51 protein-coding genes (2 of these 51 running past the window's edge) are annotated in these 56,812 nt (G+C 71.0%); 39 read left to right on the plus strand and 12 right to left on the minus strand.

From position 1 onward, the window contains the following. The 5 genes from sdhB to ACZ6SA_RS11550 form a co-directional block, all read left to right on the plus strand. A protein-coding gene (gene sdhB, locus ACZ6SA_RS11530) for a succinate dehydrogenase iron-sulfur subunit (RefSeq protein WP_347644120.1) crosses the window boundary here: on the plus strand, positions 1-398 show its 3' portion. 343 nt of this gene lie to the left of the window's left edge; only the last 398 of its 741 coding nucleotides appear in the window; the start codon falls outside the window, past its left edge; it ends in the stop codon at positions 396-398. Continuing rightward, entirely contained in the window at positions 395-823 is a 429-nt protein-coding gene (locus ACZ6SA_RS11535; protein ID WP_347644119.1) for a hypothetical protein, read from the plus strand. Before sdhB ends, ACZ6SA_RS11535 begins: the two co-directional genes overlap by 4 nt. After that, positions 820-1,161, plus strand: a complete 342-nt coding sequence (gene frdD, locus ACZ6SA_RS11540) for a fumarate reductase subunit FrdD (RefSeq protein ID WP_465827688.1) — start codon at positions 820-822, stop codon at positions 1,159-1,161. The genes ACZ6SA_RS11535 and frdD overlap by 4 nt, the downstream gene beginning before the upstream one ends. Before the next feature lie 211 nt (positions 1,162-1,372). Then, positions 1,373-4,027, plus strand: coding sequence for an immune inhibitor A domain-containing protein (locus tag ACZ6SA_RS11545; protein ID WP_465827690.1), 2,655 nt, complete (start codon positions 1,373-1,375; stop codon positions 4,025-4,027). Between the two features lie 153 nt (positions 4,028-4,180). Further along, the gene (locus ACZ6SA_RS11550; protein WP_347644116.1) at positions 4,181-5,119 is read left to right on the plus strand and encodes a diacylglycerol/lipid kinase family protein; all 939 of its coding nucleotides are present in this window, start codon (positions 4,181-4,183) and stop codon (positions 5,117-5,119) included. A gap of 67 nt (positions 5,120-5,186) precedes the next feature. Here ACZ6SA_RS11550 and ACZ6SA_RS11555 read toward each other — a convergent pair whose 3' ends face one another. Further along, positions 5,187-5,987 carry an SWIM zinc finger family protein gene (locus tag ACZ6SA_RS11555; protein ID WP_465827693.1) on the minus strand — a complete coding sequence of 267 codons (801 nt, stop codon included), beginning with the start codon at positions 5,985-5,987 and terminating at the stop codon, positions 5,187-5,189. Positions 5,988-5,989: 2 nt separating this feature from the next. After that, on the minus strand, positions 5,990-9,040 hold the full coding sequence (locus ACZ6SA_RS11560) for a DEAD/DEAH box helicase (RefSeq protein ID WP_347644114.1): 3,051 nt from the start codon (positions 9,038-9,040) through the stop codon (positions 5,990-5,992). A 182-nt stretch (positions 9,041-9,222) separates the two neighbouring features. On the opposite strand from ACZ6SA_RS11560, the gene ACZ6SA_RS11565 reads away from it, so the two are divergent. The 3 genes from ACZ6SA_RS11565 to ACZ6SA_RS11575 all read left to right on the plus strand — a co-directional run bounded on the left by ACZ6SA_RS11565 (position 9,223) and on the right by ACZ6SA_RS11575 (position 10,671). Next, on the plus strand, positions 9,223-9,390 hold the full coding sequence (locus ACZ6SA_RS11565; protein WP_347644113.1) for a hypothetical protein: 168 nt from the start codon (positions 9,223-9,225) through the stop codon (positions 9,388-9,390). Positions 9,391-9,466: 76 nt separating this feature from the next. Next, positions 9,467-9,847, plus strand: coding sequence for a phage holin family protein (locus ACZ6SA_RS11570; protein ID WP_347644112.1), 381 nt, complete (start codon positions 9,467-9,469; stop codon positions 9,845-9,847). Next, positions 9,844-10,671 (plus strand): DUF3618 domain-containing protein, encoded by an 828-nt coding sequence (locus ACZ6SA_RS11575; protein ID WP_347644111.1) that lies wholly within the window; start codon positions 9,844-9,846, stop codon positions 10,669-10,671. The genes ACZ6SA_RS11570 and ACZ6SA_RS11575 overlap by 4 nt, the downstream gene beginning before the upstream one ends. Positions 10,672-10,689: 18 nt before the next feature. On the opposite strand, the gene ACZ6SA_RS11580 is transcribed toward ACZ6SA_RS11575, so the two are convergent. Next, positions 10,690-11,286 (minus strand): TetR/AcrR family transcriptional regulator, encoded by a 597-nt coding sequence (locus ACZ6SA_RS11580; protein WP_347644110.1) that lies wholly within the window; start codon positions 11,284-11,286, stop codon positions 10,690-10,692. Positions 11,287-11,291: 5 nt separating this feature from the next. Then, a complete protein-coding gene (locus tag ACZ6SA_RS11585; RefSeq protein WP_465827696.1) occupies positions 11,292-12,839 on the minus strand; it encodes an MFS transporter in 1,548 nt (515 codons plus the stop codon). Between the two features lie 54 nt (positions 12,840-12,893). On the opposite strand from ACZ6SA_RS11585, the gene ACZ6SA_RS11590 reads away from it, so the two are divergent. The 6 genes from ACZ6SA_RS11590 to ACZ6SA_RS11615 are packed head-to-tail and all read left to right on the plus strand — an operon-like array spanning position 12,894 to position 17,947. Beyond that, positions 12,894-13,613: a DUF1838 family protein gene (locus ACZ6SA_RS11590; protein ID WP_465827698.1), complete on the plus strand. Its 720-nt coding sequence runs from the start codon at positions 12,894-12,896 to the stop codon at positions 13,611-13,613. Continuing rightward, a complete protein-coding gene (locus ACZ6SA_RS11595; RefSeq protein ID WP_347644107.1) occupies positions 13,610-14,023 on the plus strand; it encodes an HIT family protein in 414 nt (137 codons plus the stop codon). Before ACZ6SA_RS11590 ends, ACZ6SA_RS11595 begins: the two co-directional genes overlap by 4 nt. A gap of 15 nt (positions 14,024-14,038) precedes the next feature. Beyond that, positions 14,039-15,220: a sensor histidine kinase gene (locus tag ACZ6SA_RS11600; protein ID WP_347644106.1), complete on the plus strand. Its 1,182-nt coding sequence runs from the start codon at positions 14,039-14,041 to the stop codon at positions 15,218-15,220. 33 nt (positions 15,221-15,253) lie between these two features. Continuing rightward, positions 15,254-16,003 (plus strand): LytR/AlgR family response regulator transcription factor, encoded by a 750-nt coding sequence (locus tag ACZ6SA_RS11605; RefSeq protein WP_132514953.1) that lies wholly within the window; start codon positions 15,254-15,256, stop codon positions 16,001-16,003. Beyond that, positions 16,000-16,428, plus strand: coding sequence for a DUF485 domain-containing protein (locus tag ACZ6SA_RS11610; RefSeq protein ID WP_347644105.1), 429 nt, complete (start codon positions 16,000-16,002; stop codon positions 16,426-16,428). Before ACZ6SA_RS11605 ends, ACZ6SA_RS11610 begins: the two co-directional genes overlap by 4 nt. Before the next feature lie 31 nt (positions 16,429-16,459). Next, complete coding sequence (locus tag ACZ6SA_RS11615) at positions 16,460-17,947, plus strand: sodium/solute symporter (protein WP_347644104.1); 1,488 nt, start codon at positions 16,460-16,462, stop codon at positions 17,945-17,947. A 9-nt stretch (positions 17,948-17,956) separates the two neighbouring features. Here ACZ6SA_RS11615 and ACZ6SA_RS11620 read toward each other — a convergent pair whose 3' ends face one another. Further along, positions 17,957-18,988 carry a LacI family DNA-binding transcriptional regulator gene (locus ACZ6SA_RS11620; RefSeq protein ID WP_347644103.1) on the minus strand — a complete coding sequence of 344 codons (1,032 nt, stop codon included), beginning with the start codon at positions 18,986-18,988 and terminating at the stop codon, positions 17,957-17,959. Between the two features lie 11 nt (positions 18,989-18,999). Between ACZ6SA_RS11620 and ACZ6SA_RS11625 the strand changes: the two genes are divergently transcribed. The 12 genes from ACZ6SA_RS11625 to ACZ6SA_RS11680 all read left to right on the plus strand — a co-directional run bounded on the left by ACZ6SA_RS11625 (position 19,000) and on the right by ACZ6SA_RS11680 (position 33,376). Further along, the gene (locus tag ACZ6SA_RS11625) at positions 19,000-20,157 is read left to right on the plus strand and encodes a trans-sulfuration enzyme family protein (RefSeq protein ID WP_347644102.1); all 1,158 of its coding nucleotides are present in this window, start codon (positions 19,000-19,002) and stop codon (positions 20,155-20,157) included. 100 nt (positions 20,158-20,257) lie between these two features. Beyond that, a complete protein-coding gene (locus ACZ6SA_RS11630; protein ID WP_347644101.1) occupies positions 20,258-21,511 on the plus strand; it encodes an ABC transporter substrate-binding protein in 1,254 nt (417 codons plus the stop codon). Then, positions 21,508-22,416: a carbohydrate ABC transporter permease gene (locus ACZ6SA_RS11635; protein WP_443151391.1), complete on the plus strand. Its 909-nt coding sequence runs from the start codon at positions 21,508-21,510 to the stop codon at positions 22,414-22,416. Before ACZ6SA_RS11630 ends, ACZ6SA_RS11635 begins: the two co-directional genes overlap by 4 nt. Then, entirely contained in the window at positions 22,413-23,261 is an 849-nt protein-coding gene (locus ACZ6SA_RS11640; RefSeq protein ID WP_465827704.1) for a carbohydrate ABC transporter permease, read from the plus strand. Before ACZ6SA_RS11635 ends, ACZ6SA_RS11640 begins: the two co-directional genes overlap by 4 nt. 204 nt (positions 23,262-23,465) lie before the next feature. Next, positions 23,466-23,756 (plus strand): DUF485 domain-containing protein, encoded by a 291-nt coding sequence (locus tag ACZ6SA_RS11645; protein WP_443151393.1) that lies wholly within the window; start codon positions 23,466-23,468, stop codon positions 23,754-23,756. A gap of 17 nt (positions 23,757-23,773) precedes the next feature. Then, a complete protein-coding gene (locus ACZ6SA_RS11650; RefSeq protein WP_347644352.1) occupies positions 23,774-25,372 on the plus strand; it encodes a solute symporter family protein in 1,599 nt (532 codons plus the stop codon). Positions 25,373-25,644: 272 nt separating this feature from the next. Beyond that, positions 25,645-27,036 (plus strand): ABC transporter substrate-binding protein, encoded by a 1,392-nt coding sequence (locus tag ACZ6SA_RS11655; RefSeq protein ID WP_465827706.1) that lies wholly within the window; start codon positions 25,645-25,647, stop codon positions 27,034-27,036. Between the two features lie 46 nt (positions 27,037-27,082). Then, a complete protein-coding gene (locus ACZ6SA_RS11660) occupies positions 27,083-27,976 on the plus strand; it encodes a carbohydrate ABC transporter permease (RefSeq protein ID WP_347644096.1) in 894 nt (297 codons plus the stop codon). Beyond that, positions 27,973-28,800: a carbohydrate ABC transporter permease gene (locus ACZ6SA_RS11665; protein ID WP_465827708.1), complete on the plus strand. Its 828-nt coding sequence runs from the start codon at positions 27,973-27,975 to the stop codon at positions 28,798-28,800. Before ACZ6SA_RS11660 ends, ACZ6SA_RS11665 begins: the two co-directional genes overlap by 4 nt. Continuing rightward, the gene (locus tag ACZ6SA_RS11670) at positions 28,797-30,149 is read left to right on the plus strand and encodes a GH1 family beta-glucosidase (RefSeq protein WP_465827710.1); all 1,353 of its coding nucleotides are present in this window, start codon (positions 28,797-28,799) and stop codon (positions 30,147-30,149) included. The genes ACZ6SA_RS11665 and ACZ6SA_RS11670 overlap by 4 nt, the downstream gene beginning before the upstream one ends. Before the next feature lie 3 nt (positions 30,150-30,152). After that, a complete protein-coding gene (locus tag ACZ6SA_RS11675) occupies positions 30,153-31,865 on the plus strand; it encodes a hypothetical protein (RefSeq protein WP_443151397.1) in 1,713 nt (570 codons plus the stop codon). Beyond that, complete coding sequence (locus ACZ6SA_RS11680; RefSeq protein ID WP_465827712.1) at positions 31,862-33,376, plus strand: FAD-dependent oxidoreductase; 1,515 nt, start codon at positions 31,862-31,864, stop codon at positions 33,374-33,376. Before ACZ6SA_RS11675 ends, ACZ6SA_RS11680 begins: the two co-directional genes overlap by 4 nt. 27 nt (positions 33,377-33,403) lie before the next feature. On the opposite strand, the gene ACZ6SA_RS11685 is transcribed toward ACZ6SA_RS11680, so the two are convergent. Then, complete coding sequence (locus ACZ6SA_RS11685) at positions 33,404-35,083, minus strand: protein O-GlcNAcase (RefSeq protein WP_347644091.1); 1,680 nt, start codon at positions 35,081-35,083, stop codon at positions 33,404-33,406. A 32-nt stretch (positions 35,084-35,115) separates the two neighbouring features. Here ACZ6SA_RS11685 and ACZ6SA_RS11690 point away from each other — a divergent pair, with 32 nt between their 5' ends. The 6 genes from ACZ6SA_RS11690 to ACZ6SA_RS11715 all read left to right on the plus strand — a co-directional run bounded on the left by ACZ6SA_RS11690 (position 35,116) and on the right by ACZ6SA_RS11715 (position 44,277). Continuing rightward, complete coding sequence (locus tag ACZ6SA_RS11690; protein WP_465827713.1) at positions 35,116-36,984, plus strand: MBL fold metallo-hydrolase; 1,869 nt, start codon at positions 35,116-35,118, stop codon at positions 36,982-36,984. Further along, a complete protein-coding gene (locus ACZ6SA_RS11695) occupies positions 36,984-38,024 on the plus strand; it encodes a LacI family DNA-binding transcriptional regulator (RefSeq protein WP_465827715.1) in 1,041 nt (346 codons plus the stop codon). Before ACZ6SA_RS11690 ends, ACZ6SA_RS11695 begins: the two co-directional genes overlap by 1 nt. A 107-nt stretch (positions 38,025-38,131) precedes the next feature. After that, complete coding sequence (locus ACZ6SA_RS11700; protein ID WP_465827717.1) at positions 38,132-39,100, plus strand: ROK family protein; 969 nt, start codon at positions 38,132-38,134, stop codon at positions 39,098-39,100. Then, entirely contained in the window at positions 39,093-39,788 is a 696-nt protein-coding gene (locus ACZ6SA_RS11705; RefSeq protein WP_465827719.1) for a D-sedoheptulose-7-phosphate isomerase, read from the plus strand. The genes ACZ6SA_RS11700 and ACZ6SA_RS11705 overlap by 8 nt, the downstream gene beginning before the upstream one ends. After that, positions 39,773-42,397, plus strand: a complete 2,625-nt coding sequence (locus ACZ6SA_RS11710; RefSeq protein ID WP_347644086.1) for an alpha-mannosidase — start codon at positions 39,773-39,775, stop codon at positions 42,395-42,397. The genes ACZ6SA_RS11705 and ACZ6SA_RS11710 overlap by 16 nt, the downstream gene beginning before the upstream one ends. Further along, positions 42,391-44,277, plus strand: coding sequence for a hypothetical protein (locus tag ACZ6SA_RS11715; RefSeq protein ID WP_347644085.1), 1,887 nt, complete (start codon positions 42,391-42,393; stop codon positions 44,275-44,277). Before ACZ6SA_RS11710 ends, ACZ6SA_RS11715 begins: the two co-directional genes overlap by 7 nt. Positions 44,278-44,370: 93 nt before the next feature. On the opposite strand, the gene ACZ6SA_RS11720 is transcribed toward ACZ6SA_RS11715, so the two are convergent. Then, complete coding sequence (locus ACZ6SA_RS11720) at positions 44,371-44,802, minus strand: winged helix-turn-helix transcriptional regulator (RefSeq protein ID WP_465827720.1); 432 nt, start codon at positions 44,800-44,802, stop codon at positions 44,371-44,373. 145 nt (positions 44,803-44,947) lie between these two features. Here ACZ6SA_RS11720 and ACZ6SA_RS11725 point away from each other — a divergent pair, with 145 nt between their 5' ends. From ACZ6SA_RS11725 to ACZ6SA_RS11750, 6 genes are all read left to right on the plus strand, one after another. Then, positions 44,948-45,859 carry a nitrilase family protein gene (locus tag ACZ6SA_RS11725; RefSeq protein ID WP_347644083.1) on the plus strand — a complete coding sequence of 304 codons (912 nt, stop codon included), beginning with the start codon at positions 44,948-44,950 and terminating at the stop codon, positions 45,857-45,859. Positions 45,860-45,863: 4 nt separating this feature from the next. Continuing rightward, positions 45,864-47,069, plus strand: a complete 1,206-nt coding sequence (locus ACZ6SA_RS11730) for a hypothetical protein (RefSeq protein WP_347644082.1) — start codon at positions 45,864-45,866, stop codon at positions 47,067-47,069. Further along, a complete protein-coding gene (locus ACZ6SA_RS11735) occupies positions 47,066-48,415 on the plus strand; it encodes an amidase (protein WP_347644081.1) in 1,350 nt (449 codons plus the stop codon). Before ACZ6SA_RS11730 ends, ACZ6SA_RS11735 begins: the two co-directional genes overlap by 4 nt. Positions 48,416-48,464: 49 nt before the next feature. Further along, positions 48,465-48,863, plus strand: a complete 399-nt coding sequence (locus tag ACZ6SA_RS11740) for a tautomerase family protein (RefSeq protein WP_347644080.1) — start codon at positions 48,465-48,467, stop codon at positions 48,861-48,863. A gap of 204 nt (positions 48,864-49,067) precedes the next feature. Beyond that, positions 49,068-49,268, plus strand: coding sequence for an ATP-binding protein (locus tag ACZ6SA_RS11745; RefSeq protein WP_347644079.1), 201 nt, complete (start codon positions 49,068-49,070; stop codon positions 49,266-49,268). 10 nt (positions 49,269-49,278) lie between these two features. Continuing rightward, the gene (locus ACZ6SA_RS11750; RefSeq protein WP_347644078.1) at positions 49,279-49,992 is read left to right on the plus strand and encodes a DUF6882 domain-containing protein; all 714 of its coding nucleotides are present in this window, start codon (positions 49,279-49,281) and stop codon (positions 49,990-49,992) included. Positions 49,993-50,034: 42 nt separating this feature from the next. Here the strand turns inward: ACZ6SA_RS11750 and ACZ6SA_RS11755 are convergent, their stop codons facing one another. From ACZ6SA_RS11755 to ACZ6SA_RS11770, 4 genes are read right to left on the minus strand one after another with little or no spacing between them, the layout of a single operon-like run. Next, on the minus strand, positions 50,035-50,622 hold the full coding sequence (locus ACZ6SA_RS11755; protein WP_347644077.1) for a GTP-binding protein: 588 nt from the start codon (positions 50,620-50,622) through the stop codon (positions 50,035-50,037). Then, complete coding sequence (locus tag ACZ6SA_RS11760) at positions 50,603-50,998, minus strand: DUF742 domain-containing protein (protein WP_347644076.1); 396 nt, start codon at positions 50,996-50,998, stop codon at positions 50,603-50,605. Before ACZ6SA_RS11760 ends, ACZ6SA_RS11755 begins: the two co-directional genes overlap by 20 nt. Next, positions 50,995-51,414, minus strand: a complete 420-nt coding sequence (locus ACZ6SA_RS11765; protein ID WP_347644075.1) for a roadblock/LC7 domain-containing protein — start codon at positions 51,412-51,414, stop codon at positions 50,995-50,997. The genes ACZ6SA_RS11760 and ACZ6SA_RS11765 overlap by 4 nt, the downstream gene beginning before the upstream one ends. Continuing rightward, a complete protein-coding gene (locus ACZ6SA_RS11770) occupies positions 51,411-53,795 on the minus strand; it encodes a sensor histidine kinase (RefSeq protein WP_347644074.1) in 2,385 nt (794 codons plus the stop codon). Before ACZ6SA_RS11770 ends, ACZ6SA_RS11765 begins: the two co-directional genes overlap by 4 nt. 542 nt (positions 53,796-54,337) lie before the next feature. Here ACZ6SA_RS11770 and ACZ6SA_RS11775 point away from each other — a divergent pair. Continuing rightward, positions 54,338-55,219: a terpene synthase family protein gene (locus ACZ6SA_RS11775; RefSeq protein ID WP_465827723.1), complete on the plus strand. Its 882-nt coding sequence runs from the start codon at positions 54,338-54,340 to the stop codon at positions 55,217-55,219. Between the two features lie 157 nt (positions 55,220-55,376). Here ACZ6SA_RS11775 and ACZ6SA_RS11780 read toward each other — a convergent pair whose 3' ends face one another. Next, positions 55,377-56,812: the 3' portion of a prenyltransferase/squalene oxidase repeat-containing protein gene (locus ACZ6SA_RS11780; RefSeq protein ID WP_465827724.1), read on the minus strand. The gene runs 103 nt beyond the window's last position; only the last 1,436 of its 1,539 coding nucleotides appear in the window; its start codon lies beyond the right edge, outside the window; it ends in the stop codon at positions 55,377-55,379.

Consider the following 56,812-nt stretch of genomic DNA (forward strand, 5'->3'; position numbering starts at 1 on the left):
TGGCCAAGCTGTCGTCGGTGCGGCCCTGGCTGGTCAGGGAGGGCGAGGACCTGCCGCTGACCACCGAGTACGCCCAGACGCCCGAGCAGCTGGAGGCGTACAAGCAGTACAGCATGTGCATCAACTGCCTGCTGTGCTACTCGGCCTGCCCGGTCTACGTGCTCGAACCCGACTTCCTCGGCCCGGCCGCCATCGCCCTCGCCCAGCGCTACAACCTCGACTCGCGCGACATGGGGGACCGGTTCGACGTGCTCAACCTGGAGGACGCCGTGTGGGGCTGCACGTTCGTCGGCGAGTGCACCCAGGTCTGCCCCAAGCACGTGGATCCGGCCGAGGCCATCCAGCGGTACAAGCTGACCGCCGCCCTGCGCTCGGTGCTGCCGTGGAGCAGGCGATGACCTCCAAGGAGAAGGTGACCCCGAGCGCCGCCGTACGCACCACCTCGGCCGCCTACCGGCCGCGGACCGACCGGCTGTGGTTCGCCCGCAGCCGCCGCTACACCTTCTTCGTGCTGCGGGAGCTGACCAGCGTCTTCGTGGCGTGGGCGATCGTCTTCACGCTGATGCTCGTGGACGCGGTGCTCGGCGGGTCGCTGCGGGACTTCGCCGCGCTGGCCTCCCGGCCCTGGATGATCGCGCTCAACGTCGTCGCCCTGGCCGCGACCGCCTTCCACGCGATCACGTTCCTCAACCTGGCGCCCAAGGCCACCGTCGTCCGGCTGGACGGCTGGCGGGTGCCCGCCTGGATGATCCAGGGCGGCAACCATTCGGCCTGGGTGCTGGTCTCCGCGCTGATCGCCTATTTCATCCTGAGGTCGCCATGAAGCGCACGCCCGAACCGTATCTGTGGTTGTTGTTCAGCGGCGGGGGCGTGGTGGCGGCGCTCGTGCTGCCGGTGCTGGTGCTGCTGTTCGGGGTGCTCATGCCGCTCGGCGTCGTCGACTGGCCCGCCGTCGATCATCTGCGCGCGCTGCTGGGCGGCGTGGTCGTACGGGCCGCGCTGCTCGTGGTCGTGACGCTGTGTCTTTTTCACGCCGCCCACCGCATTCGTTTCACCAGTGAAGAGCTGTTCGGCATCGCGAGGTTCGATCGGGCGCTGGCGGTGATCTGCTACGGGGCGGCGCTGGCGGGCGTGGCCGTGGCCGTTTGGGTGATGGCCTGATTGTCGTAGTTTGATCACGTTTCAACAATTCCCTTTACGACCCGTTTAGCCACCCTCTAACGTCCGGCATTGCACACCCTATGGCCATGCGCCCGGCGACCCCGGGCAGAAAGGGTTCCTGGTGCCACGTACAAAGCGCCTGTTAGCAACGCTTCCCGCGGTCGCCCTTCTCGGCGCCGCCCTGACCGTTCCCTCCGCACAAGCGTCGTCGGTGGCGGTTTACGAGCCCGCAGCCTCGGACTTCTACATCAACTACGCTCCGCCCAGGGTCGCGGAAGACCCGAAGGAGCCCAAGCTCGAAGATCCGAAGGCGCGCTCGCTCACCCCGGCGCAGAAGATCGACAGGAAGTTCAGCAGCGGTAACCCCGCGGCCGGCCGCATTCTCGCCGCGCGCGAGAAGGAGGCCATGAGAACCGGCCGAAACCCCGCTGAATGGATCTTCAAGAAGTCCAAGCAGACCCGTACGGCCAAGCTCCTGACGCTCCTCGTCGAGTTCAACGAGCAGGCCAACGACGACTTCTCCGGATTCAACCGGCTGCGCTCGGTCGGCAGCGCCCCCGACGACTGCGTCGTCGAGCCGCCGGGAACGCTCCTGAACGGTCCCCTGCACAACAACATCCCCGACCCGGCGACGCTGCCGCACAAGGACAACAACTCCTTCTGGGTCAAGGACTTCAGCACCGAGCACTTCAACAAGATGCTCTACACGGACAAGGGCATCACCGAGCGGGTGCGCCCCGACCTGAAGGACCCCCGCGACGGCAGGCCCGGCATCGACATCTCCGGCTTCACCATGAAGAAGATGTACGAGGAGATGTCGAAGGGCGCCTACTCCGTCACCGGCGAGGCGGTCGGCTGGGTCAAGGTTCCGCACTCCGAGGCCTGGTACGGCGCCGCGGCCTGCGGCGGCGCTCCCCAGGACATGTCCGGCCACCCCGACAACCAGCTCGGCGCCCAGCAGCTCCCGATCGACTCGGTGAACGCGCTCGTCCAGGCCCAGCCGGACTTCCCCTGGGCCGACTACGACGTGGAGGACGTCTCCGACGCCGACGGCGACGGCAACTTCCAGGAGCCCGACGGCGTCATCGACCACCTGGTGCTGGTGCACGCCGGCAAGGACAAGTCGTCCGACGGCGGCGCCGAGGGCACCTACGCCATCTGGGCCCACTCCAGCGCGGTCGCCGGCGGCTACACCGTCCCCGGCACCGACAAGAAGATCTCCAACTACATCGTGCAGCCCGAGGACTCCGGCGTCGGCGTCTTCGCCCACGAGTACGGCCACGACCTCGGCCTGCCCGACCTGTACGACACCTCGGGAGCGGGCAGCTCGGCCGTGGACTTCTGGGACCTGATGTCCAGCGGTTCCCACTCCGGCCCGATCTTCCAGTCGATGCCCACCCACATGGGCCTGTGGGACAAGTGGGTGCTCGGCTGGGCGAACCCGAAGGTGTTCGACCCCGGTGACCGCTCCAAGCTCGTCACCGTCGGCCAGACCTCCCGCACGCCCAAGCTGACCGAGGACGGCATCCGGGTCAACCTCGCCTCCGCGCCGCTGAAGATGATCGAGCCGCACAGCGGGTCGAACGCCTGGTGGACCGGCCTGGACCAGGAGTGGGCCAACATCGGCATCACCCGCGACGTGCCCGTCCCCGAGGGCTCCGACGTGCGGTTCTGGATGTGGAACAACTACGAGATCGAGTCCGACTGGGACTTCGGCTTCGTCGAGGTCTCCACCGACGGCGGCGCGACGTGGACCCAGCAGAAGGTCTTCGACGAGGCCGGCAACGAGATCACCACGCCCGACGACTACCCGGACCCGAACAAGAACCTCGCCACGTTCGGCAACAAGAAGTACGGCATCACCGGCAACACCGACGGCTGGCGGCACGACTACGTCAACCTGACGCCGTTCGCCGGGCAGACGATCAAGCTGCGGCTGACGTACAACACCGACGCGGCCTTCATGCCGCGCGGCTGGCACGCCGACGACTTCGAGCTCACCAACGACGGCACGTCCGTGTGGAGCGACGACGTCGAGGGCGGGGACAACGGCTGGCACGCCACCGGTGGCACGTTCACCAACACCAGCGGCCAGGGCTGGACCCGCAACAACGGCGAGCGCGAGGTCTCCCGCTTCTACCTGGCGGAGTGGCGCAACTTCGACGGGTTCGACAAGGGCCTGCAGTACACCTACGACACCGACTACTCCCGTGACGGGGCGTGGAAGGTGCAGAAGATCAAGTACAACGCGCCCGGCCTGCTGGTCTGGTACCGCGACTCGACGTACGTCAACAACCACGTGACCGCCGACATCACGGGCCCGCCGAGCCTCGGCCCGAAGGGCAGCCTGCTGGTCGTGGACTCCCACTACGAGCCGCTGCGCCGCACGGGCACCGCGGCCGAGAAGGACCCGACGCTCAACAAGAACCTCCCGGGCCGCGCCCAGACCTCGAACGCCGCGTTCGGGTTCCGCAAGACGTACCCGTTCAAGGAGTGCCTGGAGGCGGCGGACGAGCCGTTCAGCGAGTACTGCACCGACTTCAAGGCGCAGAAGGGCGTCAAGACCTTCACCGACGCGAAGACCTGGTACCCGGGCATCGAGCTGATCGACAACGGGCTGTACTACCGCGACTTCGACGCCTCAGCGGTCGTGCCGTCGAAGGGCGACCAGGCGTACACCACGCGCGTGGTGCACCAGGACGGCACCCCCGCCACCGAGCTGTACGGCCAGGTGGCCGCGGGCTCGGTGCTCGGCACCGGCGACCCCGGTGACGAGGGCAAGGCGCTGGGCGTGCAGTTCCAGCTGCTCACCCCGCTGCCGGGCAACCTGGGCGCCATCGTCCGGGTGGTCCCGCCGAAGAAGTGACCTGCGGGGCCGGCCGTTCCCAGCGGCCGGCCCCACGCCCTGCGCAACCGGCCGGCCGCGGCCAGCGGCCGGCTTCCGCGATCCGCCCCTCCGGCCGGCCCGTGTTCAGCGGGCGGCCGAAGGTAGCGGGTTGTGCACTTACGATTGATGACCATGACCGAACTGCGCACCAAGGACGAGCACACCGAGGCGATCCGGAGAGATCGCCGGGTGGCGGTCGTGGTGAACACTCGCTCGCGCCGCGGCCGGCGGCACTATTTCGAGGTGATCGAGCAGATCCACAACCTCGGGTTCGAGCCGCTGGCGGAGCTGTCGGTCTACAACCCCAAGCGGCTGCGCGAGCTGCTCGACACCGCCCTGGCCACCGAGCCTGACCTGCTCATCGTGGGCGGCGGCGACGGCACGCTCTCCTCGGCGGTGCGGCACGTGGCCCACCGCGACGTGGCGCTCGGCGTGCTGCCGCTGGGCACCACCAACAACTTCGCCCGCAGCCTCGGCCTCCCCCTCGACCTGGCCGGGGCGATCAAGGTGTTCGACACGGGCAAGGTGGCCGACATCGATCTCGGCCTGGCCGACGACCGGCCGTTCGCCAACCTGGCCAGCTTCGGGGTGTCGGTCGAGGTGGCGGGCAAGGTCAAGCCGTGGCTCAAGCGCATCGTGGGGCGTCCCGCCTATCCGCTGACGGCGCTGACGATCCTGCCGGGCCACACGCCGTTCCGCGCCTTCATCACCGTCGAGGGGCAGCGGCACGAGCTCCTCACCCACCAGCTCAACATCGCCAACGGCCGCTTCCACGGGGGCTGGCAGGTCGCCAGGGACATCAGCATCGACAACGGCATGCTGGTGGCCTACCAGCTCGGGTCGGGCAAGAAGCTGCGGCTGCTGGGCGAGACCCTGCTCAGGGCGACCACCGGGCGCTGGCGCAGCCTCGCAGGGGGGCCGTTCGTGACGGGCCGCGAGATGCTCCTGGAGACCGATCCGCCGATGGCCGCCGACGTCGACGGCGAGGTGCGGCTGCGCACGCCCATCAGGCTGCGGGTGGTCCCCAACGGGGTGCGCGTCATGGTGCCGTCCTCGTTCGAGGACAACTGAGCCGGCGCCCGGCCCCGCTACCTGACCGCGCTACCTGACCCTGCCAGCTGACCCCGCCGGCCCGGCTTCAGGCGTCGCCCAGGCGCCGGTAGGCGGGCTCCAGTGGGTCCGCCAGGCCGGCGGGCGGCGGGAAGAGGCGCAGGAGGAGGTCGGGGGCGGCGGCGGACGGGCGCCGCTCGGGGCGGTGGGCCGTCGCGCCGGGCGCGTAGAAGTCGGCCAGGCGGTCGGCGAACGGCACGTCGTCCACGTGCAGCGCGTCCACCCCGGCGACCACCGTGGCGTCCGCGGCGTCGTCCGCCAGCGAGCCGAGCAGCTGCTCGCGGGTGCGCCCGCGCCAGGCCAGCACCAGGAACGGGTCGTCGTCGAACGACTCGGCCAGCAGATAGAGCACCGCCGACAGGTGCTTGCACGGGAAACCCCAGTCGGGGCACGAGCAGTCCATGTCGAGGTCACGCGGGAACAGGTCGATCCCGAGCGCGGCGAACACCTCCTCGATCTCGGCCGGCATCTCCCCGGCCAGCAGCTTGGCCCGGTGCACGGCCTGCGCCGCGATCGACTCCTCGACGGAGTCCCAGAGCGACTCGCCGTACGCCTCGATCCTGATCACGACGTCGTACGGGTCGCGCCGCGAGCCCTGCACGCCGGCCCGCACCTCCCCGGCCGCCAGGTCGATCGACAGGACCTGGCCCTGCCGGGCGTAGGCGCGGCCGCGCGAGAGCCGTCCCTTGTCGCAGACGCGCTCCAGGATGTCGATGAACCGCCGCGACCACCACGTGGAGCCGATGCTGCCCCGCCGCGTGCGGGCCTTGATGCCGCCCTCGACCCTGATCGGCTGGGCGCCGTCGTACCAGTCCTCGAACGTGACCATGCTCAGCCCACCCCCTCCGCCGTCAGCCGGAACACCTCGCGCAACTCGTCGGTGGACAGGTCGGTGAGCCAGTCCTCGCCGGCCCCGACCACCCGCTCGGCCAGGGCCTTCTTGCGCTCGATCATCTGGTCGACGCGTTCTTCGAGGGTGCCCGCGCAGATGAGCTTGCGCACCTGCACGTTCTTGCGCTGCCCGATGCGGAACGCGCGGTCGGTGGCCTGGTCCTCGACGGCCGGGTTCCACCAGCGGTCGACGTGGACGACGTGGTTGGCGGCGGTGAGGTTGAGGCCGACGCCGGCCGCCTTGAGCGAGAGCACGAACAACATCGGCTCGTCGTCGTTCTGGAACCGGTCGACCAGGCGGTCTCGGGTCTTCTTCGGCAGCCCGCCGTGCAGCCAGAGGACGGTCGTGCCGAGCCGCTGGGCCAGGTACGGCTGAAGCATGGTGCCGAACTCCGCGTACTGCGTGAAAAGCAGTGCTTTTTCGCCTTCCGCCAGGATTTCTTCGGACAGCTGCTCCAACCGGGCCAGCTTGCCCGACCTGCCCGACAGGCGGGAGCCGTCCTTGAGCAGGTGGGCCGGATGGTTGCAGACCTGCTTGAGCCTGGCCATGGCCGACAACACCAGGCCGCGCCGCTCGATGCCCTCACTGTCGTCGATCCTGGCCAGCATGTCGTCGACGACCGCCTGGTAGAGCGTGGCCTGTTCCGTGGTGAGCGGGCACCACTCCTTGATCTCCAGCTTTTCCGGCAAATCGGAAATGATGGACTTATCGGTTTTGAGGCGGCGGAGGATGAACGGGCCCGTCGCCCGCTTGAGCGCCCTGGCCGCCTGCTCGTCCTGCCGCGCCTCGATGGGCTCCTGGAACCTCGTCCTGAACCGTGTGCGCGGCCCCAGCAGGCCAGGGTTGGCGAACTCCATGATCGACCAGAGCTCGGCCAGATGGTTCTCGACCGGAGTGCCCGTCAGCGCCAGCCGGGTGCCCGTGGGGATCGACCGTACGGCCTGGGCCTGCAACGTCCCGCTGTTCTTGATCGCTTGCGCCTCGTCGCACACGACCCTGCGCCATTCGTGGCGCCGGAGCGTCTCCAGGTCGCGCTGGGCGGTGCCGTACGTGGTGATCACCAGATCGGCGTGCTCGATCTCCGCGGGGTCTCGGCCGCTGCCGTGGTGCACGTGGACGCGCAGCCCGGGTGCGAACCTGGCCGCCTCCCGCTGCCAGTTGCCGACCAGCGACATCGGGCACACCAGCAGCGTCGGGGCAGCGGCCCGCTCGTGCACGAGCAGCGCCAGCGTGGTGATCGTCTTGCCCAGCCCCATGTCGTCGGCCAGCACGCCGCCCAGGCCCAGCTCCGACAGGAAGCTCAGCCAGGCCAGGCCCCGCTCCTGGTAGGGCCTGAGTGCGGCGTCCAGTCCCGCCGGCGTGGCCAGCGGCGTCAGCCGCCGCTCGGCCTGCCCGGACAGCAGGTCGCCGAGCACGCCGTCGGCGTCGACCTCCAGCAGCGGCAGCTCGTCGTCATCGGCCCGCACGACGTGACGCAGCAGGTCGGCGGCGCTCGCCTCGCCCGTACGGGCGCCCTCGACGGCCTTGAGCGCCGCCTTGAGCTGCCGCTCGTCCAGCTCCACCCACTGGCCGCGCACCCGCACCAGCGGCACCTTGAGCCGGGCCAGCTCGGCCAGCTCCGCCTCGCTGATCGACTCGTCGCCCACCGCCAGGTCGATGCGGAAGTCGACCAGCTCCCGCATCCCGAACCCCTGGGCCGAGGCCGCCTTCTGCGCCTTCGTCCTCGTGGTGAGCTTCAGCCCCAGCTTCGTACGGCCCGCCCAGCGCGGCAGCTGCACACCGAACCCGGCCGCCTGCAACAGCGGCGCCGCCTGCCTGAGGAACGCGAACGCGCCCGCGGTGTCCAGGGCCAGCTCCCTCGGCTGGGGGACGCGCAGGGCTCGGTCCAGTTCGGGATAGAGCCTGACCGCCCGCCCCAGCCCGGCCAGCAGCTCCCGTTGCGGTTTCCCCGGGAACCCGGCGGGCCCGCCCTCGCGCCACACCTGGGCGGCGGGAACGTACAGGCTGGGGTCGTCGGCGGCCTGCAACGCCAGCTCGACCCGCCACCCGCCGGCCCTGTCATCGGCCTCGCCGTCAGTTCCGGAGGTCCTGTCATCAGTGCCGGCGTGGGTGCCGGCGGGCTCCAGGAGGCGGAAGCACACCCGCGCCGCGCCCTCGGCGGTCGTCACCGCGTCGTGCCACTTCTCAAGCTCTTGCCGCAGGTCGGGCACGTCGGGACAGGCCGGATCGCCGCCGGTCAGCGCGGCCAGCCAGCGCTCGCGCGGCCCTGTGGTGAGGGGCCCTGTGGTGACAGGCCCTGTGGTGACAGGCCCTGTGGTGACAGGCCCTGTGGTGAGAGGTTCGGCCAGCGTCTGTCTGACCAGCGCGTCGGTGAACGTTTCGAGCGCCTCGCGCAGGACGTCCGCGGAGGGCCGTTCGGTACGGGAGGTGCGGCAGGCGGGCGGCATCGCCAGCGCCAGCTCCCGGAAATATCCGGCATCCACCCCTGTCACCACCGGCCACCACGCCGCCCGAGCCATGCCATGAGCGGGGATGAGCCTGGGGATGACCCGGCCCCGGCGTACCAGGTCGCGGGCGAAGGCGGCGACGGCGCTCCAGTGGCGCAGGGTCGCGGTGCCCGCGTGCCCGTCCAGCATCGGCAGGGCCACGGCGGCGGGTGGCACCACGGCGGGAACCTGCCAGAGCCGCAGCCGTGGCCGGGTCACCTCCGCCAGCCGCCCGGTCTCCGGCGAGGGCAGGGGCTCTCTGGCCGAGCCGGGCAGGAGCAGCGCCAGCGTCCGCGACGGCGGGTCGTCGAGCCCGAGGGCGGCGGCGACCACGGCCCAGGAAGCGGCGTGCGGATGCGCACGCGGCGCCGTCTCCCGCCCCGCACCCCATCCCCCGCCCCGCCCCGCACCCCGCTCCGCACCCTGGCTCGTGCGCTCGTCCTGGGTCGTGGTCTCGGCCCAGAAGGCGAGCCCGTCGCCGGCCCAAACTCCGTGTACCCGCACCCTGGCAGGTTACCGCCGCCGCCGTGGGCAGCCCGCCCGCATCGCGCCCCGTGGGCCGCCCGCCCGCATCGCGGCACCCGCCACGGAGCCGCGCCCGTGGATCGCGTACGCGGCCCCGCCCGTGCGGCATGACGCGTCGGTTCGGCCGCGTGGACGCGGACATGCGCGCGTAGCATGGAGGTATGAACCCTCCCGGATCGTGGTGCGAGCGTCCCAAGCCGCAGGCTCCCTCGTGCGAGCTCCCGTCCCCGTGGAGCAAGCCGAAGCAGCCGGGCAACTGGTGCGAGGCCGACAAGAACGACCCCGTGGTGTCCGTCCTGCGCTTCGTCCTCAAGGCCGCCAGGCGCTAGTCCCGCGCGCCATCGGCGCGTGATAGAAGGCCGGTTGTCTGGGTAGTCGCCTTCCGCAGCGGAGGAGGCGATCGTCGTGAACGACACCCACAAGCTGGTCAACGACCTCTCCGAGCAGGTCTCCCGGCTGGTCAAGGACGAACTGCGCCTGGCCAGGATCGAGCTCCGGGAGAAGGGCAGGCACGCGGGGTTCGGCGCGGGGCTGTTCGGCGCGGCGGGCGTGACCGCGCTGTTCGGCGCCGGCGCCCTCGTGGCCGCCGTCATCATGCTGCTCGCCCTTGTCCTGCCCGGCTGGGTGGCCGCCGCGATCGTCGCGGTGGTCCTGTTCGTCGTCGCCGCCGTACTCGGCCTGACTGGCAGGAAACAGGTGAAACGAGCCGGCCCGCCGGTCCCGGGGGAAACCTTCGCGAGTGTCAGGGCCGACATCGACATGGTCAAGGAGAAGGCTCGGCGATGAGCGAGACCGATCCCGGATACACCGGGGAGCAACACGCAGGAGACGTCGGCGCGCGCAGAGCGACCGTGGGCACGCCGACGGAGCGCGAGTCCATCAACGTCCCCCCGACGAGGGCGGGCGCGGCGGAGAACGCGAGGCACGCCGAGGCCGCCCGTGAGGAACACGAGACCTTCATCCCCGAAGCCCCCATCGCCGACGAGCGGTCCGAGGCCACGGAGAGCCGGCGGACGGAGGAGGAGTCGCTGAAGGGGGAGAGCGGGGCGGACGGCGAGGAAGGGGACGGGGCAGGGGACGAGGAAGGGGACGACGTGCGTAAGGACATCCAGAAGACCCGGAGAGATCTGGGCGAAACCGTCAGCGCGCTGGCGGGCAAGGCCGACGTGAGGTCCAGGGCGAGCCATGCCGCGCAGGCGGCCAAGGGCAAGGCGGGCCATGCGGCCGAAACGGCCAGGGGCAGGGCCGGTCACGCGGCTGAGACGGCCAAGGGCAAGGTGGGTCACGCGGCGGAGACGGCCAAGGGGCGGGCGGCCGGTGCGGCCGCGACGGTCAGGGGCAAGGCTTCGGACGTGGCGGGCAAGGTGCGCGAGAGCGCTCCTGAGGCCAGGGACGTCGCCACGCAGGCGAGGAAGCGGCCCGCGCTGCTCGTCGCCGCCATCGGCGCCGTGATCGGTTTCCTGTGGCGCCGGATGATGATGAAGCGGCGCGCGCGGAGACAGGCGGCCCGGCCCTGGGCGATGATGAGGCGGCGCGCGCGGAACGGAGCGGCCCGGCTCCGGTCGCTGAAGGGGCGGCGTGCGCGGAACCGCGTGGCCCTGCCCCGGTGAGGCAGGAAGGCGTGACGTTCAGGGTGCGGGAGGGAGCAGGGCCCGGCACAGGACGGTGAGCGTGGTCGCGGTGATCGTGCCGGCGTCGGCGTGGGGGTCGGCGCCCGCGGCGATCCGGCGCTGGGCTTCGCCGAGGATGCTCCACCCGAGGTGGGCGACCAGGTCGGGCTGCTCGTGGCCGGCCTCGGCCAGGACGCCCCGCAGTGGCGCGATCATCGTCTCGTGGAGCCGGTCGAGGCGTTCCTGGCACGCGGGCGGCAGGTCGACGGAGGCCAGCGCGCGCAGCAGCGCGTAGTCGGGGCTCGTCACGAACGACATCGTCACCTCCCCGAACGCCCGCACCTGCTCCTCCAGGCCGCTCGCCCGGGAGACCGCGTCCTCCAGCCCGGCGGTCCAGCGCGGGATGGCGTCCTCGACGAGCTGGGCGAGGATGTCGGAGGTCGAGGAGAAATAGCGGTAGACGCTGGAGCGGGCCAGCCCAACGCGCGCGCCGACGGCCGCCGGGGTGAGCCGCGCGGGGCCCTCGGCCACCAGGATCTCCATGGCGGCCGCCAGCAGGGCCGCGCGCTGGCCCGCCCGATGGTCGGCCACCGTCGCCGCGCTGATCCTCGGCACCGGACTCACTCCTCCTTGCGACGCCTGCCTCCAGTATCGGGCAGCAGCAGGGTGGCGCCGACGCCCGCGAACAGCACGATCCCGGTGACGACGGTGACCCGGCGGGTGGCGTCGGCGGCGGCCGCGACGGCGGCGGCGTGCTGCGCGGGGTTCCTGATCCCCGCGATGGCCGCGCCGCCGCTCTCCCGTACGGCCTGCCCGAGCGCGGGCTCGTGGGGGAGGCGGTCGGCCATGGCCGCGCCGAGCCCGGTGACCAGCACCGAGCCGAGCACCGCGATGCCGATGGCGGCGCCGAGCTGGCGGATGGTGCTCTGCAGCCCCGAGGCCGCGCCCGACTGGTGGGCGGGCACGTCGGCCAGCATCACGTTCGGCAGCTGCGCGGAGGCGAACCCCACGCCGACGCCGTACGTGACAAGCCAGGGCACCAGGGTCCACGGGCCGAGGGAGGGGGAGACGGCCAGGCCGATCGCGATCGCGGCGGCCGCTTCGAGGGTGAGCCCCAGCCGGACGATGAGCCGGGGCGTCAGCGGCAGTTTCGGCACGATGCCGCCGGCCAGGAACGTCCCGGCCGCCAGCGAGGCGATGATCAGGCCGGCTGTGAACGCGGTGAACCCGATGGCCGCCTGCAGGAACAGCGGCAGCACGAGGATGAGGCCGAACTCGCCGAGCGTGATGATCATCGCGGCCGCGCCGCCGTACCTGAAGGAGGGGACGGCGAACAGCGACAGGTCCAGGACGACCGGGCGGCCGGCCCGGGCCCTGGCCCGCTCGACCAGGACGAACGCGGCGAGGGAGAGCGCGGCCAGCCCGAACGCGAACGGGATCGGCGACAGGCCGTCGAACGGCCAGGCGGGGCCCGGATCGCCGGCGGGCGTGAACCAGCCGTACCGCTGGCCCTCGATCAGCCCGAACACGAGCGCCGACGTGCCGAGCACCGACAGCAGCACGCCTGGCACGTCGGCGCCGCCCGCTCCCGGGTCCTTCGACTCGGGCACTTTGACCGTGCCGAGCAGGACCAGCAGGCCGATCGGCAGGTTCACCCAGAACGCCCAGCGCCACCCGAAGTCGGTCACGACCCAGCCGCCGAGCAGCGGCCCGAGCGCGGCCATGCCGCCGATGATGGAGCCCCACACGGCGAACGCGACGGTTCTGCGCGGGCCGGTGTAGAGCGCGTTGATGATCGCGAGGGTCATCGGCACCACCATGGAGGCGCCCACGCCCTGGAGCACCCGCGCTCCGATGAGGAGCGCACCGCTGCCCGCCGCGGCGGCCAGCATGCTGGCGGCCAGGGACACGATCAGCCCGATGGCGAACGTCCTGCGCCTGCCGCGGGCGTCGCCCATGCGGCTGAGCGGGATGAGCAGGGCGGCGAACGACAGCGAGTAGATCGAGTTCACCCACTCGACGTCGGTGGCCGCGAGCCCGAGGTCGGCCATGATCGCGGGAACGGCCACGTTCACGATCGTCGCGTCGATGATGATCATCGACATGCCGACGCCGAGCACGAAGAGGGGGAGCCAGCTCTGCCGGGTCCGCTCAGTTAGCGACACCATGTCCCCAACATAGCAACACCATGTCGCGAAAAAGGACGGGCTAGGCTCCAGATCATGGACTTCATCCGGGTGCGCGCGTCCGCCGACGGGGCGGAGACGATCTCCTACTGGACCGGCGACGTCTACGGGTGGCAGGACGACGACGGCCCCCACCACCTGTTCGGGTTCGAAGGGCTCAACGTGGCCAGGGCGGTGCGGGCCGACGGCGGCTGGCAGCTGCTGACCAGGGAGGCCGCCCTCTACCTCGACCCGAAGACCCGCCAGGTGCTCGACACCTGGGACAACCCGCTGACCGGGCGGTCGGTCGAGGTGCAGCACGTCTTCAACGACCCGGTCAACCAGCGGCTCGGCGGCTACCCGGTGCCGGAGACGCGCCTCGGCGACCAGGTGGTCTACAACGTCGACATCCGGCTGGCCTACCCCTCGCCGCTCAAGGTCGCCGACTATCCGGACAACTCCGCGAGCGACACGTACCGCGCGATGGAGTTGTTCCAGTTCTTCGCCGCCGCGGAAGACCTCGACTCCGGCGCGCCCGGCGTGCCGTGCGTGTTCTCGTGGTGCCGGGTCTCGCCGTGGCTGCCCTGGATGGCGATGGGGCGGCGCGGAGGCGGGCTGGTCTACCACTGCAGGGGCGCCAAGGTGGCCGAGGCGCCGCGGCGGCTGAGCGAGCAGGTGAGCGAGCGGGCGGGCGAGCGGTTCCTGCACGCGCCCGCGGAGTGGTCGGGCCCCAACATGACGAGCTGGACGGCGTTCGCGGACCGGGCCGGCCGGTGAGCGCCGACCTGTTCTGCGAGATCGTCGCGGGTGAGCGGCCGGCCCACGTCGTGCACTCCGACGACGTGACCGTCTCCTTCCTCGACGCGCGCCCCGTCTTCAAGGGCCACGTGCTGGTCGTGCCCAGGGTCCACGTCGAGACGCTCACCGACCTCGCCGACGTGGGCCCGTTCTTCGAACGGGTGCGCGCCGTGGCGGGGGCGGTGGAGGAAGGGCTCCAGGCCGGCGGGACGTTCGTCGCCATGAACAACCGCATCAGCCAGAGCGTGGCCCACCTGCACGTGCACGTGGTGCCGCGCAACCGGAAGGACGGCCTGCGGGGCTTCTTCTGGCCGCGGACGAAATACGCCTCCGCGGAGGAGGCCGCCTCCTACGCCGACGCGATCGCCGCCGCCCTGCGGCGCGCCTGAGTAAGCTCAGGCCGCGTGGAATACCTCGTCGGGGTCGCCGTCGTGGCCGTGATCGTCAGCGTGCCCGCGATCGTGTTGTGGCGGGTCATGCGGGGCCGCAGAGAGCTGGGCACCAGCCCTGCGGAGCGGGCCACGTTCGAGACCCTGCACACCGCCTCCCTGGCCGGGCCGCCGCTGCGGGCCGGTCTGACCGCCGACGGCGCCGAGCGCGCCTCGCGGCACCTGCGTGCCCTGCTCGGCTCCGCCGCCGTCGCGATCACCGACGGCGAGCGGCTGCTCGTCTACGACGGCGCGGGCGACGACCACCACGCCGACGCGGCCTTCGAGCACGCGGCGGCGACCCTCCAGGACGGCCGCACCCAGGTGCTGACCATCGAGTGCGACCTGCTCGAATGCCCGATCAGGCAGGCCGTGGTCGTGCCGCTCACGACCGACGACCGCGTGGTCGGCACGCTGGCCGCCTACGGGCAGAGCGCCTCGGCCGGGCTGGTCAGGGCCGCGCAGGAGGTGGCCGGCTGGGTCGACTCGCAGCTGGAGCTGGCCGAGCTGGACCGCTCGCGCACGCTGCTCATGGAGGCCGAGGTGCGGGCGCTGCGGGCGCAGATCTCCCCGCACTTCATCTACAACTCCCTGACCACGATCGCCTCCTTCGTCCGCACCGACCCCGAACGGGCCAGGGAACTGCTGCTGGAGTTCGCCGACTTCACCCGCTACTCCTTCCGCCGGCACGGCGAGTTCACCACGCTCGCGGAGGAGCTGCGCTCGATCGACCGCTACCTGATCCTGGAGCGGGCCAGGTTCGGTGACCAGCTCCAGGTCACGCTCCGCATCGCCCCCGAGGTGCTGCCGGTCGCGGTGCCGTTCCTGTGCCTGCAGCCGCTGGTCGAGAACGCCGTCAGGCACGGCCTGGAGAGCCGCAACGGCGTCGGCCGCATCACGATCATCGCCGAGGACGCCGGCGCCGAGTGCCGCATCAGCGTCGAGGACGACGGGCTCGGCATGGACCCCGACAGGCTGCGCCGCATCCTCGCAGGTGACATCGCTCCCAAGGGCGGCGTCGGGCTGGCGAACGTGGACGAGCGGCTGCGCCACGTGTACGGCGACGAGTACGGCCTGGCCGTCGAGACCGGCAGCGGCGCGGGCACCAAGGTCAACATCAGGTTGCCGAAATATCACCCAGGCGTCTCTGCCCGTTGACCTCGCTCTTCCTTGTCGGTTTTATCACTGTCTATGGCACAACTACGGGTCCTCGCGGTCGATGATGAGCTGCCGGCCCTCGAAGACCTGTCCTACCTCCTCCGCGCCGATCCCCGCATCGGCGAGGTGGCCACCGCGCGGGACGGCGCGGCGGCGCTGCGCCTGCTGGACCGGGCCATCGCCGACGGCAGGCCGATCGACGCGGTGTTCCTCGACATCCGGATGCGCGGGCTCGACGGCGTGGTGCTCGGGCGGCTGCTGTCGCAGTTCGCGAACCCGCCGCGGGTGGTGTTCGTGACGGCGTACGAGGAGCACGCGGTGGACGCGTTCGAGATCAAGGCGGAGGACTACCTGCTCAAGCCCGTCCGGCCGGAACGGCTGGCCGAGGCGATCAGGCGCGTGGCGGTGTCGGCCGACGTGCCCGTGGAGGGCGGCGAGTCGGACACGATCCCGGTCGAGCTGGGCGGGGTCACGCGGTTCGTGTCCAGCGCCGACGTCATCTACGTGGAGGCGCAGGGCGACTACGCGCGGCTGCACACGGCCGGGGGCAGTCACCTCGTGCGCATCCCGCTGGCCACCCTGGAGGAACGGTGGGCCTCGGCCGGGTTCATGCGGGTGCACCGCAGCCACCTGGTGGCCGTCAAGCACATCGAGGAACTGCACATCGACTCGGGCAAGTGCACGGTCCGGGTCGGCGACACCGAGATCCCGGTCAGCCGCCGCCACACGCGCGAGCTGCGCGACCTGCTGGTGCGCCGCGCCAGGAAGGGCAGGCCCGAGTGAGCCAGGAGCCCCGCCGTCAGGAATCCCGCCCGGTCCGCAGGACCTCCCTGTCGCGGGAGAACATCTCGCGGCGGGTCACCGTGACGAGCCCGCGCACCGCCGCCGCCCGCCGGCCCCGCTACCCGGCAACCCTGGAGATCGACGAGCAGACCCGGCTCGGCGAGGTCTACATGCGCTCGCTGCTGCGCACCCAGTTCAGGCTGGCGCTGTTCGTGTGCACGGTGCTGGCCTGCGTGATCGGCGGGCTGCCGCTGCTGTTCCTGCTGATCCCCGACCTGAGCGAGGTGCGCCTGCTGGGCGTGCCGCTCGCGTGGGCGGTGCTGGCGGGCCTGATCTACCCGGCCTTCGTCATCGGCGCCTGGTTGTACGTGCGGCAGGCGGAGCGCAACGAACGCCACTTCGCCGAACTGGTCGAACGCCGATGAGCCGGGGCGCCCCCGGGGCGGAGCCGGGCCCATGAGCCTGACGGCGGTGCTGGTGGTCGTGGTCGCGGCCATCCTCATCGGAGCGTTCGGGATCAGGGTCTCGCGCACCACCTCCGACTTCTACGTCGCCTCCCGTACGGTCAGCCCGCTCTGGAACGCCTCCGCCATCGGCGGCGAATACCTGTCGGCGGCCTCCTTCCTCGGGATCGCCGGGCTCATCCTGTCCTTCGGCGTGGACATGCTCTGGCTGCCCGTCGGCTGGACCGGGGGTTACCTGGTGCTGCTGGTGCTGGTGTCGGCGCCGCTGCGGCGCTCGGGAGCGTACACGCTGCCGGACTTCGCCGAGGCCAGGCTCGAGTCGATGACCGTGCGCCGCACCGCGAGCGTGCTCGTCGTGCTGATCGGCGGGCTCTACCTGATGCCGCAGTTCCAGAGCGCGGGCCTGGTGTTGCGGACCATCACCGGCGCGCCCGTGTGGGCCGGCGGGCTGCTGGTCGCGGGCGTCGTCGCGGTGAACGTGCTGTCGGGAGGCATGCGGTCGATCACGTTCGTGCAGGCGTTCCAGTACTGGCTCAAGCTGACCGCGCTGGCCGTGCCGCTGGTGTTCCTGCTGATGGCGTGGAAGGCCGACGGCGCCCCCGGGGTCACCGCGCTGGACGCGGCCACCTGGCAGGTGCCGCTGGGCGGCGGCAAGGAGTACGGGGTGTACACGACGTACTCGCTGATCCTGGCCACCTTCCTCGGCACCATGGGGCTGCCGCACGTGCTCGTGCGGTTCTACACCAATCCCGACGGGCGGGCCGCGCGCCGCACGACGCTGGTGGTGCTGACGCTGCTCGGCGCGTTCTACCTGCTGCCCGCCGTGTACGGGTGGCTGGGCCGCATCTACGCGCCCGACCTGGTGCGTACGGACGCGGTCGTGCTCACCCTGCCCTCCCGCATGATCGGCGGCTCGCTGGGCGACCTGCTGACGGCGCTCGTCACGGCGGGGGCGTTCGCGGCGTTCCTGTCCACCTCGTCGGGGCTGACCGTGTCCGTGGCGGGCGTGATCGCGCAGGACCTGCTCAAGGGCGGGGTGCGCTCGTTCAGGATCGCCACGCTGATGGCGGTGGCGGTGCCGCTGGCGCTGGCGTTGTGGGCGCGGGCGCTGCCCGTGGCGGACGTGGTGGGGCTGGCGTTCGCGGTGGCGGCCTCGTCGTTCTGCCCGCTGCTCGTGCTGGGCATCTGGTGGCGGCGGCTGAGCACCACGGGGGCGCTTGCCGGGCTGTTCGTGGGCGGCGGGCTGGCCTGCGCGGCGGTGCTCGTCACGATCACGGCCGGGCCGTTCGAAGGGCCGGCGGGGGCGCTGCTGGCCCAGCCGGCGGCGTGGACGGTGCCGATCGCGTTCGCGGTGATGGTGTCGGTGTCGTTCCTGACCCCCGACCGGGTGCCGCTCGGCGTGGCCAGGACGATGGTCCGGCTGCACACGCCCGAGGACCTCGACCTCGACCGCGGCGACTGGCGGCCCCGCTCGTCGTGAAGGCGGCCGTCACGGGGGCGGCAGCTCGCCGGAGCCCCTGGCGACCAGTTCCACCGGCACCTTCACCCTGCGGGGCTCCCGGGACGGGTGCAGCAGGAGCTCGACGGCGCTGCGGGCCAGGCGGGTGACGTCGTAGCGGACCACCGTCACCCCGGGGTTGAAGACGCCGGCCAGCGCGAAGTCGTCGAACCCCACGTACGCGGGCCGCTCGGGCCGCTCGCGCAGCGCGTGCAGGATGCCGATCGCGGCCCGGTTGTTGGTGGCGAACAGGGCCGTCGGGGGGTCGGCCAGGTCGAGGAGCCTGCCGACCTCGTACGACACCCGCCGCGGGTCGAACACCCCCCGCACCACGAGCGCGTCGTCGGCCCGCACCCCGGCGGCGCGCAGCGCCTGGCGGTAGCCGGTCGCGCGGTCGTGCACGGAGCTGAGGCCGTCGTCGTCGGAGATCAGGCCGATCCGGCGGTGACCGCCGGCGAGCAGGTGCTCGGTCGCCGCCCGGCCGCCGCGCACGTCGTCGAGCATGACGACGTCGGCCGCCTCCAGGCCTGAGGGCACGCGGTCGACGAAGACCGTGGTGAGGCTCGCGTGCCCGGCCAGCCAGGCGTGGTCGGCCGCCGACGGGACGACGATGAGGGAGTCGACGCCGCGCGTGTACATGGACTCGATCAGCATGCGTTCCTTGTCGGGGCTCTCCTCGTACGAGCCGAACACCACCAGCGCCTCGTGCTCCGCCGCGGCGGCCTCGACCGCGGCGGCCAGGCGGGAGTAGAACTCGTTGGAGATGTTCTCCATCACCAGCCCGAGCGTCAGCATGGTCGCGCCCCTGGCCAGGCGGGCGGCGGCCTCGTTGCGGCGGTAGCCGAGCGTGCTGATGGAGGTCTGCACCCGCTGCCGCAGCGACGCCCTGACGTGCGGCTCCTGGTTGACGACCCGGGAAACGGTCTTGAGGCTGACGCCCGCGTGCCTGGCCACGTCGGCCATGGTCGGCTTGCGCGGGTTCGCTCGCGGGCTCGGCTCCTCAGTCCGCTCCCTCGCTGTCATAGTGTGCCCCCATGGATGACGAATGGATCTGTGGCCGGTTGGGTGAGGACGAGCCGTGGATGCTGGGCGCGGTCAACCCGCCGGTGTTCGAGAACTCGTTGTTCGCGTTCGCGACGGCGGAGGAGCTCGGCGAGGCGGTCAGGAACGAGGACGAGCGCTACGTCTACTGGCGGGGGACCAACCCGACGGTCGATCTCGCTCAGCGTAAGCTGGCCGCGCTCGAGCGGGGGGAGCGGGCCAAGTGTTTCGGCTCGGGCATGGGGGCCATCGCGGCGACGATCTCGTCGCTCGTGTCGGCGGGCGACCACGTGCTGGTGCTGGGCGCGGTCTACGGGCCGACGACTCAGTTCCTGCGCTATCTGGAGAAATTCGGGGTCACGCATACGCACGTGGACGACCTCGCGGGGTGTGACAGCGCTATCAGGGCGAGCACGCGCCTACTCTACTTCGAGTCGCCGTCGTACATGGCCTACGCCGTGGTCGACATCGCCGAGGTGGCCGGGTGGGCGCGGGAGCGGGGGCTGGTGAGCGTGATGGACAACACCTGGTCCACGCCGATCTTCCAGAAGCCGCTGACCATGGGCGTCGACCTGGTGGTGCACTCGCTGTCGAAGTACGCGGGCGGGCACAGCGACCTGGTGGGCGGCGTCGTCGTGGGGCCGTCGCGCCTGATCCGGCCGCTGGCGCTGACCGAGTACCAGCTTTACGGCGCCGCCATGTCGCCGCACGACGCGGCCAAGGTGATCAAGGGGCTGCGGACGCTGCCCGTGCGGATGGCGGCGCACCAGGAGCGGGGGCTGGCGGTGGCGGCCTTCCTGGAGGAGCATCCGGCCGTGCGGGAGGTGAACCACCCGGGGTTGCCGTCGCATCCCGGCCACGCGATCGCGCTTCGGCAGATGTCGGGGTTCTCCAGCCTCTTCAGCCTGGTGCTGAACACGGACTCGCCTCAGGAGGTCGCTGGTTTCCTCGATAGATTGCGATATTTCAGGATTGGCGTGTCGTGGGGAGGCTTCGAGAGCCTGGTGAACGCACCCGCGCTCTCCACGGAGGAGAGCGTACGCGCCACCATGGGCATCCCCGTCGGGCTCGTCCGGCTCTCGGTCGGCCTGGAGCCCGCCGACGAGCTGATCAAGGATCTCGGCCAGGCCCTGGGGGATTCCCTCGCCTGAAGGCGGACCCGCCCGGCACATGGGCACCGGCGATTGACCGCTGAACGCGGCTGACCATAGCGTGACTGACAGCGCTGTCTAAACACGCGGGAGACCTGCCATGAAAACCCCCCTCCTGGCGGCCTCGGTCGCCGTCACGCTGGTGCTCGCGGGCTGCGGCTCCGGCTCGTCCTCGGGAGAGGTACGGCTGCGCATGATCGAGAGCCTGACCAGCCCCGACCGCACGAAACTGATCAAGAAGCTGATCGCCGACTTCGAGGAGGCCAACCCCGGCATCGAGGTGGAGCTGATCTCGCCCCCGCTCGACAGCGCCGACCAGAAGATCCTGCAGATCCTCCAGACCAAGAAGGACCTGGACGTGCTGGAGGTCCGCGACCACACGGCCAAGTCGTTCTCCAACAACGGCTGGCTGGCCGAGCTGCCCACCACCGGCTGGTCCGGCTGGTCCGACCTGACCGAGCTGGCCCAGAAGAAGGCGGTCGAGGTCGGCGGCAAGCCCTACCTCATCCCGTACGGGTTCTACCAGCGCACGCTGTTCTACCGTACGGACTGGGGCATGAGCCGGCCGCCGGCCACGTGGCAGGAGCTCTACGAGGCCGGCAGGAAGATGACCACGGGCGACCGGTTCGGCTACTCGTTCAGGGGTGGCAAGGGCGGCGCCGACTACGCGGTCATGATGATCAGCGCGTACAACGGCGAGAAGCTCGACCCCGAGAAGTCCTTCTTCCTGAAGGACAAGAGCACCATCTTCTCCACGCCCGAGGCGGCCGAGGCCCTGGAGCTCTTCGTCAAGATCTTCAAGGAGACCTCACCGCCCGACTCGGTGTCGTGGGGCTTCCCCGAGATGGTGCAGGGCTTCACCTCGGGCGTCACCGGCATGCTCATCCAGGACCCGGAGGTGATCAAGTCGGTGGAGGAGAGCGGCGTCACGGCCTGGTCCACCGCCCCCATCCCCAAGGGCCCCACCGGCTACGCCTTCCAGCCCGTCGGCTACGCGGGATGGGGCGCGACCTCCTTCAGCGAGCACCCGAAGGAGGCGGTCAAGCTGGTGCAGTTCCTGTCGGAGTCCGAGCAGAGCATCGCCTTCGCCAAGGGCAACTCGCTCATCCCGATCTCGAAGCAGGCCCAGAACGACCCGCAGTTCTCGCAGGGCGCGTGGAAGGCGTACCTGGAGGCGCAGCAGGACCCCAAGCAGGTCATCACGATCCGGCCGGTGGACTATCCGGGCTGGAGCCAGTTCACCGTCGACTCCGACCGTGACATCCAGGCGCTGATCACCGGCAAGAAAACGGTCGCCGAGGTGCTCAAGTCGTGGGACGCCTTCTGGACGGACCAGGCGAAGAAGGTCTCTTGAGCACGGCACGCACCGCCGCGGGACGCACCTTCACGATCCGCAGGGCACGGTTCATCCTGCTGTGCCTGCTGCCCGGCGTGGTGTTCGTGGCGCTGTTCACGTACTACCCGATGATCCGCGGCGCGGTGATCGCCTTCCAGCGCTACAACCTGTTCGACCTGACCTCGACCCCGTTCGCCGGCCTGGAGAACTTCCGGGCCGTGCTGGCCGAGGACCGGTTCTGGACGGCGCTGCGCAACACCGGCACGTGGGTGGTCGTGTCGCTGTTCTTCCAGTTCTTCCTCGGCTTCGGGCTGGCGCTGCTGCTGCGCAGGCACTTCCGCGGCCGCGGCCTCTACCAGGCGTGGGTGTTCTTCCCGTGGGCCATGTCGGGGTTCCTCATCGGGCTGCTGTGGCGGTGGATGTTCAACGGCCAGTTCGGCGTGATCAACGACCTGCTGCTCAAGGCGGGCCTCATCGACGAGCGCATCGGCTTCCTCGCCACCCCGGGCTGGGCGATGACCTCGGTGATCGTGGCCAACATCTGGTACGGCGTCACGTTCTTCGCCATCATGATCATGGCCGCGCTGCAGTCGGTGCCCCGCGAGCTCTACGAGGCGGCGTCGGTGGACGGCGCCTCCCGCCTGCGGCAGTTCTGGCACGTGACGCTGCCGCACATCCGGCCCACGCTGGCCCTGATCGTGCTGCTGCGGATCATCTGGATCCTGAACTTCCCCGACCTCATCTACTCGATGACCGGCGGCGGCCCCGCGGGCAGCACCGACATCATCACGACGTTCCTCATCCAGCAGGTCATCGGCGGCGACTACGGCCGTGCGGGCGCGGTCGGCCTGCTCGTGCTCGGCCTGCTGCTCGCCTTCAGCGTCTTCTACCTCAACGCCACCCGATTCGAGAAGGCCCGGTGAACGGCACGGTGAACGGCACGATGAGACACGTCGCGACCGCGGTGAAGGCCGTCGTGCTGGGCGCCTGGTTGCTGATCACCCTGTTCCCGCTCTACTGGATCCTCGTCACCTCGCTCAAGCCCAAGGCCGAGATCTTCTCGATGCCGCTGAAGTACTGGCCGGGCGAGGTGACGTTCGAGCACTACGAGGAGCTGTTCTCCTTCGCCGACTTCGGCGTCTACCTGATGAACAGCCTGATCGTCTCGCTCGTCTCGGCCGGGGTGGTGACCGCCGTCGGCGTGCTGGGCGGCTACACGCTGGCCCGCTTCGCCTTTCCCGGCAGGGGAGCGGTGATGCTGGCGTTCCTCGTCACGCAGATGATCCCGCTGTTCATCGCGCTCGGGCCGCTCTACCTGCTCATGTCGGATCTCGACCTGCTCAACCGGCTGTCCGGGCTGATGCTGGTGTACGTGGCGATGCTGGTGCCGTTCGCCACGATCATCATGCGCGGCTTCTACGAGCGGGTGCCGGTCGCGCTGGAGGAGGCCGCCCAGGTGGACGGCGCCTCGCGGCTGGTGGCGATGGTCCGGGTGGTGATCCCGGTCATGCTGCCGGGCATCGCGGCCACGTTCATCTTCGCGTTCGTGCAGTGCTGGAACGAGTTGTTCCTGGCGATCACCTTCATCGACAGCGAGGACGCCAAGACCATCCCGGTCGCCATGAACTCCTTCATCACCCAGTACGACATCGACTGGGGCTCGATGGCGGCGGCCACGGTGATCTCCGTGCTGCCGACGCTGGTGCTCTTCGCCGCGATCCGGCGGTACATCGTCGAGGGGCTCACCGCTGGGGCCGTAAAGGGGTGAAAGGGAAAGCCAACCGCTCACCGCGCCATACGGACCTTTCACCGCAGGCCATTCCCACCTAAGCGCCGGACGGCGGCGGCTCGCCGAACAACTCGGCCATGTATCTCCACGACCGGTAGGTTGCGCTCTTACGTTGGGCGTGATCCGCATCACAGTGGAGGGCTCGTGACGACCAAAGAACATGACGCATCGGTTTATGAACAAGTGCAGGGGAGCGATGAGTTCCAGGACCTGAAGAGGCGCTTCCGCCGCTGGACCTTTCCCATGACCGTCGCGTTCCTCGCGTGGTACCTGCTGTACGTGGTGCTGTCGGGATGGGCGCGCGACTTCATGGGGATCAAGTTGTGGGGCGACATCAACGTGGGGCTCGTCCTGGGCCTGCTGCAGTTCGTCTCCACCTTCCTCATCGCGTGGGCGTACTCCAGGCACGCGGAGAAGTCGCTCGACCCGATCGCCGACAAGCTCCGCCACGAGGTTGAGGAGAAGTCGAAGTGAGCTCGACCACCCTGGGGATGATCCTCTTCCTCACGTTCGTCGCCGCCACGCTGGGGATCACCGTCTGGGCGAGCCGGCAGACCAAGACGGCCGCCGACTACTACGCGGGCGGCCGGTCGTTCAGCGGCGCGCAGAACGGCCTGGCGATCGGCGGCGACTACATGTCGGCCGCCTCCTTCCTCGGCATCGCCGGCATCATCGCCCTGTCGGGCTACGACGGGTTCCTGTACTCGATCGGGTTCCTGGTGGCGTGGCTGGTCGCGCTGCTGCTGGTGGCCGAGCTGATGCGCAACTCCGGCAAGTTCACCATGGCCGACGTGCTCGCCTTCCGGATGAGCCCGCGCCCGGTGCGCACCGCCGCCGGCGTGTCCACGATCGTCGTCAGCATCTTCTACCTGCTGGCCCAGATGGTCGGCGCGGGCGCCCTGGTCGGCCTGCTGCTCGGCATCGAGTCGGAGGCGGGCAAGCTCTGGACGATCGTCGGCGTCGGCGCGCTGATGATCGTGTACGTCGTGTTCGGCGGCATGAAGGGCACCACCTGGGTGCAGATCGTCAAGGCCGTGCTGCTGATGACCGGCGCCGCCCTGGTGACGCTGCTGGTGCTGGGCAAGTTCGGCTTCAACCTGTCGGCGCTGCTGAGCCAGGCGGCCACGACGAGCGGCCCGTCGGGCAACACCGGCAGCTTCCTCGTTCCTGGCCTGAAGTACGGTACCGAGGCGCAGGGCCTCGCGGGCAAGATCGACCTGATCAGCCTCGGTCTCGCCCTGGTGCTCGGCACGGCCGGCCTGCCGCACATCCTCATCCGCTTCTACACCGTCCCCACCGCCAAGGACGCCCGCAAGTCCGTGCTGTGGGGCATCGGCATCATCGGCGTGTTCTACCTGCTCACGCTGGTGCTCGGCTTCGGCGCGGCGGCCCTGGTCGGCCGGGAGGAGATCGTCGCCGGCGACCCGGGAGGCAACACGGCGGCGCCGCTGCTCGCGTTGCGGATCGGTGAGGAGATCTTCGGCTCTGTGGGCGGCACGATCCTGCTGGCCTTCATCGGCGCCGTCGCCTTCGCCACGATCCTCGCGGTGGTGGCCGGGCTCACGCTCGCCTCCTCCTCCAGCTTCGCCCACGACCTGTACGCGCACGTCTTCCGGCGCGGCCAGGCCAGCGAGCGGCAGGAGGTCGTGGTGGCCAGGATCTCCGCCCTGGTGATCGGCGCCATCGCCATCGGCCTGAGCATCCTGGCGCAGAGCCAGAACGTCGCCTTCCTGGTGGCGCTGGCGTTCGCCGTCGCCGCCTCGGGCAACCTGCCGGCGATCCTCTACAGCCTGTTCTGGAAGAGGTTCAACACCTCCGGCGCGGTCAGCGCCATCTACGGCGGCCTGCTGTCCGCCCTGGTGCTGGTGATCTTCTCGCCGGTGGTCTCCGGGGGTCCTGCTGCGCTGTTCAAGGACGCCGACTTCTCCTGGTTCCCGCTGAGCAACCCGGGCATCGTCTCCATCCCGCTCGGCTTCCTCTGCGGCTGGCTGGGCACGATCATGAGCAAGGAGTACAACGCCGCCAAGTACGCCGAGATCGAGGTCCGCTCCCTCACCGGCGTCGGCTCGGAGAAGGCCGCCGACCACTGACACCTTTCTCCTCCGAGGGCCCGGCCTCCCCAGGCCGGGCCCTTTGTGCTTTATCGGGCTGTCTCGTAGGGGTTTGCGGGCATTTGGGCGGGCGTCCCACACCCGCTCTTGTCGCTAACGACACAGAAACGCAGTGATGTGAGTGGTTGACGGGATTTCAGCGGTATGGGTACGTTCTCAGATGTGTGAACGTTGCCACACTGGCCTGGCGCCACGTGGCCGTCATCAGCATGCCTGATGCCCCGCTTGCTCAGTGTGGAGGCGAAAACCCCATGAGATCCCCCCTCGTCCGCTGGTCCGTCGTGTCGGTGTCGCTGGCGCTGGCCCTCACCTCGTGTGCCAAGGGCACCGGTGGCGGCGCCGCCCCGACCCCGTCGGCCGGCCAGTTCAACCCCGGTGCCACGTTCAGCGGCTCCATCTCCGTGATGGGCTTCGGCGCGACCGACGAGATCGGGACGACCCGCGTCGACCTGGCCGAGAAGGCCCTCGGCGGCGCGAAGATCAAGCTGATCGAGGGTGACCTCGACATCCAGCAGTTCCTGTCCGCCGTCGCCGCCGGCGACCCGCCGGACGTCATCTACGCCAACCGCGACCAGATCGGCACCTTCGCCTCACGCGGCGCGATCATGCCGCTGACCGAGTGCATCAAGGGCGAGTCGATCGACACCTCGATGTACAACGAGAACGCGCTCGGCCAGGTGACGTTCGGCGAGCAGATCTGGGCCGTTCCCGAGTTCAACCAGGTCCAGATCACCATGGCCAACGGCGACCTGCTCAAGGAGGCCGGGCTGACGATCGAGGACGTCAACGGCTCCGACTGGAGCAAGATCGCCGCCGCGGCCGAGAAACTGGTCAAGACCCCCGGCGGCAAGCTCAAGGTGATCGGCTACGACAGCAAGCTGCCGGAGTTCCTGCCGCTGTGGGCCAAGGCCAACGGCGCCGACCTGCTGTCGGCCGACGGCAGGACCGCCCAGCTCAACAACCCCGCCGTGGTCAAGGCGCTGGAGTTCGCCGTCGGCATCTACGACGCGCAGGGCGGCTTCGCCAAGGTCAAGGCCGCGCGCGACTCCGCCGACTTCTTCGGCAAGGGCAACCAGTTCGCCAAGAACGAGCTGGGCGCCATGGCGATGGAGCAGTGGTACGTCAACGTCCTCAACGACGTCTCGCCCAAGGCGTCCCTGGTCTTCGACACCTTCCGCACTCCGCAGGGCCGGCCCCTGGCCTACTCCTCCGGCTCGTCGTGGGCCATCCCCAAGGGCTCCAAGAACCCCGGCGCCGCCTGCCGCTTCGCCAAGACCATGACGCTCGTGGACACCTGGAAGGCCGCCGCCCAGGCCCGCCTGGACAAGCGCAAGGCCGAAGGCAAGCCCTTCACCGGCGTGCTCACCGGCAACGTCAAGGCCGACGCGGAGATCGAGAAGATGCTCACCTCGGGCGGCGAGCCCTGGGACGCGGGCGTCAAGGCCGTCTACGAGGCCAACGAGAACACCTTCAGCCTTCCCGCCAACCCGGCCGACAAGGAGTTCAAGGACGCCTGGCAGGGCGCCGTGAACCGCGTGCTCAACGGCCAGGACGAGCCGAAGGCCGCGCTCGACAAGGCCCAGCAGGACGCTCAGAAGGCGCTCGACGAGGCATGGGCCGGCTGGACGAAGCGTACGAACTGAGATGCCCCGCTCCCGCTCCCACTCCCGGCCCTCGATCAGGTCGTCCATGCGGTTCGTCGAGACCCGGGCGGCGCTGCTGTTCATCAGCCCGTGGATCCTCGGCTTCCTGATCTTCACCGCGTGGCCCGTCATCAACAGCGCCTACCTGTCGCTGACCGACTACGACGTGATCAACGACCCGTCGTTCGTCGGGCTCGACAACTACCGGACCCTCTTCGAGGATCCCAAGGTCGGGCTGGCGCTCAGGAACACGTTCATCTTCATGGTGATGTCGGTCCCGGCCCAGCTGGTCGTCTCCCTGGGCCTGGCGCTGCTGCTCAACAGCGCCACCAAGGCCACCGGCTTCTTCCGCACGGCGTTCTTCCTGCCCAAGATGACGCCGCCGGTCGCCGTCGGCATCCTGCTGCTGATGCTGTTCAACGGGCAGAGCGGCCTGATCAACGGCTTCCTCGGCATCTTCGGCATCGACGGGCCCGCGTGGACCACCGACCCCGACTGGGTCAAGCCCGGCCTGGTGCTGATGAGCCTGTGGACCGTCGGCTCGTCGGTGGTCATCATCCTGGCCGCGCTGCGCGGCGTCCCCCAGGAGCTGTACGACTCCGCCGTCGTCGACGGGGCCGGCTGGTGGAAGCGCACGCTGCGCATCACCGTGCCGATGATCAGTCCCACCCTGTTCTTCCTGTTCATCGTGGACAGCATCAACGCCCTGCAGTCGTTCACGGAGGCGTACACCGCCTTCTTCGGCTCGGGCAACACCACCTACAGCAACGACGCCGCGCTGTTCTACGCCATCTACCTGTTCCAGCAGGCCTTCGAGTTCCTGCACATGGGCTACGCCTCCGCCCTGGCCTGGCTGCTGTTCATCGTGATCATGGCGATCACGGCCGTGCAGATCCTGGTGACCAGGCGGTTCGTCCACTACGAAGGGGGGAACCCGTGAGGCGCGCCCGGTTGATCCTGACGTGGATCGCGCTGAGCGCGTTCGCCATCGCGTTCATCTACCCGTTCGTCTGGCTGCTCAGCGCTTCCTTCAAGCCGCGCAGCGAGGTGTTCGACAACCGGCTGATCCCCGAGACGTTCACCTTCGACAACTACCTCCAGGTCTGGCAGGAGGCGCCGCTGGCGTTGTGGATGGCGAACACGCTCTTCGTGACCGTGCTGGCGGCGGTCGCCGTGACGATCACGAGCGCGATGGTGGCGTGGGGCTTCGCCTACTTCCGCTTCCCCGGCAGGGGCGCGCTGTTCGGCGTCGTGCTCGGCACGATGATGTTGCCGGGCGCGGTCACCATGATCCCGGTGTTCCTCATCTGGAACTCGCTCGGCATGGTCGGCACGCTGACGCCGCTCTGGGCCCAGAACCTGTTCGGCAGCGCCTTCTACATCTTCCTGCTGCGCCAGTTCTTCCTCGGGCTGCCGCGCGAGCCGTTCGAGGCGGCGAAGATCGACGGCGCGAACAACTGGCAGATCTTCACCAGGATCGCCCTGCCGCTGTGCAAGCCGGCGGTCGTGGTGACGCTGCTGTTCGAGTTCCAGGCGGCCTGGACCGACCTGATGCGGCCGCTCATCTACCTGCGCGACTCCAGCACGTTCACCGTGCCGCGCGGGCTGAAGGCGCTGCTCGACCAGTTCGGGTTCGGCGGCGACTGGCACTGGGAGATCGTCATGACGGCCAGCGTGATCACCACCATCCCGATGATCATCCTGTTCTTCGTCGGCCAGAAACACTTCGTCAAGGGCATCGCGACCACGGGGAGCAAGGGATGAGCTTTCCCGGCGGGTTCCTGTGGGGCGCGGGCACGTCCGCGTACCAGATCGAGGGCCACCACGGCAGGGGCGAGTCGGTGTGGGACGTGTTCTGCCGCCGGCCCGGCGCCGTCGAGGGCGGCGGCGACGGCTCCCGGGCGTGCGACTCCTTCGTGCGCTGGCGTGAGGACGTCGAGCTGGTCAAGGAGCTCGGGCTGCGCGCCTACCGCTTCTCCACCGGCTGGTCACGGGTCATGCCCGACGGCGTGCGCCCCGACCCGAAGGCGCTCGACCACTACGAGCGCTTCGCCGACGCGCTGCTCGAAGCGGGGGCAGAGCCCGTGCTCACGCTCAACCACTGGGACATGCCCGCCGCGCTGACCGGCGGCTGGGCCGAGCGCGCCACCGTGGCCGCCTTCGCCGCCTACACCGAGGCGGTCGCCGGGCGGCTGGCCGACCGCGTCACCTGGTGGATCACCCAGAACGAGCCGTGGATCATCCAGCTGCTCGGCTACCAGCTCGGCCTGCACGCCCCCGGCGTCGCCGACCTGGGCACGGCCGTCAGAGCCGGCCACCACGTGCTGCTCGGCCACGGCGCGGCGGCCGACGTGCTGCACGCCCACCCCGGCGTGCTGGCCGGTGCGGCGCTCAGCCTCTTCCCCTGCGACCCGGCCACCGACAGCGAGGCCGACCGGGCCGCCGCCACCGGCTCCGACGGCTACGTCAACCGGTGGTACCTCGACCCGCTGCTCGCCGGCGGCTACCCCGCCGACATGCGCGAGCACTGGGAACGGGCGCTCGGCCACGGCCTGGACTTCATCCAGGACGGCGACGAGGCCGCCATCGGCGGGCGCAGCGACTTCCTCGGCGTCAACTACTACACCAGGCGCGTCATGGCCGCCGCGCCGCCCGGCCCGTTCCCCTGGCGGGTCGTCGGGCCCGGCGGCGACGTGGCCAGGACCGACGAGGGATGGGAGATCAACGCGGCGGCGCTGCGCGACCTGCTGATCGGCCTGAGCCGCCGCTTCCCCGCCACGCCGCTGATGGTCACCGAGAACGGCGGCGTCTTCGGCGACACGCCCGCACACGACGGCCGGGTCCACGACAACCGCAGGATCGTTTTCCTGCGCGACCACGTGGCGGCCGTCGGCGAGGCCATCGACGCGGGGGCCGACGTGCGCGGCTACCTCCACTGGTCGCTCATGGACAACTTCGAGTGGGCGCTGGGCTACCGGCCCAGGTTCGGGCTCGTCCACGTCGACTACGCGACCGGCGCCCGGACGATCAAGGACTCCGGGCGCTACTACGCCCGGCTCATCGCCGGGGGCGGCGCCGCCCCCGCCCTGCCCAGGATCGAGGCTTACGGCTAGACCATGCGGATCACCACCACGGACACCGCCTACCACCTGGACAGCGGGCACTACCGGCTGACCGTCTCGCGCACCGACCCCAGCGCCGAGCTGGAAGGCTGGCTGACGCTCAGCCTCATCGCCTCCGTCTCCACCAGGAGCGACCGCGACGAGACGTACGAGACATCGCCGCCCGTGCTCGCCGAGCGCGGCGACGTGGCGGTCTTCGACTTCCCGCAGCGCTCGACCGCGTGGGAGGCCAAGACCGTCCGCCTCACCTGCACCCCCGAGACGATCGCGCTGGAGGTGCGGGTCGAGGGCGACGGCGTGATCGGCGACGTGACGCTGCTCGGCGGGCGGGCCGTGCTCAACACCCGCGCGGCCGGCACGTTCCGCTCGGCGGTGCACGCGCGCGGCGTCTTCAACCCCACGCCCACGCACCCGGTGCACGTGGTGCGTCCCGTGTCGGCGCCGCTCGCCCTCACCGTGATCGGCGACGCCTCGCCTGGCCGCCTGCACGCCGTCTTCTCGCCGCCGCCGCTGGCCCTGGCCTTCAGCAAGGAGGAGCCCGACGGCGGCGCGACCTCCGTACCAGAAGGCCCCTGGCTGGGGGCGTCGGTGCGCGCCGGGATCGCGGACCTGACCTTCACCGAGCTCAGGTACGAGCCGCTCGACGGCGGCGCGCTGCTGCGGCTGGACTACGAGTGCCAGACGGCGGTGAGCGGCGCGTGGACGTCGCCTGCTGTGGTGTTCCGCGCCGCGTCGTCCCCCTGGGAGGCCATCTCCCACCACCGGGAGGACCTCGTCGAGCACGGCCTGGCCCCGCGGGGGCCGGTCGCGGAGCGGCACGACTGGTGGAGCGGGACGATCTTCTGCGGCTGGGGCGCCCAGTGCGCCCGGGCCGACGGACGTTCCCCGGTCGAGCTGTCCCGGCAGGACCTCTACGACACGTGGCTGGCCAGGCTGGAGGAGCACGGCGTCGTGCCCGCCACCGTCGTCATCGACGACCGGTGGCAGCTCACCTACGGCAACCAGGAACCCGACCCCGACAAGTGGCCCAGGTTGCGCGAGTGGATCGCCGACCGGCACGCGCGCGGGCAGCGGGTGCTGCTGTGGTGGCGCGCGTGGTCGCCCGACGGGCTGCCCGCCGAGGAGTGCGTGACCGACGCCGCGGGCCGCGCCGTCGCCGCCGACCCGTCCAACCCCGCCTACCGGCGCAGGATCGGCGAGATCATGCGCCGGCTGCTCGGCGACCTCGACGCCGACGGATTCAAGATCGACTTCACGCAGTGGTTCCCCAGCGGGTCGCACCTCAAGGCGTACGGCTCCACGTGGGGGCTCTCCCTCCTGCACGAACTGCTCGGCACCATGTACGCCGCCGCCAAACGCGTCAAGCCCGACGCCCTGATGATCACCCACACCCCGCACCCCGCGTTCGCGGACGTCAGCGACATGATCAGGCTCAACGACGTGCTGGAACTCGACGCCCGCGGCGAGCCCGTGCCCGCCGTCGACCAGCTCCGCTTCCGCCACGCGGTGGCCGTCCACGCCATGCCGGAGCACCTCGTCGACACCGACCAGTGGCCCATGCCGAGCCGGGCCGACTGGCTCGCCTACGCGCGGGAACAACCGTCGCTCGGCGTGCCCGCCCTCTACTACGTGGAGTCCATCGACAACACCGGCGAACCCATCACCGGCGACGACCTGCGCCAGGTGGCGCGGTGGTGGCGGCGATGAGGCAGGCCGAGGTGGTCGTGTACGGCGCGACGTCGGCGGGCGTGTGCGCCGCCGTCGCCGCCGCCCGCCGCGGCCTCGACACCGTGCTGCTCGAACCCGGCCGGCACGTCGGCGGCATGACCTCCGGCGGGCTCGGCTACACCGACATCGGCGACTCGCGCGTGCTCGGCGGGATGGCCGCCGAGTTCCGCCAGGCGGTCGCCGACGCCTACGGCGTGGCTCCCGGCCACTACGCCGGGCCGGAGCCGCACGTCGCCGAGGGCATCTTCGTGGCGTGGCTGGAACGCGCCGGCGTGGAGGTCGTGTACGACGCCCCGCTCCGCACGGTGGTCACCTCAGGGGACCGCATCTTCTCCGCCGTCACCCGCCAGGGCGACTACACCGCCGGCGCCTTCGTGGACGCGAGCTACGAGGGCGACCTGATGGCCGCCGCGGGTGTGTCGTACCGGGTGGGCAGGGAGGACCGCACGCTGCACGGCGAGACCTTCGCCGGGCGGCGCGAGGTCGTGCCCGGCATGCACAACTTCCCGCCGTGGATCTCCCCGTTCCGCGCCGACGGCACGCTGCTGCCGCAGGTCGCCGACGGGCCCATGGCCGAGGTGGGCGCCGGCGACGGCGGCGTCATGTCGTACGGCTACCGCGTCTGCCTGACCAGCGCCGGCGACCGCATACCGATCGAGCGGCGGCCCGGCTACGACGAGGAGCACTGGGAGCTCGGACGGCGGTTGTTCCGCCACTGGCGCGAGCAGGGCGTCGAGCCCCGCGCCGGACGCCTCGTCGGCCTGGCGCCGAACCTCCCGAACGGCAAGTGCGACGGCAACTCGCTCGGGCCGTTCTCTCTCAGCGTGCTCGACCGCTCCGCCTGGGACTACCCCGACGCGGGCCCCGGCGAGCGCGAGCGCATCCGGCTGCACCACCTGCACCACGCCCAGGACCTGCTGTACTTCCTCTCCCACGACCCCGAGGTGCCCGCGAGCGTGCGGGCCGGGCTGGGGCGCTGGGGGCTGCCGCCCGACGAGTTCGCCGACACCGGCCACCTGCCGCACCAGCTGTACGTGCGGGAGGCGCGGCGGATGCTGGGGGACAGGCACCTGACGGAACACGACCTCGTCCGGAGCCGCCCGCAGCCGGACGCCGTCGCGATGGGCTCGTACCACCTCGACATCCGCGAGGTGCAGCGGACCTGGCGGCAGGTGTACGAGCATCCCGACCCGGTGCCGATGGTCGTCACCGAGGGCTACCTGTCGGTGGGGGTCGCCCCCTACCAGATCCCGTACGCGGCGATCGTGCCCCGGCGCGCGGAATGCGGCAACCTCGTGGTGCCGGTGTGCCTGTCGGCCTCGCACGTGGCGTTCTCCTCCATCCGGATGGAGGTGCAGTACCAGATGCTCGGTCACGCCGCCGGGCTCGCCGCGGCGCAGGCGGCGGGGAGCGGCAAGGCGGTGCAGGACATCGACGTCACCGCCCTTCAGGACGACCTCTCCGCCGCCGGCCAGGTGCTCTCCCTCTGACCGCGCCGCCCTGAGCGGCCGGCGCGGTCAGGGCGTGGCGGAGTGGCCGGCCTGCTCCAGGGCGGCCCGGACGAACGGCGGGATGACCCGGCGCAGGACGTTCGCCTTGTGCTCCTCGGCCCTGGCCAGCGCCCGCGCCACGGCGGCGGCCCGGGCGGGCCGGGCGTCCGGGACGGCGGCGAGCAGGTCGAGGGCCGTCAGGCCCGCCACGGCCATGTCCTTGGCGGCCGCCACCCAGCGGGCCAGCTCCGCGGCGATCGGCCCCGGCACGTCCGGCGGCAGCTCGGCCAGCCGGGTCAGCTCGGCGCGCAGCCGTGCGGACGGCTCGCCCTTCAGCGCGTCGGCGCACAGGGACGTGAGCACCGGGCTCTGGTCGGCGCCGGGAGGCCAGGACGAGCACGCCTCCACCAGCGGCAGCAGCTCCGTGACGCCCGGCAGCAACCGCACCGCGCGCTCGTGGGAGCGGGCCGGGTCGTAGGCCGCCGGATGCCAGGCGTAGTCGGCCACGGTCGTGAGCGCGATCCGCGACGCCGCCGCCTCCACCATCGGGTTGGCCGTGATGCCCTCCAGCGGTACGCCGTCCAGCTCCGTCGCCCGCCCGACCAGCGGACCCAGGAAGACCCGGTCGAAGTCGAAGTCGTTGACCGGGAAGTTGTCCCACAGGGCGACGCGGTGGCCGTAGGAGACCGCGGCGGCGGTCATGTCGCGCGCGGAGATCTCGCCCACCACGATGTCGGACCCGGTCCACCAGACCAGCACGTCCGGCGGCAGCTCGGCGGCGAGCCGGTCGCGGTAGGCCGTCGCGCCGGTGCCGGCGTAGTCGGTGGGCACCATGGTCAGCGGCCGGTCGGCCCCGCGCGTGGCCAGGAACCCCGTGGCGAAGTCGCGGCAGACGGCCGCGTGGGCGCTCGCGCTCGCCCCCTCCCGCGTGCCGAACTCCTCCCTGTCGGGCTCGTGCCGCAGCTCGGGCGGGATGTCGTCGAAGAGCAGCGCGAACTCCCTGACGCCCACCTCCCACACCTGCTCCGCCTTGGCCCGCAGCGCCGCCCGCTCCCCGGCGTCGCTGTAGACCATCGACAGGCCGGGGCTCAGCGCGAACACGAACCTGACGTGCCGCGCCGCCGCCTCCGCCACCAGCTCGGCCAGCCTCGCCAGCTCCTCCTCCGGGTACGGCTCCCGCCACCGCTCCCGGTGGAACGGGTCGTCCTTGGGGGCGTAGACGTAGGCGTTGAGCTTGTGCCTGCCGGAGAAGCGCAGGTGTTCCATGCGGGCGTCGTGGGTCCACGGAGTGCCGTAGAAACCCTCGATGGTGCCCCGGAGCGGCAGGTCGGGCCAGTCGCGTATCTCGGCCTCCGGCACGCACACCCGATGCTCGGAGCAGGGGGCTCCCGGGGCCGCCGTCAGGGCGAGCAGCGTCTGCGCGCCGTAGAAGGCGCCCGCGGGGTCCGCGCCGACGATCAGCACGCGGTCGCGGGCGGCGCTCAGCGTGTATCCCTCCGGCGGCAGCCCGGCCGCGGCGTCCACCCGCACCTCCACCTCCACCGGCCGGGCGTCCCGCCCTTCGGGTGCGTTGGATGACCCGAGAGCGCGCAGGGCGGCGGTGGCGGTGGCGGGGCCGGGCTGGATGCGGCATCCGCTGAGGTCCACGTGCGACCGGCCGACATTGATCGTTTTCGGATGGGGGACGATCCAGTCCAGGGCATGCATTGTGGGAACGATACCGGATACAATCTCGCCCCGTGAGCGAGGATGTGACCGAAGTTTTGCCCGGGGTGTTCCGAATTTTGGACACCTGCCACGTCTATGTCATCGCGGCTCCCGCCCGGCCGGGAGCGGAACGCACCGGGATCGCCATCGACTTCGGCTCCGGCCGTGTGCTCGACCTCCTGGAAGAGCTCGGTCTCGACCGGCTCACCGATGTTCTCATGACACACCACCATCGTGACCAGGCACAAGGCCTGGCCAGGGCGGTGGAGGCGGGCGTGGGCGTGCACGTGCCGCCGGTCGAGCGCGACCTGTTCGAGAAGGTCGGCGACATGTGGCAGGGGCGGCGCATCAGCAACGACTACGACCTGCGCGACGACCGCTTCTCCCTGCTGGAGCCGGTGCGGGTCGACGGCGTGGTGCCCGAATACCGCACGGCCCGCTACGGCGGCGTGGACGTCCGCGTCCTGCCCACCCCCGGTCACACGCCGGGCTCCGTCAGCTACCTGGTGGAGGCCGGCGGCACGAAGGCGGCCTTCACCGGCGACCTGATCTACGCGCCGGGAAAGGTCTGGTCGCTGGCCGCCACCCAGTGGTCCTACACCGAGAACGAAGGCCCCGCGATGGTCGTCCTCAGCTCCGAGCTGCTCCAGCGGGAGGAGTTCGACGTGCTGCTGCCCTCGCACGGCGAGCCGATGACCGACCCCGCGGACGCGCTCGCGCGGCTGTCCACGGCCATGCAGCGCTACGTCGACTTCCGCCGCCCGCACCCCTGGAACGTGCGCGGGCTGCTGGCCGAGCCGTTCATCGAGGTCACCCCCCACCTGCTGATGAACAGGAGCAGCCAGTCCTACAGCTACGTCCTGCTGTCGGAGACGGGCGCGGCCATGGTGTTCGACTTCGGCTACGACATGTGCACCGGCCTGGTGCACAGCACCGCGCGTGAGGCCCGCCGGCCGTGGCTGGCGTCGCTGCCCGCGCTGCGCGAGCTCCACGGAGTGACCGACGTCGAGGTGGCGCTGCCCACCCACTACCACGACGACCACGTGGCGGGCATGCCCCTGCTGCGCGACGTCGAGGGCACCGAGATCTGGGCGCCGTCCCACATCGCCCCGATCCTGGCCACGCCGCTCCACCACGACCTGCCGTGCCAGTGGTTCGACCCGATCCCCGCCGACCGGGTGCTGGGGCTGGGGGAGACGGTGCGGTGGCACGAGTACGAGATCACGGTGTACGACCTGCCGGGGCACACGCTGTTCGCGGCGGCGTACGCGTTCGAGGTCGACGGGCACCGGGTGCTGGTCACCGGCGACCAGCAGGACGGGAACGGCATCCCGGGGGCCGGGGAATCGGCACGCCAGGAGATCCTGAACTTCCAGTACAAGAACAGGTTCAGGATCGAGGACTACCGCAAGAGCGCCGCACTCTACCGGCGGCTCCGCCCCGACCTCATGGTCAGCGGCCACTGGCGGCCCCGCTGGGTGGACGACGACTACCTGCGCATGCTCACCGAGCGGGGCGAGGAGCTCGTCGCGCTCCACCACGACCTGCTCCCGCTCGACCGGCTCGATGTGGGGGCCGACACGGTGCTGTGCCGCCTGACCCCTTACTATTCGAGCGTCCCCGCCGGGGGCGAGATCACGCTGACGGCCACGGTGCGCAACCCCTGGCCGGGCAAGGCGACGGTCACCGTGGAGCCGGTCGTTCCGCCGGGCTGGCGTCGCGAGCCGGGGCCTTCGACGCTGAGGCTGGACGGAGGGGGTATGGATCAGGTGCGTTTCCGTCTCGGCGCGGACACCGTGCCGCGGCGCCGCGTACGCCTCGCCGTCGATGTGACCATCGGCGATCTGCGCCTCGGGCAACACGCCGAGGCGCTGGTCGACGTGGTCGGGGAAGGGAATTGATGACCGTAGAGCGGCGCCCGTCCCCCAGCCGTTCCCGGCGTCCCACGATCAAGGACGTCGCGGAGGCCGCCGGCGTCTCCCGCTCCACCGTCTCCCGGGCGCTGACCGGTCGCGGCTACGCGGCCAGCGACGTGCGCGAGCGGGTGCTCCGGGCGGCGGCCGAGCTAGGCTACGTGCCCGACGTGATGGCCCGCACCCTCAAACAGCAGGTGAGCAGGTCCGTCGGCGTCCTGGTGAGCGACCTGCGCAACCCGTTCTACGCGGAGCTGGCCGCGGGCGCCAGCAGGGAGGCCCGCGAGCGCGGCTACACGATGGTCCTGGCGGACACGAGCCTGTCGGCCGAGGCGGAGAGCGAGGCCGCGGAGGCGCTCGTGGCGCTCCGGGTGGCCGGCGTGGTCGTGACGCCCAACTCCTCGGCCGTCTCCACCTACCTGGGCGCCCACGGCATCCCGGTCGTCGAGGTCGACCGGCAGTTCGCGGCGGGCTCGACCGACGGCGTCGTGGTCGGCAACCGCGTCGGCGCCCGCACGGCCACCTCCCACCTGGTGGAGCTGGGTCACCGCAGGATCGCGCTGTTCATCGACGAGACCGACTGGACGACCGGCTACGAGCGCTACCAGGGCTATCTCGAAGCGCTCGCGGCGGGCGACATCAAGGTCGAGCCCGAGCTGGTCGTCTCGTCGGGCTGGGACGTCGCCGACTCCCGGCGCAGGGCGCTCGACATGCTGCGCGGGCCCGACCGGCCCACGGCCGTCTTCGCGGCCAACAACGTGCTCGCCGAGGGCGTCTGGCGGGCGATCGGCGAGCTGGGGCTGCGGGTGCCCGTCGACATCAGCCTCGTGGCCTTCGACGACGCGCCCTGGATGAGCATGGTCTCGCCCACGGTCAGCGCGGTCTCGCAGAACACGTACGGTCTGGGCGCGACCGCCGTACGCCGGCTGTCGGAGCGGATCGAGATGCCCGAGGCCGACTCGGTCACCACGGTGCTCAACGTGCGGCTGATCAGCCGCGAGTCCACCGCACCACCCCCCGAGATCTGACATTTCGGCATATGTCGCGTTGACCCGTGGGGAAAGGTCGCCCTAGGATCCCGTGTGGGAACGATGTCACAGTCCTGTGTGCGGCGCCCGTTCCCGTCGGAGGCCCAATGGAGTACGATCTTCCCCCCGTTCTGTCGCTGGACATCGGCGGCACCAAGCTCGCCGCCGGCGTCGTCACCGGCGACGGCCGGATCCACGGCTGGCAGCTCATCCCCACCCTCAGGGACGAGGGGCCGCGGCGCGTGTTGTCCAGGCTCTTCGACCTGGGCAGGAAGGCCATCGCCGAGGCGGGCGCGCCCCACGTGGCGGCCGTCGGCATCTCCTGCGGCGGGCCGCTCGACGCGGCGGCGGGGGTGCTGGAGTGCCCGCCGCACCTGCCCGGGTGGATCGACATCCCGATCGGCGCGATGGCGGCGGAGGCGTTCGGCGTCCCGTCCGCGCTTGAGAACGATGCCACGGCCGCCGCCCTGGGCGAATTCCGTCATGGCGCGGGCCGGGGCACGTCCACGATGCTCTACCTCACCGTGTCCACCGGCGTGGGCGGCGGCTCCGTCATCGGCGGGCGCCTGCACCGGGGCGCGGCCGGCAACGGCGGTGAGCTGGGCCACGTGATGGTCAGGCCCGGCGGCCGCGCGTGCTCGTGCGGCCGGCTGGGCTGCCTGGAGGCGTACGCGTCCGGCACCTCCATCGCCGAGCGCGCCCGCGAGGCCGTCGCCGCCGGGCGGGCCTCGTCCCTGTCCGCCATCGAGTCCCCGACGGCCGAGGACGTCTCCCTCGCGGCGGCCGCCGGCGACGCGCTCGCGAACGAGATCTGGGACGAGACCACCGGGGCGCTCGGCACCGCGATCACCGACCTGGTGAACGCCTTCGAGCCGGAACTCGTCGTCCTCGGCGGCGGCGTCACCCGTTCCGGCGCCCGGCTCCTCGACCCCGTCGCCGCCGCCGTCGCCAGGGACGCCATGCCTCCCGCGGCCCGCGCAGCCCGCATCGAGCTCGCCCAGCTCGGCGCGGGGGTGTGCGTGGTGGGCGCCGGAGCCGTCGCACACGACCTCGTCACAGGAAAGACCGATGCCTGACCTGCCCCCGCTGACCGCACCCTCCACCCCGACCCCGCACGACCCGTCCCCCGAGACGTCCGGACCGTCCCCCGAGACGTCCCCGACGTCCCGCGACACGGGTGGAGCCGAGGCGGCCGGGCTGCCGCCCGTGCTGGCCGGGCACGTCGAAGGCCATCTCGCCGCGGCCCGCCGCATGGCGGAGCTGGTCCCGGCCGTCGAGGCCGTCGCGGACCTGCTCATCGAGGCCTTCACCGGCGGCGGCACCCTCTACACGATGGGCAACGGCGGCAGCGCGGCCGACGCCCAGCACCTCACGGGCGAGCTGGTCGGCCACTACAAGCGCGACCGCCACCCGCTGCCCGCGGTGACGCTCACGACCGACGCCACGGTCATGACGTGCATCGCCAACGACTACGCCTACGAAGAGGTCTTCGCCCGGCAGGTCCAGGCCCTCGCCCGGCGGGGAGACGTCGTGGCGGCGTTCACCACCAGCGGAAACTCGCCCAACGTGGTCGAGGCCCTGGCGACCGCACAGAGCAGGGGAGCGGTCACGGTACTCTTCGGCGGCGGCGACGGCGGAGCCGCCGCGAGGCACGCCGACCACCTCCTTCTCGCCCCCTCGTCCGAGACCCCGCGCATCCAGGAGATCCACACACTGATGCTGCACATGATCAGCGACAAGGTCGACGCATGGGCCGCCGCATGACCAGGCCCTCCGACCCCACGCCCGCCGCCCCCACGCCTTCCGACCGCACGCCCGCCGCCCCCATGGCGAACGCCCCCTCGGGCGCGCAGCCCGCCGACCTGCCCCGCGCGCCGCGACCGGCCGCCACCCCCGGCCGCACCCTGCACATGATCGGCAACGCACACCTCGACCCGGTGTGGTTGTGGCCGTGGCAGGAGGGCTACCAGGAGGCGCGGGCGACGTTCTGGTCGGCGATCCACCGCATGGACGAATATCCCGACTTCGTCTTCACCTGCGACCAGGTCGTCCTGCTGTCGTGGGTGGAGGAGTCCGACCCCGAGCTGTTCGCCAGGATCCAGGAGAAGGTCGCCGAGGGCCGCTGGGTGATGACCGGCGGCTGGTGGGTGGAGCCCGACTGCAACATGCCGTCGGGAGAGTCGTTCGTCCGCCAGGGTCTGTACGGCCAGCGCTACCTGAAGGAGAAGTTCGGGGTCACCGCGTCGGCCGGCATGAACGTCGACCCGTTCGGCCACAACGCCATGCTGCCCGCCATCCTGCGCGGGCAGGGCATGGACTCCTACTGCTTCCTGCGCCCCGGGCCGCACGAGAGCGAGTTGCCCGGCACGATGTTCTGGTGGGAGGCGCCCGACGGCAGCCGCGTGCTGGCGTACCGCATCCCGTTCGAATACTGCAGCCCGCCCGGCGAGGTCGCGGGGCAGACCGAGAAGGCGCTCGGCCAGCTCGACCGCTCGCTCGGCGACCTGATGATCTTCTACGGCGTCGGCAACCACGGCGGCGGGCCCACCAAGGCCAACATCGAGTCCATCCACCGCTACGACCGGATGGGCACGTTCGGCGAGCTGACGATGTCGTCGCCGCGCCGCTACTTCGACGAGATGGCCAAACGCCTCGGCGAGCAGGGCCTGGCCGACCTGCCGGTGTGGCGCGACGACCTGCAGCACCACGCGGCCGGCTGCTACTCCGCCCACTCCGGCGTCAAGGCGTGGCAGCGCAGGGCGCAGGCCGCCGTGCTGTCGGCCGAGCGGTGGGCCGCGATCGCCGGCCACGACGCCCGCGCCGACCTCGAACGCGCGTGGAAGCAGGTGCTGTTCAACCAGTTCCACGACGTGCTGCCGGGCTCGGCCATCGAACCCGCCTACGACGACGCCCGCGACCAGCTCGGCGAGGCCGTGGCGATCTCCAAGCGGATCATCACCAGGGCGCACAACGTGATCGCCCGCGACGTCCGCGTGCCCGAGGAGACCGGCACCCAGCCGGTGATCGTCTTCAACCCGCACCCGTGGCCGGTCACCACCCGGGTCGAGATGCAGTACGGCCTCGCCCCCAACGGCGTGCACGTCGTGGACGCCGACGGCGCCGACGTCCCGTGCCAGCGCACCCAGTCGGTGGCGACCACCGACGACAAGGGCCGCGGCGCCACCGTGTTCCAGGCCGAGCTGCCGCCGCTGGGCTACCGCCTCTACCGGTTGCGCCAGGGCCCCGGCATGCACGCGGCCGGCACGCTGTCGGCCTCCGAGCTGCACCTCGAGAACGACGTGCTCCGCCTGGAGCTCGACCCCGCCACGGGCTGGCTGACGAGCCTGCTCGACAAGCGCACCGGCGTGGACCTGGTGGCCGGGGCGGCGGGCGAGCACACCCAGATCTGCGCGGACCCGACCGACACGTGGGGACACCGCGTCGTGTCCTACGACTGGCCTGGCGAGGCGATGGCGACCACCGGCATCGTGCTGCGCGAGAGCGGCCCGCTGCGCGCCCGCATCCGGGTCGAGCGGGCGTGGGGCCGCTCGACGATGACCGAGGAGTTCATCCTGGGCGCGGGCGACGACGACGCGGTCGAGGTGCGGGTCACGCTCGACTGGCGCGAGCGGGCGCACCTGATGAAGCTGCGTTTCCCGGTCGCGCTGGAGAGCCCCGCGGCCACGTACGAGATCCCGTTCGCCCATCTCGGCAGGCCGATCGACGGGGCCGAGGAGCCCGCCCAGTCCTGGGTGGACCTGTCGGGCGCCGTCGACGGCGCGCGCGCCGGGCTGGCCGTGGTGAACAACGCCAAGCACGGCTACGACGTCGCCCCGCCGAGCGCCGGCCGCGACCACAGCATCGGCATCACGGCCGTGCGCAGCCCCGTCTACGCCTGGCACGACCCCCGGCTGCTCGACCCCGACGGCCACTACTCCTACCAGGACCAGGGCACGCAGCGGTTCACGTACCTGCTGGTGCCGCACGCGGGCGACTGGCGCGCCGCCGGGCTGACCCGCCGGGCGGCGGTGCTCGGCTCCCCGGTGCGGGCGATGCTGGAGAGCTTCCACGACGGCCCGCTTCCCCCGGCGCGCGGCTACCTCGACGACGGCGGCGGCCAGGTCATGGTGACCGCGGTGAAGCTGCACGAGGACGCGCCGCGCGATCTGGTGGTACGCGCCGTGGAGAGCACCGGTCGGGCGGCCGCGGCCACGCTCGACATCCCGCTGGCCGGCGTCAGGGTCACGGCCGACTTCGGGCCGAGCCAGATCCGTACGTTCAGGATCCCGCTCGACGATCCGCACTCCGCCGTGGAGACCGACCTGCTGGAGCTCGGCAGCCGCAGGGGCGCGTTCACCGTGGAGTCATGGTGACCGGTCCGCTGGTGATGGCCGACCCCGGCGGCGGCGAGGTGGCCGTCGAGGTGCTGGGCGCGGGGCCGTACGTCATGAGCGGGCGGTGGGGCGAGCGGCGCGCGACCGGCCGCCGCGAGCTGCGCCTGACCATCCGGTACGACGGCGCCGAGCCCTCCGCCGGCACCGTCCGCGTCAGCAGGCGGGTGCCCGCCGCCGAGCCGTGGTGGCTCATTCCCGGCCTGTTCTACGGCGAGAACCGGCCGGCGGCGTGCCGGCGGGTGTTCCCCCGCTTCGAGGCGGGCGCGGACCGGCCCGGCGAGATGGTCTCGGCCCGGTGGGGGTTCCGCGCGGACCGGGCGGCCACCCCCGCCGTCATGGTGTGGGGCGACGAGGCGGGCGCCTGCCTGATCGCGGACGAGGAGTCGGCGCTCGGCACCACCGGCCTGGCCGTCGAGCACGCGGCGGGGGAGGCGACGATCGCGCTGCTCTTCCCGTACCAGGAGTTCCCGATCACCTACTACGGTTCGGCGCTGCCGCTGCCCGCCGAGGCCGCCACGCACGTGTGGCAGCCCGGCGAGTCGCGCGAGCTGACCGTGGCGACGTGCCCGCTGCCGGCCGACCGGCACGCGTACGCGCCGCTGCTGCGCGAGGACCGCGAGCTGCGCCTGCCCGCCGCGCCCGTCGAGCCGTGGCAGGACGTCGAAGAGGCGGCCGGCATCGCCGCCGAAGGCCTCCACCGCTGGCACTACGACCCCGACCCCGGCGTGTTGCTGGAGACGGTCGGGTTCGACCGGGAGGTCAGCGGCGCCGACGGCGAGCGGGTCGACCGGCAGGCCATGCACGTCGGCTGGGTGAGCGGCATCCCGTGGGCGGCCGCGCTGCTGGAGCACGGCCTGCGGACCGACCGGCCCGAGCACGTGGCCGCCGCCTCGCGGGTGATCGACTTCATCTGCGCCAACCTGTCGCCGTCCGGCACGTTCTGGGGCACGTGGTACCGCCGTTCGGGCTGGTCGCAGAGCTGGAGCCACACCAAGGACGCCCTGCACGCCCGCACGCTGGGGGAGGCGACGCTGTTCCTGCTGCGGGCGCTGCGCCACCGGCCCGACCCGGCCTGGCAGGCGGCGGCCCGCTCCAACCTCGACGTGATGGTGGCCCGCCAGCGGCCCGACGGCAACCTCGGCACCCTGCACCACGCGGCCACCGGCGAGGTGCTGTCCTGGTCGGGCGCGTCCGGGCTGACCTGGATCGCGGCCCTGTGCGAGGCGGGCGGCGAGACGTACCTGCGGGCCGCGGAACGGGCCGGCGGCTACTACGCGGCCTTCGTCGAGGACGAGTTCATCTATGGCGCCCCCGAGGACGTCGACCTGGCGCCGACGTCGGAGGACGGCTACGCGGCCGTGATCGCGTACATGGCGCTGCACCGCGCCACGGGCGCCGCCCGCTGGCTCGACCTGGCCCGCCGTGCCGCCGACTGGACGTTCACCTTCCGCTATTCCTACAACGTGCGCTTCGGCCCCCGCACCCCCTTGGGCGTGTACGGCTTCGCCACCCGCGGCGCCGACCAGGCCTCACCGTCCAACCAGCACCTGCACGCCTACGGCCTGGTGTGCACCGACGAGTTGATCGCCCTGTCGGAGGCGCTCGGCGACCCCTACTACGCCGAGCGGGCGTACGAGACGCTGGCCTGTTTCCGCCAGTTGCTGCCCGCCGCCGACGGCGACCTGAACGCCTACCGCGGCATGATCACCGAGCGCTACTACCAGACCGACTGCTTCCAGCCCAAGGGCATGTACCTGACGTTGTCGCACGCCTGGAGCGCCGGGGTGCTGCTGCTGGCCTGCGAGCAGGTGCTCGCCCGCGACCGGGCCCGCCCGGTGGCGGATCACGCCTCCAGGTAGCGCCGGACCTCGCGGCCGTGGCCGCGGGGTCCGGCGACCTGCGGCGTCCGGAACGGCTCCGCGACCGGCCGGAGCTCGTCGAGGCCGGGACGTTCAGGACACCTTGCGCACGAACGCGTCGTCAGGACTGATGGGCCGGCCCATGGCGTTGGTGACGTGGAGCTGGACGGGCAGCTCGTTCTTGACGTCGAGCAGCGCCGAGCGGGGCTCGTCCCCCTCGAAAAGGTGCGTCTCTCCCCACTTTCTGAGGGCCACGATGACGGCGAACAGTTCGCGGCCTTTCGCGGTGAGCGCGTATTCCTGGTAGGCGGACCCGTCGGTCGCCGGGACCATCGTCAGGATGTCCTGGGCCACGAGCTCGCGGAGGCGCGAGGCCAGGATGTTCCTGGCCAGCCCCAGGTTCCGCTGCAGCTCGCTGAACCGGCGGATCCCGTCGAAGGCGTCCCGGATGATGAGCAGCGACCATCGGTCCCCGATCACGTCCACCGTTCTGGCGACAGGACACTCCGCGTGCTCATGACTCACACCCCGTCCTCGCATCGTCCCTCTGTCCGTCGGCTGTCCGAAAATGACTCACCAAGTGGTTGCAAGTTTAAACCTCTCTCCCTTAGGGTCGCCACGAGTGGTTTCAAAATGAAACTGCTTTGGGAACACGGTTCGAGGAGAGGTCATGACGGCACAGCAGGACGCCGGTAAGGACACCAGGGTCAGCCCGGTCCGGGTGGCGGTGGTGCAGTTCGAGCCCCGCGTGGGCGTCGAGAACCTGAAGGCCAACGCATTGGCGGTCGAGCAGCGGCTGACGGCGGCGGCGGAGGCCGGCGCCGGCCTCATCGTCCTGCCCGAGCTGGCCACGACGGGCTACGTCTTCGAGACCCGCGAGGAGGCGTTCGCGCACGCCGAGGCGGTCCCGGACGGTCCCACCGTGCAGGGGCTCGCCCGGTTCGCGGCCGAGCGCGAGGTGTACGTCGTGGCCTGCGTCGCCGAACAGGACGGCGACAGGCTGTTCGACACCGCGGTCCTCGTCGGCCCCGAAGGGTACATCGGCCGCTACCGCAAGACGCACCTGTGGAACACCGAGAAGTTGTGGTTCACGCCCGGCGACGAAGGATATTCGGTGTTCGACACCCGCATCGGCCGGATCGGGCTGCTGGTGTGCTGGGACATCTGGTTCCCCGAGACGGCCCGCATCGTGTCGCAGATGGGAGCGGACATCATCTGCGTCCCCACCGGCTGGGTCTGGACCCCGCCGCCGCTGTACGACGAGAGCGGCGTCTGCATGGCCGCCTACCTGACGATGACGGCGGCGCACGCGAACAACGTCTTCATCGCGACCGCCGACCGGACCGGCCAGGAGCGCGGAGCCGGATTCATGGGCAACTCCCTCATCGCGGGCACGAACGGCTGGCCCATCGACCGCATCGCCGGCCCGGACGAGGACACCATCGTCTACGCCGACGTCGATCTCACCGCGGCGCGGACCGCCCCGATCTGGAACCAGCTCAACGACCTGCACCGCGATCGGCGCACCGACCTGTACGACCAGATGCTCGGCTACCGTGGCGGCGCTCCGCTGCCCCGGTGACGTCATGGCCACCCCCCACGACAGCGGGAGCGTTCCCGCGACGCGCACGGCCACGCGTTTCGCCACGGCGGCCGGCTGCGCCGCCGCCGTGGCGTTCGTGGCACTGACGGTCGCCGCGAGCGCCGGCCTCGCCCCAGGGAAGGCCCCAGGGGAGGTCTGGTACGGCGACTACACCGACGCACGCGGCCTGGCCTCCTGGCTGATCGCCTCCATGAGCGAGCCGCAGTTCTACGCGGCGGCCTCCGCCAGTGCCGGCCTGCTCCTGGGCGGTCTGCTCGCTCATGTGGCACAGAAGAGCTCGCGACGCTGGGCCGGCTTCGTCCAGGCCTGTGGCAGCGGGATCTGGCCGTCGGTGGTGAGCAGCGCGCTCGCCAGCCTGGTCCTCGGCGTCCTCGCCTGGGGATGGACGCTGGAGCCCGGACTGTGGCAACCCCTCTTCGTGACGCTCGTCTCCACAACACCCGCCATGGTCGTCCTGTACGGGCCCGCACCCCGGGTCTGGCTCACGGCCGCCATCTCGGGAGCTCTGCTGACACCCCCCGCGTCGATCCTCGCGATCGACTTCGTCTGCACACCCATGAACCTCCCGCCCGTCGTCGGCGCCACGACGGGAATGTGGGTCGGGGCCGCGGCGGCCTTCCTGATCTGCGGGCGTCTGCCCTGGATGCCGGAGCCCGGCGCCTGGCGGGCCGCTCACCCGAGCGCACCGCCCGCCGGGACCGGCACGACCGTGACGTCCCCCGCGTGGGTGCTCCGCCGCGCGCTGGCCGACTTCAGCGAGGCGCAGTTCTTCGGCAACGAATGGGCGAGCGCGGCGATGATCGGCGGCGCGGTCATCGCCTACGTGGTCAGCCCGTCTGCCCTCGTCCACGGGAGCGGCCTGTTCCTGGCCGTGCTCGCCAGCCAGGTCGTCACGGCGCTCGCCGGCGTGCTGATCTGGCGGCGTCAGTGGCGGGAACTGGGTTTCTACCCGACCTTCGTCCCCGTGGTGTCGGTCGCGCCGGCCGTCGTGCTGACCTTCGGCGGCACTCCCCAGTCCGTCATCGCGGGGGCGCTCGCCGGAGCGCTCGCCGGCCCTCCTCTCGCGGCCGCCATCTCGCGCCGCCTGCCGGTGGGCTTCCATCCGTTCGTCGGGAACGTGGCCTCGATGAGCATCTGCACCGCGCTGCTCGTGCCCCTACTCCACTTCATACCGGGAATCGCCTCATGACTCACACCGTCGGACCCACATCCACGATCACCGATCTCGGCCTGGCCCTGCGCCGCGGGGAGATCACAGCCGTCCACCTGGCCGAGAACGCGCTGCGCGGCATCCACGACCACAACGCGAGCCTCAACGCGTTCACCCTCGTGGACGAGACCGGGGCGTACGAGGCGGCGCGACGAGCGGACGGGGAACTGGCCGCGGGCCTCGACCGCGGGCCGCTCCACGGCATCCCCGTCGCCGTCAAGGACCTCATCGACATCGCCGGCACCCTCACCACCTGCGGGTCCGCGACCTCCTTCGGATCCGTCGCCGAACGCGACGCCGACGTCGTCACCCGGCTCCGTGACCGCGGCGCGGTCATCGTCGGCAAGACCACCCTGCACGAGTTCGCCTACGGCGCGACCGGTGACCGCTCGCTGCACGGGCCCTCGCGGAACCCGCACGATCCCGGCCGGATCTCGGGCGGCAGCAGCGGGGGCAGCGCGGTTGCGGTGGCCGCCGGAATGGTCCCCCTGTCGCTGGGCACCGACACCGCCGGCTCGGTCCGGGTGCCGGCCGCCCTGTGCGGGATCGTCGGGTTCAAACCGGCGTACGACGCCATCTCCAGCGCGGGGGTGTACGACCTGGCGCCCACGCTCGATCATGTCGGCCTGTTCACAGGCTCCGTCGAAGGCGCCCTGCTCGGCTACCAGGCTCTCACCGACCGGCCCATGGCCCCTCTTCCCGGCGACTCGCGGCCGGTCACGGTCGGCTGGATCCGCGCCGGCGACATCGCGACGTGCGACCCGCGGGTCGAAGAGCTGGCGCGCGATCTTGTGGTCCGGGCCGGCTTCGCGCCCGGCCCGGTCCACGGATTCCCGGGATGGGACCGCGACCAGACGCTCTTCGAGGTGTTCTCGACCCTCCAGGGCAGGGAGGCGTACGAGGTGCATCAGCACCACCTGGAACGGGACCGGGAGCTGATCGATCCCGAGGTCCTCGCGCGACTCGAGAAGGGAGGCAGCGTCTCGGAAGCGAGCTACCAGGCGGCCGGCCGAGCGCGCGAGGAGCTGGGCGCGATCGTGGCGGAGCTGCTGCGCACCTATGACGTGCTCGCTCTTCCGACGGTTCCGATCGTGGCCGCTCCTCTCGGCGATCGCAGCGTGCGCGTCGGCCGCGTCGATCTCGAGGTGCGCTCGGCGCTGCTCTCGCTCACCAGCCCGTGGAACATGCCCGGCGTACCGGCGATCAGCATTCCGGCGGGCCGGTGCGACGGGCTCCCGGTCGGCGTGCAGCTCGTCGCCGCCGCGGGGAACGAGCACCTTCTGTTCTGCGCGGCGCGGGCGCTGGAAGCGGCTGCGCCACGGTGAACCTCCGACAGATCCATCGCGGCGGCGACGCCGGTGAAGGGAGACCCCGATGCCATCCATCCAGATCGACCTGCCCCTGACCGCCTCGCCGGCGGCCAAGCAGCGGCTCGCGCAGCGCTTCGGCGAGATCTACGGCGAGATCATGCAGGTCGGCAAGGACCTGCTGACCGTGTCCGTGCACGACGTCGGGGAGGGCGGCGTGTGGCGGTGCCACGAGAGCGCGCCGCCCACGCCCTCGGCCCTCATCATGTGCGACATCCGCGGCGGCCGGCCGGTGGAGACCCGTGCCCGGCTGGCGCAGTCGCTGATCGACGCGTGCGCCGAGATGTTCGACCTGGACGCGCTGTGGGTGAAGGTCGAGTTCACCCAGCACGCGGGCGACGAGATGTACCACCCCCACCTTGCCGGCTTCAACACGGACTGGACCGGGGACGAGCGGGGCCCGTGACGTCAGAGGACCTTGCGCACGGCGGTCGTGCCGACGCCGGCGGGGTCGCCGGTCGTGCTCCTCGGCTGGAGCTCCGGGATCGGGAGACCGAGCTCGTCCACGCCAGACCGATCTCCCTCCTCGCGGCCCGGCACCGTCGACATCGACCTCCGGCCCGACGGCGAGGTGACGGTCTGGGCCTCCCGTTGCGATGTCAACCGCCTCGTGGCCAACCTGCTCGACAACGCGCGACGCCATGCCCGCCACGCGGTACGGGTGGCGATCCGGCGGGACGGCGACACCGTCGAACTGACGGTCGCCGACGACGGAACCGGCATTCCGCAGGCCGACAGGGAGAACGTCTTCGACGAGTTCGTCCGGCTGGGGGGACTCGTCCGGTTCGACGCCGATCGGCGGAGACCTTAGGGTGCCCGTCGTGTCTGAATCGCCTACCTTCACGAATCTCCTCGACGACGCCGCGCTGTTCTCGTTCGAACACCAGCTGCATCTGGAGGAAGTCCTCGGTGAGCACAGCTGGAACGTCGACCTGCAGCAGCCGCGTTTCGGGTTCACCGGCGCCCGCGCCCTCACCTGCACCCGCTTCCACCTGCTCGGCAGCGCCGCCCCCGGCCCGCGCTCGTGGTTGTGGGCCTGGGCCAACCCGTCGGGTTACCCGACTGAGGTGACGGCGGCCTCGGCGGCGCTGCGCGACTTCGGCCGGCGGCACGGCATCCCGGAGCTCGCCTCCGCGGAGGTGCCGTTCGACGCGCTGCCGGGTCCGGCGGAGGATCCGGCCTTCGCCGCAGCGCTCCTCACGGAGGCCGCCAAGGCCGTGAGCGGCCACTGGACCTCCTACAACGGCGACGCCGGCGGCGGCACCCGGGCGGCGTTCCTCATCGAGCACCCGGAGTTCCGGCTCCCGCCGCCCGAGCCGGCCCGGGTCATGCGGGTCCTCCAGGAGGGGATCACCGGCCTGCCCCTGACCGACCGCCGACGCGCCCTGCACGGCTACGCGGTGCGGCGAGGGCTGGGCGTCGACTGGTCCGGCGGCCAGGCGCGGCTGACCGGACCGGGATTCGAGGCGACGGTCGCCTTCGACGAGCAGGGCCGCCTCGCCGAACTCAAGGCCACGATGTCCCGGCCCGGCTGAGCCGTCCTGCGCCGCGGGCGGCCGGACGCCGCCCGCGGTTTCCTAGCTGCCGACCGGTTCCGCGCGGAGCCGGGCCGAGTGCTTGACCAGGGCGATGAGCACCTCGCGGCTGGACTCGCGCTTCCTGGCGTCGCACATGATGATGGGGACCGACGGGTTGAGCTGGAGGGCCAGCCGCACCTCGTCCAGGTCGAACTTCTGCGCTCCCTCGAAGCAGTTGACCGCCACCACGAAGGGCGTGCCGCGCCGCTCGAAATAGTCGATCGAGGGGAAGCAGTCGGCCAGCCGCCGGGTGTCCGCCAGGATGACGGCGCCCAGCGAGCCCTCCGCCAGTTCGTCCCACACGAACCAGAAGCGTTCCTGCCCGGGCGTCCCGAACAGGTAGAGGACATAGTCGTTGCCGAGGGTGATCCGGCCGAAGTCCATGGCCACGGTGGTGGTGCGTTTGGCCTCGACGGAGGTGAGGTCGTCGACGCCGATCCCGCGGTCTGTCAGCACCTCCTCGGTGCGGAGCGGCCGGGTCTCGGAGACCGCGCCGACCATCGTCGTCTTGCCCGCGCCGAAGCCGCCGGCGACAAGGATCTTGATCGCCGTCGGCAGGCGCGGACGCTCAGAGCGATCGAAGGCCATCGAGCACCGCCCTGTACATCTTTATGTCGTGCATGTCCACCTCGGATTGTGGTTCCTGGGCAGAGACGAGTTCGCGGTCGAACAGGTCGCCGAGCAGCACCCGGATCGTGCCGGCCGGCAGATCGAGGTAAGCGGCGATCTCGGCGACGGACTTGGGCTCACGGCAGAGCTGCAGGATGCGCAGATGCTCTGGATCGAGCCCGGCGTCGGGACCCGGCGTCGGCCCCACGGCCAGCGCCATGGAGATCAGGTCGAACCTCCCGTGCGCCGGCTGCGTACGGCCGCGGGTCACGACGTACGGGCGGATGATCTCAGGATCCACCCAGTGCTCGTCCGTGGGCCCGTCAGCGCTGGGCCCACCCATGGGGCCACTCACCGGTCACTCCTGGCGATGGCCTCCGCATTGCGGGCGCCGGAGGTGAGGTACTGGCCCACCCGGGCCACCAGCATCGCCATCTCGTACGCGATGAGACCGATGTCGGCGTTCTGCGCGCACAGCACGGCCAGGCAGGCGCGCTCCCCGGCTGTGGTCACGATGAGGAACTGGGACTTCCACTCCACGACCGTCTGCCGGACCGCCCCACCGGAAATGTGGTCGGAGACGCCCTTGGCCAGGCTCTGCAGCCCGGAGGCGACGGCGGACAGGTGCTCCCCGTCGGTCCGTTGCAACTCGGCGGAAGACGCCATCAGCAGGCCGTCGGAGGACAGGACGATCGCGTGCTCGGCCTCAGGGATGCGGCCGACGAGGTCGTCGAGCAACCAGTTGAGGTCGGTGCCCGAAGTGGGGGTCATGACTCACCTCCCGACTGTTCGTCCATCATCTTGGCCGCTTCGGTGCGGCCGAGACGGGTGCCGGACTGGAAGGATCCCATCATCGCGCGGATCTCCTCCGGAGAGCGCTCGTCATCGTCCTCCTCGATGTCGGGCTGCGTGGGCGTGTCGTCCCGCAGCGCTGGCGCCAGGTTGGCCTGTGGCACGCGCAACGGCAGCCCTGACGGCGTGAACTCGGCCACAGATTGCTGCTCCGGTTCGGCTGGCTTTTCTTCGGATCGTGGCTCCGCTTCCTTCGCCGGTTCGGGGACCGGGGTGGGGACGGGCGTGGGGGCCGGAGCCGGGTTGGGGGACCGGGTCGGGATCGGCGTCGGGGCGAGGTGAGGCCCCTGGTCGGCGGAACGCCGCGCCGACTTGAGCGTGCGTACGTTCTCGCCGACGGCGGGCTTGGTCGCGGTGGCCACGGCGCTCGCCCTGCGCGGCAGCCGCTCGCGGCCGCCGTTCTGCTGGGGCTCGGGCGTGGGGTCGAGCTGCACGAGCTCCTGCGGCAGCAGCACCACGACCGTCGTCCCGCCGTACGGTGACGCCTTGAGCACCACCTGGATGTCGTGCCGCTTGGCGAGCTGGCTGACCACGTAGAGGCCCAGCCGGGCGGTGCCGGTGATGCGGAACTCGGGCGGGTCGGCGATGCGCTCGTTGGCGGACTCCAGGTCCTCCGGCTTCATGCCGAGCCCGCGGTCCTCGATCTCGATCACGTAGCCGTTGGCCACGAGCTGGCCGCTGACCTGCACGCTGGTGTAGGGGGGCGAGAACGACACGGCGTTCTCGATCACCTCGGCCAGCAGGTGGATGACGTCACCGACGGCGCGGCCGATGAGCACGACGTCGCCCATCGGCATGAGCGTGACGCGGGTGTAGTCCTCGACCTCCGCCAGCGCGCCGCGGACCACGTCGACCATCGGGACGGAGCGCCGCCACGTTCGGGCGGGGGACGAGCCGGAGAGCACGATCAGGTTTTCCGCGTTGCGCCGCATGCGGATGGCGAGGTGGTCGAGCCGGAAGAGCTCCTTCAGCTCCTCGGGGTCGGTCTCGCGCCGCTCCATCACGTCGAGCACGGTGAGCTGCCGGTGCACCAGGCCCTGGGTCCTGCGGGCCAGGCTGAGCAGGATGTCACGGATGCTGCGGCGCAGCTCCGCCTGCTCGGCGGCGACGCTGACCGCGGTGCGCTGGACGGTGTTGAACGCCTGGCCCACCTGGCCGATCTCGTCGTCACCGAAGTCGAGCGCCGGGACCTCCTTGGCGAGGTCGACCTCCTCGCCGCGGCCGATGCGCTCGACGACGCCGGGCAGCCGGTCGTCCGACAGCTCGTGAGCGGCGTCGCGCAGCTTCTGCAGTTGTGCAAGCAGGTCACGTGCCGTGGTGATGGACAGGACGATCGAGGCGATGACGGCGATGAGTCCGAGACCGCCGGCGAGGACCAGGCGGACGATCACGTTGACGGCGACGGGCACGGTCCTGTCCACCACGCGGTCGCCCGCGCTGAGCACCATGGTGTTGAAGTCGGCCAGGAAGCGTTCGGTTGCGGACTTCCACTGGTCATCGGTGAACGGTACGTCCAGAGCCGTCGGGTCATGCTCCATGACCTGTGCTTCCATGCTCTGGAGCTGGACGAACGACCGGCCCTTGATCAGGTTGTCGTAGGCCTCCCTTTCGGAGTCGGGCAGGTCGGTCGCGGCCTGTTCGGCGATGGTCCGCCAGGCGCCCACGGCTTGGCCGAACTGCGCCTGGTCGGCGGTAGTCAGCCGCCTCTCGGCGAGCGCGCCGGCAAGGAGCGCGTCCTCCCGGGTGAGGAGCTCTCCGGCGCGGCTCAGAGCGACGAGGGTGCGGACGTCTTTGGCGATCTCCTTGTCGTCGAGCGTCCCTATCGAGCCGTAGAGGTCGTAGACGGGGTCGATGACGTCGTTGTACGCGTTCGTCGCCTGCACGCGGCCGAGATTGCCCGCGTCGATGGCCTCGCGTATCTTCTTGACCGAGTCGAGCTGCCCGAGCAGGTGGGCGAGCCGCTTCTGGCCCTCATCGTCCAGTGCCCAGCTGACCAGCCCGGCGCTGGCCGACTCCCGGAAAGCGGCGATGATGTGGTCGTTCTGCTTACGCTGTGTTTCGAGCTCTTTGCGGGACCGGGCGGTCTTCTCGCCCAGCCGCACGGCCGAAAGCCGACGCTCTTTTTGCAGGCCGAAGAGCACCGGATCGCTGGGGGCTGCTATCGCGGAGTCGAGTTGGGAGGTCCACAGGAGGTTTACTCCCTCACGGAGGGTGACCCATGCAGCGAAGACCCACAGGGCCGTCAAGGAGAGCAGCAGAGCCGTGATCTTGGTCCGCAGCCCCGTCTTGCGGAAACGCATTATCGTAACCACCCTGTGAATGTCATATCTCTGTGTCGGTCACCTTGCGTGCGGCAGGTTGCATGCAGTGTCGGTCGCGTAACTCTAGCGCACTGGCAAAGTACCTCTCAAGCAACATTAATCACATATGTCCGAACTTCTCCATGTATAGTCAAGGTTGTAACAAAAGAGGTCAGAAATCGGAATCCTTCACAACCGGCCCACCCTCTCTCCAGATATTTAGTGCTCAGCCGTCGCCTGACCTTCACGGGTCGCCGGGCGCGGGGCGGAGAAGCCCTCTTTCCCGCCACCGACGCCAGCCTCTGCCGTGGCGGCGCGGGGGCACGCCATGGACACCAGGCGTGTTCGCCGGTTCATCGACGCCCCAGACGATGGCCATGGAGATCGGGCCTGGCCCGCCGCTCGCCGGACCGGCGCGTACCGTGGGCGCCGCCCACGTTGTGTCATCTCGGTCGCGGTGTGATCATGAGCTGATTCCGAACAACGCGCAGCGCTGAACCCCCGGTATCCCCTGTGGCCGGGAGTACCTGTTAGGAGCCGTCATGAGCCCCTTGCCGTCCCTCCCTGGCGAGCTTTCGTCCGGTGAGATGTCCGCCCGCGCAGCGGGATGTGCCCGTGACCTCCGCCACACCGCCGCGAGCCACCCCGAGCTCTTCGACACCGGTGAGTTCGCCGAAACCCCTGGTCACGTAGCGAACATGATGGTCTATGGCACCCCGCGCCATGGTGCGGACGTGTTGCGGAGCCCCTCCCGGCTGGCGTTGTGGATCTTCCCGCTCGACGCTGCCGTCGACCGTGATGCGACCCAGCGATCCCAGGTACGCGCCATCGTCGAGGAGTGCAAGGACGTCATCGCTGGCGACGACCCGCATACGCCCCTGGCCCGGCTACTCGCTCACATCCGCGACGACCTGGCTCACGCGCCCGCGTTCGGTCGTCTGGGACCGGCATGGCGCACCGAGTTGGCCGCGATGCTCGATGCGATGGCGCGGGAATGGGAGTGGAAGACCGCGGCCCGGCAGACCGCCGCCGTGCCCACCCTGGAGGCGTACCTGGGTAATGCGGCGAACTTCGGCTCCACGTGTGTCGGAGTGGCCCGTTTGATCAGCACCGACGAGCCGGAGGCCACTCGCGAGCACCTGCCGGCGATCATCGACGCCGCCAATGCGACGCAACGGGTCATGCGCCTGGTCAACGACCTGCGCACCTTCGAACGCGACCGCCAATGGACGGACCTGAACGCACGAATGCTGGGGCTCGACGAGCACGCTCTGCTGGAACTGACCACCGAAGAGCGCAAGGCATGTGACCTGGTGCTGGATCGGCTTGCGCGGTCCTGTCCCGGCGTGGCCGGAGATCTCCGCCACCAGATGATGGCCACCTGGGGCTTCTACTTCAACGGCAGTGATTTCTGGACCGTCTGAGCCCGAGCGGTCGAGGGGCCGGAGGGGCCGGCTCCGCGACAGCGATCGCGGCACCGCCCGCCGACCGTGTGCAGCGGCGGACGGCAGCGCGGGTGCGTGTCCTTCGGCGGTAGCCGGCCAGGGACACGCACGCGCACACCGTCCGGGATCTCGACGCTCATCGGGAGCTGTACCGGGCCTGCCGGATGAGGTGCGACGAGGCGATCATCGCAGCGCGGGTCACGGCGAGCGGAACGTACAAGTCCTTGTCGTGCCAGAGCGGAGGGTGATCGTCGCCGGTCGAGCGAACCAGGTATTCGTGACCCCGATCCGCCGCACGCATGCGCCGCGGATCCGTAGGATCCCCGGGTAGCAGCAGGATCTGCACAGCGTACGCGGTCTCCTCGGCTGTGCCCTCCCAGCGGCCCCAGGAGCCGTCCGGCCGCTGAGTCCTCAGCGTCCACTCGGCCGCCGCGCGCACCGCCTCCCGCGAGACGTCTCCGCCGAAGTCATCAAGCGCCAGCGCGCAGCTTGCGGTGGCATAGTACGGCGACGCGTGCCACCGGTCCGTCCAGCTCCCGTCCGGCTGCTGGCGATCGCGGATCCAGGCGGCGAGTTCGGCGATGGTCTCGTCGTAGTGCGGTGTTGCGGCCGGCCGGCGGCGGACGTACTCACCGAAGGCGTCCAGCACGTGCGCGTTGACGCTGACCGACACGCCCTGCTCGCCGGGCCAGGTGGAGAAGTGGGTGCCGGAGCGGAACCCCCACAGGCTGTCCGGTTCGTGCGGCGCGCCGAGCAGTGCCAGGGCGTACAGCGCCACGGATGTCGTGTCGGCGTCGGCGGGCAGCCCGGCTCCCGCGGGCGTGCCGGCAGGACCTATGGCCGCCCTGATGTCGGTCACCATCTCCGGCGGCACGTCGACGGGCACGCCCGCCCGGAGCAGCCAGCTCAGCACCCAGCCTCGTTCGAACACGGTGATGGGGAATCCGACGGGTACGGGCCCGCCGTGCAAGCGGACCACCGCCTCCAGATGCCTGCGGGTCGGCTCGTGCGCGTCGCGTCCCCCGTGCTCTCCCAACCAGGCGGCGGTCGCCGCGGGCGAGGCGCCGACGCCGCCGATGGGCGTGGGCCGGATGCCGGGCGCTTCGGCGGCATCCTCGGCTGCGATCTCCAGGGCGTGGAGCAGCTTCTCCGGCACCTCCGCGCCGGACCTGACCCACGACCGGACAGCGTGGAGGGTGTCGTAGCTCATGGCATCGGGCAACGGTATCGGCGCCCGGCCCGGTAAGCCCTCGATGTGCTGGTTGATGCGGGCGACGAGGGAGGGGACGATGTGCTCGATCGCCGGCATGTCGGGGAGCTCGAGCGGGCTGCTCAGCCAGGTGGCGAGCACCCCCAGGCCGCGGTCCGCCGCGTCGGCGAGGCGTTCGCGGTCCGTGTCCCGGTCCCCGCGCGTCAGCGCGGAGAGGATCCCCTCGGTGGCGCTCAGGGTCGGCACCACGCCGTACCCGTCGGGGGCGCCCCAGGCGCCGTCCTGCCGCTGCGTGCTGATCAGGTAGTCGATGCGTTCCAGGTGGCCGGTCAGCCAGGGGGCGAGGGCGACCAGCCGCCCGG

The organism is Nonomuraea sp. NPDC049378 (genome assembly GCF_055586745.1).

What these genes read in the sequence shown, in the direction of transcription:
- ACZ6SA_RS11535 (WP_347644119.1), top strand. Translation starts at nt 395, where the DNA reads ATGACCTCCAAGGAGAAGGTGACCCCGAGCGCCGCCGTACGCACCACC.
- frdD (WP_465827688.1), top strand. Translation starts at nt 820, where the DNA reads ATGAAGCGCACGCCCGAACCGTATCTGTGGTTGTTGTTCAGCGGCGGG.
- ACZ6SA_RS11550 (WP_347644116.1), top strand. Translation starts at nt 4,181, where the DNA reads ATGACCGAACTGCGCACCAAGGACGAGCACACCGAGGCGATCCGGAGA.
- ACZ6SA_RS11555 (WP_465827693.1), bottom strand. Translation starts at nt 5,987, where the DNA reads ATGGTCACGTTCGAGGACTGGTACGACGGCGCCCAGCCGATCAGGGTC.
- ACZ6SA_RS11565 (WP_347644113.1), top strand. Translation starts at nt 9,223, where the DNA reads ATGAACCCTCCCGGATCGTGGTGCGAGCGTCCCAAGCCGCAGGCTCCC.
- ACZ6SA_RS11575 (WP_347644111.1), top strand. Translation starts at nt 9,844, where the DNA reads ATGAGCGAGACCGATCCCGGATACACCGGGGAGCAACACGCAGGAGAC.
- ACZ6SA_RS11585 (WP_465827696.1), bottom strand. Translation starts at nt 12,839, where the DNA reads ATGGTGTCGCTAACTGAGCGGACCCGGCAGAGCTGGCTCCCCCTCTTC.
- ACZ6SA_RS11590 (WP_465827698.1), top strand. Translation starts at nt 12,894, where the DNA reads ATGGACTTCATCCGGGTGCGCGCGTCCGCCGACGGGGCGGAGACGATC.
- ACZ6SA_RS11605 (WP_132514953.1), top strand. Translation starts at nt 15,254, where the DNA reads ATGGCACAACTACGGGTCCTCGCGGTCGATGATGAGCTGCCGGCCCTC.
- ACZ6SA_RS11615 (WP_347644104.1), top strand. Translation starts at nt 16,460, where the DNA reads ATGAGCCTGACGGCGGTGCTGGTGGTCGTGGTCGCGGCCATCCTCATC.
- ACZ6SA_RS11620 (WP_347644103.1), bottom strand. Translation starts at nt 18,988, where the DNA reads ATGACAGCGAGGGAGCGGACTGAGGAGCCGAGCCCGCGAGCGAACCCG.
- ACZ6SA_RS11625 (WP_347644102.1), top strand. Translation starts at nt 19,000, where the DNA reads ATGGATGACGAATGGATCTGTGGCCGGTTGGGTGAGGACGAGCCGTGG.
- ACZ6SA_RS11630 (WP_347644101.1), top strand. Translation starts at nt 20,258, where the DNA reads ATGAAAACCCCCCTCCTGGCGGCCTCGGTCGCCGTCACGCTGGTGCTC.
- ACZ6SA_RS11650 (WP_347644352.1), top strand. Translation starts at nt 23,774, where the DNA reads ATGATCCTCTTCCTCACGTTCGTCGCCGCCACGCTGGGGATCACCGTC.
- ACZ6SA_RS11655 (WP_465827706.1), top strand. Translation starts at nt 25,645, where the DNA reads ATGAGATCCCCCCTCGTCCGCTGGTCCGTCGTGTCGGTGTCGCTGGCG.
- ACZ6SA_RS11660 (WP_347644096.1), top strand. Translation starts at nt 27,083, where the DNA reads ATGCGGTTCGTCGAGACCCGGGCGGCGCTGCTGTTCATCAGCCCGTGG.
- ACZ6SA_RS11670 (WP_465827710.1), top strand. Translation starts at nt 28,797, where the DNA reads ATGAGCTTTCCCGGCGGGTTCCTGTGGGGCGCGGGCACGTCCGCGTAC.
- ACZ6SA_RS11675 (WP_443151397.1), top strand. Translation starts at nt 30,153, where the DNA reads ATGCGGATCACCACCACGGACACCGCCTACCACCTGGACAGCGGGCAC.
- ACZ6SA_RS11680 (WP_465827712.1), top strand. Translation starts at nt 31,862, where the DNA reads ATGAGGCAGGCCGAGGTGGTCGTGTACGGCGCGACGTCGGCGGGCGTG.
- ACZ6SA_RS11685 (WP_347644091.1), bottom strand. Translation starts at nt 35,083, where the DNA reads ATGCATGCCCTGGACTGGATCGTCCCCCATCCGAAAACGATCAATGTC.
- ACZ6SA_RS11695 (WP_465827715.1), top strand. Translation starts at nt 36,984, where the DNA reads ATGACCGTAGAGCGGCGCCCGTCCCCCAGCCGTTCCCGGCGTCCCACG.
- ACZ6SA_RS11700 (WP_465827717.1), top strand. Translation starts at nt 38,132, where the DNA reads ATGGAGTACGATCTTCCCCCCGTTCTGTCGCTGGACATCGGCGGCACC.
- ACZ6SA_RS11705 (WP_465827719.1), top strand. Translation starts at nt 39,093, where the DNA reads ATGCCTGACCTGCCCCCGCTGACCGCACCCTCCACCCCGACCCCGCAC.
- ACZ6SA_RS11710 (WP_347644086.1), top strand. Translation starts at nt 39,773, where the DNA reads ATGGGCCGCCGCATGACCAGGCCCTCCGACCCCACGCCCGCCGCCCCC.
- ACZ6SA_RS11715 (WP_347644085.1), top strand. Translation starts at nt 42,391, where the DNA reads ATGGTGACCGGTCCGCTGGTGATGGCCGACCCCGGCGGCGGCGAGGTG.
- ACZ6SA_RS11725 (WP_347644083.1), top strand. Translation starts at nt 44,948, where the DNA reads ATGACGGCACAGCAGGACGCCGGTAAGGACACCAGGGTCAGCCCGGTC.
- ACZ6SA_RS11730 (WP_347644082.1), top strand. Translation starts at nt 45,864, where the DNA reads ATGGCCACCCCCCACGACAGCGGGAGCGTTCCCGCGACGCGCACGGCC.
- ACZ6SA_RS11735 (WP_347644081.1), top strand. Translation starts at nt 47,066, where the DNA reads ATGACTCACACCGTCGGACCCACATCCACGATCACCGATCTCGGCCTG.
- ACZ6SA_RS11740 (WP_347644080.1), top strand. Translation starts at nt 48,465, where the DNA reads ATGCCATCCATCCAGATCGACCTGCCCCTGACCGCCTCGCCGGCGGCC.
- ACZ6SA_RS11755 (WP_347644077.1), bottom strand. Translation starts at nt 50,622, where the DNA reads ATGGCCTTCGATCGCTCTGAGCGTCCGCGCCTGCCGACGGCGATCAAG.
- ACZ6SA_RS11765 (WP_347644075.1), bottom strand. Translation starts at nt 51,414, where the DNA reads ATGACCCCCACTTCGGGCACCGACCTCAACTGGTTGCTCGACGACCTC.
- ACZ6SA_RS11770 (WP_347644074.1), bottom strand. Translation starts at nt 53,795, where the DNA reads ATGCGTTTCCGCAAGACGGGGCTGCGGACCAAGATCACGGCTCTGCTG.
- ACZ6SA_RS11775 (WP_465827723.1), top strand. Translation starts at nt 54,338, where the DNA reads ATGAGCCCCTTGCCGTCCCTCCCTGGCGAGCTTTCGTCCGGTGAGATG.